Genomic DNA, 54209 nt, shown 5'->3' on the forward strand with positions numbered 1-54209 from the left:
GCCCGCAACCTGTTCGGCTGCGCCCTGCTCGGCTGGACCGTCCGCACGGCGGAGCAGCGGACGCGGGTCGGGCGCTATGCGGACCAGATGATCTTCGAGGGGTTCGTGCCGTAGGGCTTGCCCGTGTCCCGGACAAGCAGCAACGCATCAGCGTTGCTGCGCAGAGCCGGGACCCATCTCTCCAGGAATCCGGTGCAACTTGGGCCCCGACTCTGCAGCGCATCGCTGAAGAAGCGCTGCGCTTCGTCCGGGGCACGAGGGCGAGCCTTCCCCACCCCTTGAAGTCGCTGCTGCAATGCACGATCTTGGGCACGATGGCATCATCGGAAATCACGCTCGAGGCCGTACCTTCGATTGGCGACGTGTCACCGGAGGATTGGGACGCCTGCGCCAATCCCGGCGGATTGTGCAATGGGGCTGGCCCGGGAACCTCATCCGTCCTTCCAGGCGATTCCCTCGGCCTCTCAAGACCTGCCTATAACCCGTTCGTCTCCCACGCCTTTCTCTCAGCAGCCGAGAAATCGGGTTCGGCCACGATCCGCACCGGCTGGGCGCCGCGGCACCTGGTCGCCAAGCTCGATGGCCGCGTTGCCGGAATCGTGCCCTGCTATCTGAAATCGCACAGCCAGGGCGAATACGTGTTCGACCGCGGCTGGGCGGATGCCTATGAGCGCGCCGGCGGGCGGTATTACCCGAAGCTCCAGGTCTCGATTCCCTTCACGCCGGCGACCGGACCGCGGCTGCTGGTGCGCGACGGCGTCGATCGCGAGCGCATCACCGAGGCGCTGGCGAGTGGCCTGATAGCGCTGTGCGGCGTCAGCAAGGCCTCCTCCGTCCACGTCACCTTCGCGCGGGAGTCAGAATGGAAGCTGCTCGCCGAGCACGGCTTTCTCCAGCGCACCGACCAGCAGTTCCACTGGCACAATGAGGGCTTTGCGAGCTTCGACGACTTCCTGGCGACGCTGAACTCACGCCACCGCAAATCGATCAAGCGCGAGCGGCGCGATGCGCTGGCGTCCGGAATCACGATCCATTGGCTCACCGGCAAGGACATCACCGAGGATGCGTGGGACGCCTTCTTCACATTCTACATGGAGACCGGCTCGCGCAAATGGGGGCGGCCGTATCTGACGCGCGAGTTCTTCTCGCTGATCGGCGAGACCATGAGCGAGGACGTGCTGCTGGTGATGGCCCGCCGCAACAATCGCTGGATTGCGGGCGCGATCAACTTCATCGGCTCGGACACGCTGTTCGGCCGCAACTGGGGCGCGGTCGAGCATCACCCCTTCCTGCATTTCGAGGTCTGCTACTACCAGGCGATCGATTTCGCGATCAAACGCGGCCTCAAGCACGTCGAGGCCGGCGCGCAGGGCGAGCACAAGATCGCGCGCGGCTACCTGCCGCGCACCACCCATTCCGCTCACTTTATCGCCGATCCCGGCCTGCGCCGCGCCATCGACGATTACCTCAAGCGCGAGCGCGCCTATGTTGCGGAAGCGGGACGAGAGCTCGCCGAGCTCGGCCCGTTCCGCAAAGGGGCTGACGAGGCGCCTTGACGCCTCGCAATTGCTGGTGACAGTAAGCGCAAATCGTTCGAGGAGCCGCCGCCATGACCGCCTACGACAGCAACAACATCTTCGCAAAAATCCTGCGCGGCGAGCTGCCCTGCTACAAAGTGTACGAGGACGAGCACGTCTTCGCCTTCCTCGACATCATGCCGCGCGTGCCCGGTCACACGCTGGTGATCCCGAAGGTCCCTGCCCGCAACATCCTCGATATCAAGCCCGACGACTACGCGCATGTCGCGCGCGGCGCGCACAAGATCGCAGCCGCCGCAATGAAGGCGTTTGACGCCGATGGCATCACCGTGCAGCAATTCAACGAGCCTGCCGGCGGACAGGTGGTGTTTCACCTGCACATGCACGTGATGCCGCGCCATGACGGCGTCGCCATGCTGCCGCCGGCGAGCCGCAAGGAGGACGACAAGGTGCTGCAAGAGCACGCGGCGAAGCTGATGGCGGCGTTGAAGGCGGGCTAGGTCTCTCCACTCGTCATTGCGAGCGAAGCGAAGCAATCCAGACTGCCTCCGCAGAAACAGTCTGGATTGCTTCGTCGCAAGAGCTCCTCGCAATGACGGCGGAGCGCCCCTCACTCGGTCTCGAAATCGCCCTGCTGCGGCGCGGCCAGCGGCGTGAACTCGCAGCGGTCGGGCTTGATGTCGATCAGCGGCGTGTTGTCGATGCAGTCGAGGCCGCGCACCAGGATGGCATTGCCCTCGATGCCGACCAGCTTCACGATCGATGTGCCGATCGGGTTGGGCCGCACCGGCGAGCGCAGCGAGAAGGTGCCGCGGGTCTTCTCGTTGTTCTTCGGGCTCTGCAGGATGATGTCGCGGCGCGACCGGTCGAGCCAGTAGAGCACTTCGAGATTGCTGTAGAAGTCGACTCCTTTGATCGCCGGCACGAAGGGCTCGAAGATCTCGAGGCGGCAGATCGGGCCGTCCTGACGTCCCTGCCGCGGCGTCTCCAGCCGGGATGACCAGGGCGTGCGGATACGACCGATGAAGACGAGACCGGCATCTTGCGTCGGCGGCAGCTCGATGGCGACCTCGCCCTCGCGGAGCTCCTGTTCGCGAACCATTTTCCTGTTCCCTGGCTGTTCGCCGGCGGTTTTAGCCCAACCACCACTTGCCAGCCAGCATGAAGACTTCGCCCGTGACCACGCCCGCGAAGATCGAACGGCGGGTCAGCAGGAAGGCGACGAGCCCGGCGCCGACCGCGCCATAGCGCAGCACATCGGGCACGCTGGCCAGCGCGCCCGGTGGCTGGACCACGATCTGGGCGATGACGCCGGCCAGGATCGCGGTGGCGACCGCCCTCACCCAGACCAGCAGCTCTGAGCCCTCGTCGATGCCGCCGCCGAACCACAGGCCCAGCATGCGCCAGATCTGGTTGGGAACGACCCCGGCAATGAACAGCACCGCCAGCGCGTGCCAGTCGCCGATCGCTTGCGCAAAGCTCATGCGCGCACCTCCCGCCACCAATGCACGCCATAAGCGATCGTCCCGGCGACCACGCCGCTGACGAGGATATCGAGACCGGAGTTCATCTTCGCCGCCAGCGGATAGAGCACGATGCCCAGCACGAGCGCGACGACGTCGGCAACCTCGCGGCTGTTGCGTGCCGTCGAGAACAGGAACGACAGCGGCGTCAGCAGCAGGATCGCCGCGCCAAGGGTCTGCGTCAGGTTGGCGGCGAGGAAATAGCCGACTGTGTTGGCGACGAGGCACACCGAGACGAGCCCGCAGCCGAGCCCGTGGACGAAGGCGATCCGCCGTTCGCGCGGCACCTGCGGCAGGAAGCGGTGGCATTCTACCCACAGCGTCACTGCGGTAAGATGCGCGGCGAAAATCAGCTCGCGCCGCTTGGTCTTCGGTGTGCGCATCAGCGGCAGTACCGAGACCACCATCGGAAACAGGCGGATGGCGCTGACGGTCACCGCGATCGCCGACTGGATGATGGTGGCGCCCGAGCCGAGCGTGGTGATCAGGATGATCTGCGCCGGGCCTGCCCAGACGAACAGCGTCGAGCACAGCGCCCAGAGCAGGCTGAAATGGGTGTCGTGGGCGAGCGCACCGATGCCGAGATAGGTCACGAACAGCACGATGGTGAGGATCGTCTGCGTGATCGAGCGCAGTCCCCAAGCGAAGGCGCGCCAGGGACTTTGCCATTGTGGTGAATCGAGCGGAGGAAGCGCCACGGGAGCTTTGGCTGGTGAGGAATCGTGGCTGCATAACGGGCGAGACAGCGGCGCGCGTCAAGGAAGGGCGCGGCGGGGCTGGCATGCGCGAGGCCCAGACCCACCGTCGTCATTCCGGGGCGCGCCACTTGGCGCGAACCCGGAATCCATCAGGCCACAGAAATCGCTGCACGATGGATTCCGGGTTCGCGACTTCGTCGCGCCTCGGAATGACAGCTGATCCTACCCCGCCACACCCCTGTTCTTCAGCACGAAGCAGGCGCCGCCCGCCTTGCGGATGCGGTTGCACAGATCATCGGCCTCGGCGCGCGTGTCCGCGCCGACGCGGACCTGGTAGAACGCGCGTGTGCCGCGGCTGCGCATCACCGAGCTTAGCAGGCTCGGATCACGCTCGCCGATCACGGTGCTCAGTTTCGTGACGGCTCGGGAATACATCGCCAGCGCCTTGTTGCGGTCGAAGCCGGCCGCGAGCTGGACGCCCCAGATCTTTGCCGCGGCAAGCTCGACATGCTGCTCGAGCTCGGCGACGAACGGGTTGGGAGCACGCTTGAGCAACGCCATCAGGTCACGGCAGCTCGTCGGCGGCGAGCTCGGCGGCCCCTTGCCGGTGCTCCCCGCCTTGGCCCAGGCATCGACGCTGGTGCCGGTGATCGCATAGACGTAGTTGCGGGTCTGCTCCGGCATCGGCCCGGTGCCGGCGAGCCATTCCTGCACGCGCCGGGGGCCGGCATTGTAGGCGGCCGCGGCAAGGCCGAGATTGCCAAACTGGTTGCGCAGCTCTTTGAGGAATTCGGCCGACTTCGGCAGGGCCTGCACCGGATTGAAGGGATCGAGCAGCCCGCGCTCGCTGGCGGTGCCCGGCATGAACTGCGCGATCCCTCGCGCATGTTCGCCGCTGCGCGTCATGGGCCCGACCGCATCGGCCTGGAAGCGGCTCTCCTGCCAGATCACCCGCGCGAAGAATTCCAGCGGCAGGTTATTGTCGCGCGCAGCGGCCTCCACGATCAGGCAGATCGACTCCCGCGTGTCGCTCTCGCGGGCCTCTTTCGCCTTCTCCGCCGGCGTCGCAGGTTCCTCGGCCTTCGCAGGCGCATCGGGGGGCGGCGCCTCCTCCGCGAGCGCCGGCGACAGCAGGAGGGCCTGGCACAAGACAGCGATGACCCGAGCTATTCGCATGGTATTGACGCCATCGGACAAATCGGACCTTGACTTGGAACCAGAGCCAACTAGCAACGGACGGCATTATCAACACGGGTCGAGCCTGATGGTGACAATCTTTTTTGATCTCGACGGCACGCTGACAAACCCGAAGCCCGGGATCACCCGCTCGATCCAATATGCGCTGGAACGACTCGGCGTTCCGGTGCCGAGCGAGGACGAGCTGACCTGGTGCATCGGCCCACCGCTGCTTGCAAGTCTTCGAAAGCTCACCGGAGCCGATGAGCTCGCCGACCGCGCACTGCTGCTCTATCGCGAGCGCTTCAGCGATATCGGCCTGTTCGAGAACGAGGCTTACAGCGGGATTGCGGATACGTTGTCATCGCTCGCAGCGACACGTCAGCGCATGTTCGTGGCGACCAGCAAGCCCGCCGTCTACGCCACCCGGATCGTCGATCATTTCGGCCTGAACCCGTATTTCGAACGCGTGTTCGGCTCCGAGCTCGACGGCACGCGCGTCGACAAGCGCGACCTGCTCCGCTATGCGCTCGACGAAGCCAAGGTCGATGCGAGCAGCGCGATCATGATCGGCGACCGCAGCCACGACGTGGTCGGCGCCCGCACCAACGGCATGACCGCCATCGGCGTGCTCTACGGCTATGGCAGCGAATCCGAGCTACGCGATGCCGGCGCGCACCACATCTGCGCGGCGCATCCCGAGTTGCTCGGCCATTGCATGACCTAGTCGGTCAGGCTCCGACGGTCTCCACCGCTGCCAGCATGCCTGTCTTTGGATGACAGTTCAGATATTCGAAGAACTGCTCGTCGGCGGCTGCCACCGTCACCTCGTGATAGAGCCGCAGCTTGGCTGACGGCCCGAGCGTCGAGAGATATTTCATAGCCGCGCCGAAGATCTTGACGTGGGTCGGATGCGACTCCGCCCAGCGTTCGAGCGCGGCGAGGCTCTTCCACCAGCTCTGGCCGTAGGACTTCTCGCTGACGCTGCCGTCGGCCGCAAGCACCTGCATGTACCGGTTGGCGTAGCAGCCGATGGTAAGGCCATCATCGCGCAGAAAGTCCATGCCCTCGCGCAGCACCGGTTCGACGTCGTCGAGATAGAGCTTGCGCTCGGACGCTGCGGTATCGCTCCAGTCCTGCCCGGAGCGGATCAGACAGAGATTGTCATGAGCCACGACGCGCAGCCGCGCGCCGTCGTGGATCAGCTCAGGCGCGCCACCAGGCGCCATCGCATCCGTCTGTGACAGCGGGAGACGATCGCGCATGCCGCCCCAGTAAGCGTGCTCCTGCACCTCGCCGCTCATGCCTTCCGCGGCGACGGCGATACCTTCGGGCCGATCGGGTGATGAGAACAGCGTCTCGTGACGGGCGACACTGGGGCGCAGCACCTCGATGAAGGTACCGACGCCTTCGCGCTTTCGGCCGGTCCACATCTCGCGCGCCCGAGCGAACCAGGCATTGAAGCGTGCGAGATCGTCCCAATAAGCGACCGTGACAACATTTTCGCAGGCGCACTGATCGACATAACGCGCCCGGTCCCAATGCGACGGACCGCCATCCACTGCGAACAGTCCTGCGATTTCCTTCAACGCGTCCATTGCTGCCGCCGGTGCCGCACCGCCATACTGGACACCGAAATAAGCCATCACGACGCGGCTGACCGCAGGCTTGTAGCGTGCGACGAAGGATGGATATGGCGGCTGATAATCGTCGGGCACGCGCTTGTGGCGCGTGCGTGGAGTTTCGAGATGCGCAGGGATTGCGGATTCCATGAAGCCCTCCCCTCGTAGCGATCAGCTGGCCGCCGCCGCAATGTCCATGGGCTCGACAGCATCGACCGGCAGCGCGAACTGCTCGACCCGCTGGTACCGCTTCTTGTTGAGCAGCAGCCGTGTGACGTCAGGCCGCGAATAATGTCCGGCGGGATCGGCGGCATTCTTGGCAACGCCAATGGCGCCGAGATCGATCTCTGCGATCAGCAGGCCCTCCTGATCGGGCGCCAGCTTCTCCCCGATCTGGCTGCCGTCGGGGCCGTAGATCGCGGCGAACCCGCCGCCCACATGTAGCAGCGCATTCTTGTCGGGCCGGTCGCAGAGCTCATCGATCATGGCTTGCGAAACGATGGCGCAAGGCGCGAGCACGAAGCAGGAGCCTTCCACGGCATAGACGCGCGACGCCGCGTTGTTGACCTCGGCGCCAAGCGCCGGCGCGAAGGGATCATAGAGCGAGAAGCTCGGCCAGGCCGCGACATGGACCTGCTCGTTCTGGGCGTACATCGCGTATTTCGACAGCGGCTGAAGATGCTCCCAACAGCACAGCGCGCCGAGCCGGCCGATGTCGGGCCGCGCATGCACGGCGAGATCGCTACCGTCGCCCTCGCCATAGACCGTGCGCTCGGCATGGGTCGGCCGCAGCTTGCGGCGCTTTGCGATGGTCTCGCCATCGGGGCCAATCAACCATTGCGCGAGGTAAAGGCTGCCGCCGTCGCGCTCGGACAGGCCGACCACGGCGGTGAGCTTTGCCTTGCGCACGGCCTCGCGCAGGCGCTCGGCCTGCGGGCTGTCATAGGATAGCGAATTGTCGAAATAGCGCTGTACGAAGCCCCGCCCGATCGCCCAGGCAGGCGAGTCCAGCCAGATGTGCCAGGGGTAACCGGGGATGAAAGCTTCCGGAAAGGCGATCAGCTTGGCGGCCTTTTCCGCGGCCTCCCCGATCAGCGCGATCGACTTGTCGATCGAGGCGTCGAGGTCGAGCCAGGCCGGCGCCGCCTGAACGACCGCAACCTTGTATTTCGGATGCTCGATGCCCATTCCTGCCTCCATTGCCGGTTGATCCCAAGCCACGTCCGATGCAGTCTATTTGGCCAAGCCGGGCAGCCGGCCGCTCGACCGCGGCGGAACAAAAACTCGACTGGACGCGCTACCGACCGGTACGGGATTTGCCTCCGGTCAGACTGGCTCCCCAGGGCGATTTTGCAGGATGTGAAAGGGAGGCTGTTCAGATGCCAATCCAGTTCACGACGGACGGCAGTCCCGCCTATCGTCGGCTCGCTCTCTGGCAGGACATCGTCTGCGACGTCTTCGTCGGGCTCGACTGCAAGTCGGACCTCGGCAGCGCCTTTCGCGGATCGGTCACCCAGGCTTCGCTCGGCAAAGCCGTCTGCTCCGAAGTCTGCTCGGACCGCCAGCACGTATTCCGCACGCCGTCGCGCATCGCGCGTTCACACCAGGATTTCGTTCTCGTAGCCCTCGGAAATCGCGGCAACGGTGGCGTCGTGCAGGACGGCCGCGAGACCGTGATCCACCCCGGCGAGTTTGCGCTCTACGACACCACGCGCCCGTACGAGCTGAAGTTCGACGACAGTTTCACGCAGACCATTTTCAAGGTACCGCGCGAGATGCTGCAGCGGCGGCTCGGCGGCACCGAGACGCTGACTGCAATGTCATTTGGCGCCGCCGCACCGCTCGAGCGGCTCGCCTATGATTTCATTGTCCGGCTCTGCCAGAATGCGGATGGTTTGGCTCCGGATACCGCCACAGCGCTGTCGGAGCAGGCAGTTGATCTGCTTGCGATGGCCTTGAGCGAGCGGCTCGGCAAGTCATCGCTGCCGTCCTCGACCCACCGCTCGGCCCTGCTCTACCGATTGAAGGCGCACATCCGCGCGCACCTCGCCGATCCCGATCTCTCGCTCGCTGAAACCGCGGCCGCGCTCGGCATCTCGCCGCGCTATGTCAACGATCTTCTCGCGGACGAGGACACCTCCTTCCAGCGCCATGTCCTCGCCGAGCGCCTCGCCCGATGCCGGCGGGATCTCGCCTCGCCACTGCTCGCCCATCGCCACATCAGCGAGATCGCCTTCGCCTGGGGCTTCAACGACCTCTCGCATTTCGGCCGCGTCTTTCGCGAGCATTTTGGCGCGTCGCCCCGCGACTTCCGGCACAGCCAGTTGCGGCATTGAGCCCCTAGGGCGCGAGCGCATCGCTCGGAGAGGCGACACGGGCCTTCATCGCCGCACTCATCGGAAGCCGGAGGTTCTGTCCCTTCGGCGGAATCGGCGCCTCGAACCATTTGGCATAGAGCTTGTCGAACGCGCCGGAGGCCATGTTCTCCTTGATCACGGTGTCGACCAGGGCCTTAAACTCAGGATCTTCCCGACGGGTCATCAATCCGTAATAGGACGGCGCATAGGTCGCGCCCAGCATCCGGAAGGCCGTCGGATCGGTCGCGTTCGCGACGAGCCCGGCGATCAGAATGTCGTCCTCGAACCAGGCGGCGGCGCGGCCCGTTCCCAGCATCAGCAACGACTCGGCATGGTCCTTGGCCTGGACGATCGTCACGTTCAGCTTCTGCTCGTCGAGGACCTGCTTTGCGACCGCAAAATTCAGCGAGCCCTGTGTGATGACGACCGTCCGCCCATCGAGCCCCTTCGGCTCCGTCACCCCTGAGGCGACGGACACGAGCCAGCGCGGCGACGCCACATAGGTGGCGACGGAGAACGAAACCTGCTTCTGACGTTTCGCGGTGTTGGTCGTGCTGCCGCACTCGACGTCGATGGTGCCGTTCTGGAGCAGCGGAATGCGATTGGACGCATTCACCGGGACGTAGTCGATCCCCAGCTCCGGCCGGCGCAGCACGATCCTGATCTTGTCGGCCACCGCGGAGCAGAGATCGAGCGAAAGTCCGGTCGGCTTCTGATCCGATCCAAGATAGGCGAACGGGATCGAAGCCTCCCGATAGCCGAGGGTGATCTTGCCGACCTCTCTGATCTTGTCGAGGGTCGGGCTGGCCGCTTGCGCTGTTGGAACGTCCAACAGCGCAAGCGAAAGTGCGGCAATGGCAAGCGTCGGCGCGTGTCTGCGGATCATGTCGACCTCCGGACTGTCGATCAAGCGGCGGGATTTCGCGACAATTCGTCGAGGCTTTCCCTCAAAGACCGATCCAGGATCTCGACGGCGCGGTCGATCTCCTCGGTCGAGACGGTCAGCGGCGGCGCGATGCGCCACACCGATCCGCGCTCGGGGCGACGGCGAATGTTCATGCTCAGCCCATGTTCAAAGCACTTCTTCGTCGTCAGGCCGCCGAGCTGGTGGGCCGCGCGCCGACTGTTGCGGTCGGTGACCAGCTCGACGCCGAGCAGAAGCCCCATGCCCCTGATGTCGCCGATCTGCTCGTATTTCTGCTGAAGTCCCTCGAACCGGCCGCGCAGGTACGCGCCCATGACATTGGCGCGCTCGACCAGCGTCTCCTCCGCGATCACACGCAGCACCGCGAGCCCGACCTCGGCCAGCAGCGGATCGGAGACGTGGCTGGTGTAATAGGTGAAGTGATCCTCGTGCAGCTTGCTCTCGATCGCTTCGGTGGTCGAGACCGCCGCGAGCGGAAGGCCCCCACCGAGCGTCTTCGACATGGTCATGATGTCGGGGACGACGCCGAAATATTCCGATCCCGTCTTCTTGCCGACGCGCCCGAACGCCGTCTGGGCCTCGTCGAAGATCAGCAGCATACCGCGCTCGTCGGCGGCCTTGCGCAGCGCCTCCATGAAGGCCTTCGGCGGCACAAGCACGCCGCCGGCGCTGATCACGGGCTCGGCGATGATCGCCGCGCCCCGCCCGCTCGACTGCATGTCGAACATTTTCAGCGCCAGCTCGAGATTGGCGAGCGCGGATGCTTCCTCACTCCCCTTGTCGATGTAGGGACGATAGGCATTCGGCTCGGGGATGACGAACACGCCGGGCGGCGGCACGCCATAGCCCTTGCGGTCGCTCGCCATCGAGACCGAGGCGGCGCCCCCGGTGATGCCGTGCCAGGAGCCACCGAGGACAAGCACCTCATAGCCGCCGGTGTACATCTTGGCCATTCGGAGCGCGACTTCGGTCGCCTCCGAGCCGGTGTTGATGAAGATCGAGCGCTTGAGATCGCCGGGCAGCCAATCCGTCGCCAGCACCTGGGCGAGCTCGGCCACGACTTCGGGGATCATCCCGCTGAAGAGATGGAACGCCTTCTTCCCGGCCCGCTCCACCGCCGCGACAATGGCAGGGTGGTTGTGGCCGATCGTCGCGCACATCTGCCCCGAGGTGAAATCGAGATAGTCGCGCCCGTCGCTGTCGGTGACGATTGTCCCCTTCGCGGTCGTGAAAAGGTTCGGGAACACGTCTCCGCCGTACCGCACCAGAAATTCGTCGGCGGCTTGTTTCAGCGCTGAAGTCATGGCGTCTCCTTAAGCAAGCGGCATCTGCCGCGCGCGGGGCACGGCGCGGCGATGCGGAGTCCGCTCACCGGGTCTCGGGTCAGGTTGTGGGCACGAAGCTGTTGCGTCTGGGCGTTCGCGGTACGAAACTTGCCAGTGCAACGGAGAAATTCGTAACCGGGCAGACATGATGGGCGCCAGTTCAAAAAACTCAGCAGCCGATGAAGCAAGCTCAACGGGGCGGCCGCGCATGCCGCCGCTGAAGGCGCTGTCGGCGTTCGAAGCCGCTTCCCGCCACGGCAGCTTCAGCCGCGCTGCCGAGGAGCTCGGGGTCACGCCTTCCGCGATCAGCCATCACATCCAGAACCTCGAGGATTTTCTCGGCGTGCGCGTGTTCTCGCGGCACGCCGGCCGTGCTGTGCTCACCAATGCCGGCCGCCTCTATGCCGGCGAGATCGAGCGCGCGTTCGGCACGATCATGGGTGCGACGCGGCTGGTGGCGCCGCAATCGCAGCGCGATCATTTGTTCATCGCCAGCGGACCGAGCTTTGCCGCCAAATGGCTACAACCGCGGATCGGCAATTTCATCGGCCAGCATCCGGAGATCGGGATCAGGCTGTCGACCATCGCCGATCTGCGCGATCTCGAAACCATCCGCTTCGACCTCGCGATCGCCTATGGGCGCCCACCGGTCGTGAACGACAGGCAGATTGAGCCGCTCCTCGCCGAGCGCCTGCGCCCGCTCTGCAGCCCGCGGCTGATCGAGCAGCTCGACCTGCGCGAGCCCGGCGATCTCGCCCGCGGCACGCTGATCCATTCCTCGAACGCGCTGACCTGGACCGATTATCTGCGCAAGGTCACGGGCGCGAGCATCAAGGCGCGTCACGAATTGTGGTTCGACCGCTCCACCATGGCGATCGATGCAGCCGTCGAGGGTCTTGGCGTCGTGCTGGAGAGCGAAATCCTCGCCGCCGAGGAGCTGGACAAGGGCACGCTCGTCGTACCGTTCCGCCAACCCGAATTCGAAGTGGAGACGGTCTCCTACTATCTGGTGCGCTCGGCTGAGGCGAAAGGACGTAGCCATGTCAGCGCGTTCGAGGCTTGGTTGCGCGCGAAGATCTCGGCTGCAAACTTGCAGACCACGAGCGTGGCCTAGCAAAATGCGGACTACCCAAGCAGAGCCGCCATGTGAGCGCGTGATAGGACAAGGCACCCGCTTGCGCTAAACTCGGCACCAAGGCCGCACCGATCAACGAGCGGCCAGCCGAGGAGCAGATCGATGGAATACCGACGCTTGGGCCGGTCCGGCCTCATGGTGCCTGCTTTGAGCCTGGGAACGGGCACGTTCGGCGGCGTCGGCCGCCTTGCGGCGTGGGGCACGACGGATGCGACTGAAGCGCGGCGTCTTCTGGACATCTGCCTCGACGCCGGCGTGTCGATGTTCGACACCGCGAATGTCTATTCGCTCGGCGAATCCGAGCGGGTGCTCGGGCAAGCCATCAAGGGGCGCCGCGACAAGGTCCTGATCTCGACCAAGGCGACGTTCCGCTTCGGCGACGGCCCGAACGACATCGGCTCATCGCGCCAGAATCTGCTTGCGGCGATCGACGGTTCGCTGAGCCGGCTCGGCACCGATTATATCGACCTGTTCCAGCTCCACGGGTTCGACGCCTTCACTCCGCCCGAAGAGGTGCTATCGACTCTCGACGTGCTCGTTCGCGCGGGCAAGATCCGCTATGTCGGCGTCTCGAATTTCTCGGGTTGGCACCTGATGAAGTCGCTCGGCGTCGCCGACACACACGGCTTTCCGCGTTACGTCGCCAACCAGACCTACTATTCACTGATCGGGCGCGACTACGAATGGGAGTTGATGCCGCTCGGCCTCGACCAGGGGCTGGGCGCCGTGGTCTGGTCGCCACTCGGATGGGGGCGCCTCACCGGAAAGATCCGCCGCGGTCAGCCGAAACCGGAAGTCAGCCGCCTGCCCAAGACGGCCGAGTTCGGACCGCCCGTGTCGGACGAGCATGTCTACCGCGTCGTCGATGCGATCGACGAGATCGCGAAGGAGACCGGCAAGAGCGTCTCGCAGATCGCGCTGAACTGGCTGCTGCAGCGTCCGACGGTCTCGACGCTGATCATCGGTGCACGCAACGAGACCCAGCTGCGCGAGAATCTCGGCGCGGTCGGCTGGTCCTTGACCAAGGACCAGGTCGCAAAGCTCGACGCCGCGAGCACGGTGACGCTGCCCTACCCCTATTGGCACCAGCGCGTGACCTTCAGCGACCGCAATCCGCCGGCGGTGTAGGACAGCCGCGTCAAGCACGCTTGGTAAGGCGACGGCGCGCTGACAGTGCGGTTCCGGAACTATCGCGGCCCTGCCCTGTTGGCGCAATACTCGGCCCGTGGCCGAGTCCGATTCGCCAACGATACGCCGCTCACGATGTCGACAGTCACCATCGAGCATGCCGACGGCCTGCCGCAGCCGCAACGCAACCAGGCGGTGCTGACCATTGCGCTCGGCATCGTCATGGCGGTGGTCGACAGCGCCATCGCCAATGTGGCGCTGCCGACGATCGCAGCCGACCTCGATGCGAGCCCGGCCTTCTCGATCTGGATCGTCAACGGCTACCAGCTCGCGATCACGATCTCGCTGCTGCCGTTGGCTTCGCTCGGCGAGATCGTCGACTATCGCCGCGTCTATCTGGTCGGGCTGGCGCTGTTCACGGTGGCCTCCGCGTTCTGCGCGCTGGCCCACACGCTGCCGCAGCTGACGATCGCGCGCATCCTCCAGGGCTTTGGCGCGGCCGGCATCATGAGCGTCAACGCGGCGCTGGTACGTTTCACCTATCCGCGCAGCCTGCTCGGCCGTGGCATCGGCCTCAACGCTCTCGTCGTCGCCTTCTCGGCCGCGATCGGCCCGACGCTCGCCGCCGGCATCCTCGCGGTCGGAAGCTGGCCCTGGCTGTTCGCGATCAACGTGCCGCTCGGCGCGGTGACGCTGGTGCTGGGCCTGCGCAGCCTGCCGCACACCAAGCCCGCGAGCCGCTCGTTCGACTGGCAAAGTGCGGGTCTGTCGGCGATCACCTTCGGCGTCGGCATCGCTGCGGTGGACAGTGTCGGTCATGGCGAGGCCGCGATCACCTGCCTCGTGCAGTTCGCCGTCGCGATCGTTGCCGGTGCGCTGCTGATCTATCGCGAGACTCACATGACCTCGCCGCTCTTGCCGATCGACCTGCTGCGCATCCCCGTGTTCGCGCTGTCGATTGCGACCTCGATCGCATCGTTCTGCGGGCAGATGCTGGCCTTCGTCGCGATCCCCTTCTATCTCCAGAGCCGCTTCGGCTATTCGGCCGTCCATATGGGCCTGTTGATCACGCCATGGCCGATCGCGCTGGCGTTTGCAGCCCCCTCGCAGGCCGCCTGGTCGAGCATTATCCGGCCGGCCTGCTCGGCGGTATTGGGCTCACGCTGTTTGCCTGCGGCCTTGCCGCGCTGGCCTTCCTGCCGGCGACGCCAACGCCGCTCGACGTGATCTGGCGGATGGCGCTCGCCGGCGCCGGCTTCGGTCTGTTCCAGACCCCCAATAACCGCACCATGATCGCAGCCGCGCCGCGCGAGCGCGCCGGCGGCGCCAGCGGCATGCTGGGGACGGCGCGCCTCCTCGGCCAGACCACCGGAGCGGCGCTGGTGGCGCTGTTGCTCGGCCGCTATCCACTCGACGGAACCAGGCTGGCACTGCTCGCGGGCGTCGGTTTTGCGCTCTGCGGTGCGATGCTGAGCATGCTGCGGCTTTCCCCGGCCGGCGCGCGCGGTGGCGAGCAGGTCCGCGTGCAGGACGATCAGCGCCTGCGCGGGGATTAGCACCCGGGTTCGCGCATTGTCGTGCACAACCTTTGCGTGGCTTAACTATTCAGCGCAATAGCCTATTGCCCTCCCGCTCCGGTTGCGCATAGTGGCGGTGGGACAAGGGGCATTTCATGCGTTCATTGGGAATTATGGCGCTCAGCGTCATGCTGGGCGGCTGCGCGTCGGTCACGCGCGGCACGACGGAGAATATCAGCATTTCATCAACACCTTCAGGCGTGGAAGCCGTCGTCAGCGGAATGGACGTTCCGACCACCTGCACGACGCCTTGCTCGGTGGTCGTCAAGCGGAACGCCGACATCTCGATCACCTTCCAGAAGGAAGGCTATGAGCCGCAAATCGTTCCGCTCAGCCGGGACGTCCAGACGGGCGGCGCCGCGGGTTTCGCCGGCAATCTCCTGCTGGGCGGTGTCATCGGCATGGGCGTCGACGCAGCGACCGGAGCCGCGACCGATCACAAGCCGAACCCGGTCATCGTGACGATGCAGCCGGCGGCCCCTCCCCGCAGCGCACGGCCGCCCGCGCCCCGGAAGCCGCGAGCACCTGCGCCGCCTCCGCCCGACACCGGCACCTAAAGAGCGATGCGATTGGGATCAATCGTCATCGTGCTTCAGGTTATTGTTCGAGCATGATCTTTTCGGAAAACCGCTACACACTTTTCCGGATCATGCTCTAACCCGGTAACTACCAAGCAGCAAAAAGGCCGGCTTCGCAGCCGGCCTTTTCGATTTCATCAGTGCCGATCAGACCTTGACCAGCGGGCCCTTCGAGGTCGGCCCCTTCGAGCCGCCGGGGCCGCCCGGCTTGGACTTGCCCGGCGGACGCTTGCGGGCGCCGGGCAGCTTCTCCTGCTTCGGCGTGACCGGACCCTCGACGAACTCGAAGCCGATCTTCTCCTTGGTCTCGTCGGTCTCGTCCTTGACGAGCACGACGCGAACGTGGCCGCCGCCCTTCAGCTTGCCGAACAGCACTTCGTCGGCCAGCGGCTTCTTGATGTGCTCCTGGATCACGCGAGCCATGGGACGCGCGCCCATCTGCTCGTCGTAGCCATGCTGGACCAGCCAGGCCTTGGCCGGCTCAGACAGCTCGATGGTGACGTCGCGGTCGCCGAGCTGCGCCTCGAGCTGAAGCACGAACTTCTCGACCACGGTGCCGATCACCTCGACGCTGAGATGGCCGAACGAGACGATGGCATCGAGACGGTTGCGGAATTCCGGCGCGAACTGGCGGTTGATCGCCTCGTGATCGTCGCCTTCCCGCTTCGAGCGCGTGAAGCCGAACGCCTGCTTGGCGAGATCCGAAGCGCCTGCGTTCGTGGTCATGATCAGGATCACGTTACGGAAGTTGACCTGCTTGCCGTTGTGGTCGGTGAGCCGGCCGTGATCCATGATCTGGAGCAGCACGTTGTAGAGGTCGGGATGCGCCTTCTCGATTTCGTCGAGCAGCACCACGCAATGCGGATGCTGGTCGACGCCGTCGGTGAGCAGGCCGCCCTGGTCGAAGCCGACATAGCCGGGAGGCGCGCCGATCAGGCGCGACACGGTGTGCCGCTCCATGTATTCGGACATGTCGAAGCGCAACAGCTCGACGCCGAGCGACGCCGCGAGCTGCTTGGCAACTTCGGTCTTGCCGACGCCGGTCGGCCCCGAGAACAGGTAGCAGCCGATCGGCTTCTCCGGCTCGCGCAGGCCCGCACGTGCAAGCTTGATCGAGGCGGCAAGCGATTCAATCGCCTTGTCCTGGCCGAACACCGTGCGCTTCAGGGTCTGCTCGAGATGCTTCAGCACCTCGGCATCGTCCTTCGACACGCTCTTCGGCGGGATCCGCGCCATCGAGGCGATCGTGGTCTCGATCTCCTTGATGCCGATGGTCTTCTTGCGTTTGTTCTCGGCGACCAGCATCTGCGCCGCGCCGGACTCGTCGATCACGTCGATCGCCTTGTCGGGCAGCTTGCGGTCGTGGATGTAGCGCGAGGAGAGCTGCACCGCAGCCTCGATCGCCTCATTGGTGTACTTCAGCCGGTGGTAGTCCTCGAAATACGGCTTGAGGCCCTTGAGGATCGCGATGGCATCCTCGACGGTCGGCTCGTTGATGTCGATCTTCTGGAAGCGCCGCACCAGCGCGCGGTCCTTCTCGAAGTGCTGGCGGTATTCCTTGTAGGTGGTCGAGCCCATGCAGCGGATCGTGCCCGAGGCGAGCGCAGGCTTGAGCAGGTTCGAGGCATCCATCGCCCCGCCCGACGTCGCGCCCGCGCCGATCACGGTGTGGATCTCGTCGATGAACAGGATGGCGTTGGGATGCGCCTCGAGCTCCTTGAGCACCTGCTTCAGGCGCTCCTCGAAGTCGCCACGATAGCGCGTGCCGGCCAGCAGCGTGCCCATGTCCAGCGAGAACACGGTCGCGGCCGCCAGCACCTCCGGCACCTCGCTGTCGACGATGCGCTTGGCGAGGCCTTCTGCGATCGCAGTCTTGCCGACGCCGGCTTCACCGACGAACAGCGGATTGTTCTTCTGCCGGCGGCACAGCACCTGGATCGCGCGGTTGATTTCGGAATTGCGTCCGATCACCGGATCGATCTTGCCGTCGCGCGCCTTCTTGTTGAGGTTGACGCAATAGGTCTCGAGCGCCTCGCCCTTCTTCTTGGCGTCCTCGTTGCCCTTGGTCTCGGTCTCCTCGTCGACGCCGCGCACGGGCCTCGCCTCGGAGACGCCCGGCCGCTTGGCAATGCCGTGGCTAATGTAGTTGACCGCGTCGTAGCGCGTCATGTCCTGCTCCTGCAGGAAATAGGCGGCATGACTCTCGCGTTCGGCGAAGATCGCGATCAGCACGTTGGCACCGGTCACCTCTTCGCGACCGGACGACTGGACGTGGATCACCGCGCGCTGAATCACGCGCTGGAAACCGGCGGTCGGCTTGGCATCGTCGGCGCCATCCGTCACCAGGTTTTCGAATTCGGTCTCAAGGTAGTTGACGAGGCTCGTACGGAGCTTGTCGAGATCGACGCTACAGGCGCGCATGACGGCGGCTGCATCGGAGTCGTCGATCAAGGAGAGCAAGAGATGCTCGAGCGTCGCGTATTGGTGATGACGCTCGTTTGCGATCGCCAGCGCACGATGCAGGGATTGTTCAAGGCTTTGGGAAAAAGTCGGCATTCGCGTCCTCTATGGCCCCCACCATCATGATCGCCATCGCCCGGTCAGGCAACAACAACCTTTGTCACATATAGTTATACAAGATCGCGGCGAAAGACCGGTTCCGCGACTCGGCAGCTAGCCACCTGGGCTATTTTCAATGCAAAACCCGTTCCGATTTGGGCGGGATCGGCGCCAGCGCAGAATTCCGTAGTTTTGCCAGCTGCGACCGCCATCGCGCGCAGCCGTCACGCGACAATCACACCGCGGGTTGCAGGAGCCCCGCCTTCAAACGCGCCGCAGGCCGGGCTTACTTCTTTTCCATCACGCATTGCAGCGGGTGCTGGTGCTTGCGGGCGAAATCCATCACCTGCGTCACCTTGGTCTCGGCGATCTCGTAGGTGAACACGCCGCACTCCCCGATGCCATGATGATGGACGTGCAGCATGATCTTGGTTGCGGCTTCGACGTCCTTGTTGAAGAACTTCTCCAGCACGTGAACGACGAACTCCATCGGCGTGTAGTCGTCGTTCAGGATCAGCACGCGGTACAGGTTCGGCCGCTTGGTCTTCGGCTTGACCTTGGTGATGACCGACGTGCTCGGACCCGAGGGAGTGCCCGGACGGTTGTCGTCATTGCTCATACGAGGCGCGTCGGCGGCGGCTGGCGCGGACAGATCAAGGCTGGAAGTCAATTGCAGCATGGCACAGGCGTTCAAATTCCCCACGGAAGCGAATGGCGGTCACTGCGCGACCCCTCCTTCGGAGCCTGGCGCAGGCGCGCCGCCTTGGATCGCCGCTCCCGACAAATCCGGTTCAGGCCGGATCGCTCGCCAGCAATATGGCCCTGCCCCCGGCCCGCCGCAAGCACGCGGGGGTCCGGCCCATGCGGTCGCAGCAGTCCCGATTCCCGGTCCGGGCGATCCTGATGAGGTTAATCAATCCGGAGCGATTTGACAAAAATTTCCGCGCGGCACGCTTAGAACATGTTGACCAGGAACCCGGCCGTTAGCCCGCACGGGACGGTTTTCGGCAGAAGGCTCCGGTTTTCTACGGTCCAATTTACCTGCCATTCAATGACGTAGCGCGAAATCGGGCAAAACACCGATTTCGGGGATCGTCATGTCTGGTCTGCCCCTCGTCAGCCGCCTCGGTCGACAACTCGCCCGTTTCGCAGCGGCCGAGCAAGGCAATATCGCCGTGATCTTCGCCATTGCGCTCGTTCCGGTGCTGAGCTTTGTCGGCGCGGCGATCGACTATAGCCGCGCGGCCCAGGCGCGCACCGCGATGCAGTCAGCCCTCGACTCCACCGCGCTGATGCTTTCCAGGGATCTGTCGGCCGGCACCATCACGACGTCACAGATCTCCACCAAAGCGCAAACCTATTTCAACGCCCTGTTCACGGACACCAAGACCCTGCCGTCGGTTAGCGTCGGCGCCACCTATAACTCGAGCACCAGCATCGGCTCGACGATCCAGCTGACCGGAACCGGCACCTACACGACCAGCTTCATGAAGATCGCCGGCTTCCCTACGCTCGACGTCGGCACCTCATCCACCAGCGCCTGGGGCCTGACGCGCATGCGCGTGGCCTTGGTGCTCGACGTCACGGGATCGATGGCGTCCGACGGCAAGATGCCGGCGATGCAGACGGCCGCGAAGAACCTGGTCGATCAACTCAGCGCGCTCGCGAAGACCAACGGCGACGTCTACATCTCGATCGTACCGTTTTCCAAGGACGTCAACGTCGGCAGCAGCAACTATGACAAGTCCTGGATCGACTGGAGCGACTGGGAAGCGGTGAATGGCAGCTGCAGCGACAATTCGTACAAACAACAGTCAAGCTGCGTGAGTGCCGGCAAGACCTGGACGCCGAAGAACCACAACAAGTGGACCGGCTGCATCACTGACCGCGACCAGGACTACGATACCAAGAACACGACTCCGGTGAGCAGCAATTCCGCGACGCTTTTCCCGGCCGAGCAATATTCCTACTGCAACTCCAGCAATTCGGCATACATCCAGCCCGTCATGCCGCTCAGCTACGATTGGACCGCGCTCAAGTCTCTGATCGACAATCTGGTTCCGACCGGCAACACCAACCAGGGCATCGGCCTTGCCTGGGGCTGGATGACACTGTCGACGGGCGAGCCCATGAATGCACCGGCCAAAGACACGAACTACACCTACAAGGACGCGATCGTCCTGCTCTCCGACGGTCTCAACACACAAAACCGCTGGTACAGCGGTGCTTCGCAGATCGACGACCGACAGAAGCTGCTCTGCGACAACGCCAAAGCCCAGCCCAACAACATCACGATCTACACGGTGCAGGTGAACACCGGCAGCGATCCGACCTCGAGCGTGCTGCAATATTGCGCCAGCAGCAGCGACAAGTTCTATCTGGTCACCTCGGCAAGCCAGACCGTATCGGTGTTCAAGGACATCGGCACGTCACTGTCGAAGCTGCGCGTCGCACGCTGACGGGTCCCATCGCTCACAATAAAAAGCCCGGCTGTTCAGCCGGGCTTTTCGATTCCAGGATGTCTCGAGACGTTACTGGGCGGCCGGGGTGAACTTCGACACCATGGTCTCGACCGGCTTGAACGCCTGCTTGGCGAGGTCGCTGTAGAGGCCGGCGATCTTCTGCGATTCCGCAACGAAGGTTTCGTAGGCGGAACGGGCAAAATCGGTCTGCGCTTCCATCGCCTTGTCCAGCGACTTCACGCCGGAAAGCTTCTCGACGAAGGACTTGGTGTCTTCGAACGACTTCTTCGTGTAGTCGCCATAGGCGCTGGCGATCGCCTGGATGCCATGCTGCACCGAGGTCGCGGAGGCAACGCACTGCTCGAACTGCTCTTTCCCGTAGTTCTGGAAGTCTTCAACCTTGAACATTTCGGATCCTTTTCCCTGGCTCGCGTCGGGAAGCCCCGGCTCCCTGACTCCGCCCAAAATTAGTGCAACGCACAAAAAAGTCAAGAATCTTGTGCGTCGCACAAAACTAGGCGCAAATTGCAGAGATTCCCGGGTTTCCCGCAAGGGTTCCTTAAGCTTTTGGAAACCGGCCCACCCTACTTTGATTCCCTGGACGTGTTCACTTCCGCGAGCGGCCAAAAGCCGTTTGAGAACATCACCTTAGCCAGAACAGCGGCTCGGGTCCAACGTCCCCCGCGGCGAACACCAGCGGAGGGACAGCCTGAGCAGGTAATGATCCCGGGTCCGTTGGGCACAATTTCGCCTCACGAGCCGGTGATCAAGTCAGAAACGGGGACGGGGTTCCATGCTTCGTAAAAACTTGTCTTCCTCGCGCTTGGCGCGGGTTGGCGTTTTCGGGCTTCTTACGGTCACCACCGCAGTCATCTTCACCACCGACGCAGCCGAGGCGCGGCGCCATCGTCGACACTATGCGCACCACCGGGTGCAGCGCGATGTGTCCGAGAGCTCCAGCCCGAAATTCGCGTCCATCATCGTCGACGGCAATTCCGGCGCGGTGCTCCAGGCGACAAGCCCTGACGGAATCCGCCATCCGGCGTCGCTGACCAAGATCATGACGCTCTATCTGCTGTTCGAGCGTCTCGAATCCGGCAGGATGAAGCTCGACACCGAGATGCCGGTGTCCAAGCACGCCGCCGACCAGGATCCGACCAAGCTTAATCTGCGTGCCGGCCAGACCATTCGCGTCGAAGACGCAATCAAGGGCCTCGTCACCCGCTCTGCCAACGACGCAGCCGTGGTAATCGCGGAAGCGATCGCCGGAGATGAAGACGACTTCGCCCAGATGATGACGCGGAAGGCGCGCTCGCTCGGCATGTCCAAGACGGTCTACCGCAACGCCAACGGCCTCCCCAACGACGAGCAGGTCACGACCGCGCGCGACCAGGCCACGCTGGGTCGCGCCATTCAGGAGCGCTTCCCCCGGTACTATCGCTATTTCGCGACCTCGACGTTCAATTGGCGCGGACAGTCGATCCGCAACCACAATCACCTGCTCGGCAGCGTCGAGGGCGTGGACGGCATCAAGACCGGCTACACCCGCGCCTCCGGCTTCAACCTCGTCAGCTCGATGCGGCGCGGCAACCGCCACCTGATCGGCGTGGTGCTCGGCGGCCGCAGCGGCGGCTCGCGCGACGCCATCATGCGCAACCTGCTCGCGGAGAACCTCGAAAAGGGCGCGACCGTCCGCACCGTCGTCGCAGTCACGGAGCGCAACGGCGCTGAAGCCAACACCGATGTCGCCGATGCCTCGGACACGCCGGCACGTCCCGCCCCGCAGGTCCAGGCCCCTGCTCCCGAAGCTGCCCCCTCGCGCCTCGCCGCGCGCCTGTCGACGCTGGCCGCAGCGACTGCGGCGATGCCGCCCGCTCAGCCCAAACCCGAAGTTCGGCCGACGGAGTCCAAGGTGGAGCCGGCGCCGCTCACCAATGGCGTGATCTCGAGCCAGCCGCTCTCCATCATCCCCGGCTCGTCCGAGCCGATGAAGCCGGTTCGGGTCAAGACGGTTCAGGTCAAGGCCGGCGCCGTGAAGGTCGCCTCCGCGGCTCCGGCTCAGGTCGTTGCGCCGCCGGTCACCAGCACCGTCCCGCCCCGTTCCGACGTCGCGGAAACCTCCGGCGCCGTCGTCGCCAGGGCAGATCTCATCAACAAGCCGGAGGCGGTGAGCCAGCCGGAAGCGCCGAAGGCCGAGATGGCCCGCACCGAACTGCCGCGTCAGCCGGCCGGCTTCGGCACCGGTAACGGCATCCTCGGCGTGCTCCCGGCCGCAACCGCTGCCGCGCCCGCTCCCGCCGCTCCGAAGCTCGCGTCCGCCGACCCGGCGCCGCAGCCGATGCAGATGAGCGCGACCACGAAGCCCGCCGTCACCCACAGCGGCTGGATCGTCCAGGTCGGCGCGCTCGAGAGCGAGAACGAAGCTCAGCAGCGCATCGACGCGGCCCGCAACTCGGCCCGCGGCCTGCTCAGCAAGGCTGACCCGTTCACCGAGCCCGTCGTCGCCAAGGACAATCGCAAGCTCTACCGCGCCCGCTTCGCCGGGCTCGAGCGCGACCAGGCCGAAGCCGTCTGCCGCACCTTGAAGCGCGCCGAGATCTCCTGCATCACCGTTCGCAACTGATCTCCTTCTCCGCTCCAAATCAAAAATGCCCGCGCCTTGCGCGGGCATTTTCGTTTTGGTGAGGCGGTAACGCCGAGGCTGTTCGGGACCAGGCTGTTCCACGACAACCTCTCGTCAAGGATTTACGGTTAAAATTTTGCTCAAGGGATCGACCACGCCGACAAGGGCGGGCGACGTCAGACAGAGCAAACGGAGCTCACGCGGTACGGGCGTTTGTAGCGTAGTGCCGGAGTTAGCCGTTATGCGTGCGAAGCAGAGTATCCTTGGCCTCGTTTACCCGGGCAGCGAGATACGTCGAGCCCCCCTGGTCGGGATGGAGTTTCTTCATCAGGGACTTGTGGGCCCGGCTGATGTCGTCGCGCCCCGCTCCCGGCTGCAAGCCAAGGATCTGATAGGCTTCCTCCGCCGTCATTTTGCCGCTCGCCGCCGTGCGGCGCTGCCGCCCTGCCGCATCGCCCTGCGCGTTCTGACGCCAAGCGGGAAACCGGCGGTCCAGATAGCTTTCAAGTAAGGCCACGCTCTCGGCGTCGAACGTCGGGACTATTGCGAGCAAGCCGGCGAGATCGAACTCATCGAGACTGCGCCCGGCGTGAGGCCCCGCGACGATCTGGCCGGAAAGCTGGCCGGAATCGTGGTCCAGCCGCATGTCCAGGAATTGCGAGCGCACCCGCGACGCCTGCCCGGACGGGCGCGTCGCACCGCCGCCGAACAGCCCGCCGACATTGCCGAAGCCGGCATTCGCCAATGGCGTCCAGCCGAGCAGCCCGGCGCCGAAAATTCCGAGCGGGATCGCAACCGCCAGCTCGCCCCGCAAGCCGGTGAAGGCCGCAACCGCCAGCGCCAGCACGCCGCCGCCGAATTTAATTGTGCGCGCCAGCACCGCCGGATTGGCGGAGCGGAACGTCTGGAGCAGCAGGTAAAGCGTGATAACGGCGACAGCGCCGGCGATCAGGGTCATGGCCGGAATATAGTCGTCCTCTTGTCAAAAAGCATGGCGTCCACCGCCGCATGCCGCGCCGCCCCGACCGCTACTTCATCTGGCTGATCAGCTTCGCCGCGCCGCTCACGCTTCCAGCCAGTTTCAGCAGCGCCTCGCGTCCGCCGGCGGCATAGGCCGCAGCGGCCCGCAACAGCTCGCGCAGCTGCGCCGCCGCACCCGGATCGAACCGGCACCAGGCACCGCCCGTCAGGCGCGCGATCTCGCGGAAGGCCTGTTCGGCGACCGCGTCGTGGCCCTCCTGAAACACGAATACGGGCACCTTGAGCATGCCGAGCTCGCCGGCCTTGGCGGAGAGCTCGTCGATGTCTTCCTCCATGGCATCGCCGACGAAGACCACGGCCCGCACGCCGGATGCGACTGCCTCGCGCCTGGCCTCGCTCAGCACCTTGCCGATCTGGGTATCGCCGCCGCGGCAATCGATCTTGCCCATCAGTGTCGCCAGCCTGGCGCTGTCGGAAATCCAACCCGTGGCACGGCACTCGTTGAAGCCGCGATAGTAGACCAGCCGGATGTCGAGACTGCCGAGTGCCGCGGTCTCGCGAAACATGTCGGCCTGGAGCGCGCACGCCATGTCCCAGGTCGGCTGCCGGCTCATCGTCGCATCCAGTGCGAAGATCAGCCGTCCCCTCGCGCCCGGCGCATGCGGCGAGAGCGCCCGCGCCTTGGCGACGAACGCGGCGATGTCTTCCGAGGTTGAGGTTTTCGCTTGCGGCAATGCGCCGTCTGCTTGCGCCGAGACGGCATCGCGGCCGCGCGGTTTGATGGGTTCGCCCGACATCGCAGCTACACCTTGCGTCAGCAGCTAATGTGGTCAGCACATGCGGCCCGGTCAATGCGCAAAGCTCCGCGGGCGGGCGCCGGCGGAGGCTTCGACGATTGGTGCAACCGAGCTGACGTCAGCTCGGTCAGCTCTTGTGGCCTAGCTGCTGTCGGTCAGCTGCTGTCAGTCAGCTTTTGGCGGGTGCCATCAGAGCGACAGGGCCCGGCTCGAGGATCTTGGGCGGGGCCGATTGCGTGTCGACCGGCGCGATCTCGCTGTCCGTCGTGCTCAGGAACTTGTCGAGCATGCTCTGGATCGAGCTTTTCGCCACATCCGGACCGGTATCGCGCATGTCGTTGTGCTGGAATTCGGTCTTCACGACCTGAATGCCCGCCTTCTCGCATTCCTCGTCGGTGGGAATCACACCGGCGTCGGCCTTGAACTGCGGATCTTGGGAGCGGAACGACAGGATCTTGAACTTGCCGGCAGTGACGAAGGGCACGCGCAGATTGTCGAGCGTGACGACCTTCTTGACCTCGTCCGGATATTGCTTGGCGAAGTACATGGTGATGTCGCCGCCCATGGAATGGCCGACCATCGTCACCTTGTCGTAGTCGGCGTTGGCCTGAACCTTCTTCATCTCCTGCATGGCGAGATGGATGTTGGCGACGCCACGCAGAATTTGCGGCAGCCGGCCGACATAGAGCTCGCCGGGCTTCGTGACCATCGGAGGATCAGTCGGCAGATCGTGCTGCGGGCTTACGACCATGTAGCCGCGCGCAGCGAAGGCGTTGGCGAGGAAGCCGTACTCGGTGTTCTTGACGGTGTTGCCGTGATTGATCACTGCGACGGGCAGCTTGATCATGCCGGCATTGGCCTGCATTTCCTTGTCGCGCCGCACCGCGATGGAGACGGGCACCGGACGGTTGTCGCGAGAGGCGTCGTAGAATGTGATGGTCTCGTGCTTGATCGCCCACTTGCTCGCCGTGAAATAGGCGATGCCGCAGAGGGCACTGACCGAAACCAGAACGGCAATTCCACGCTTCATTTTCGTCCTCAGCCTCAGGCCTAAGCGGCCTGAATCCCTGTTGAAAATCGTGTTCTTCCGGGGCTCTTCGTCCCCTTGTCGCCTATTCCCTAATATATGTCACAGCAGCGTGACAGGAAGGCTAAATGTTGTGAACCGGCAGCCCTTTCATTGTGCGTCGCACTCGTTTCGTAAGCACCCCATTCTCATACCGCTACGTCAGCGTGCAGGTCCCTATTCGACGCAACCGGTCTCGATCGGGTTCGACTTCGCAGTAAATGCAGGGTGAAAACGCGCGCGGCGCCGCCCGGGTTCCCGCGCCAGCCGACAGACTCGGATCGGTCGGGAGTAACGATATACCGCGACGTCAGGCGCCGAGGATATCGTGGACCTCGAGCGGCTTGTCGACCTGGCTGAACCACTCGGCCCGGTTGGCCGCGCGGCGGCGGCCGCGCTCGTCGAGCGGGAGCTTGAGCTGGCGGAGCAGGCTCGTCACCTCCTCCCGCGCTGTGAGATGGCCGAGATTGGGCCGCATGCCGAGTGTGGCCTCGTCGATCTCGTCCAGGGCGGTCAGCCCGCGCGGGAAGAATTCGCGGTAGACGACGCGCTCGGCGAAGCCGTCGACGTAGCGGAAGCCAAGCCGCAGCGACAGATCCTTCAGGCCCTCGGCGACGAGCTGCTTGTTGCGCGAGCCGAGCATGGACAGGCGGTTGCGCACGACGATCCAGTCGGTGGTGGCGCCGTCGAGCTGGCGTCGCTTGCGCCTGACATCACGCACCATCTCGGCATAGTGGCTCTCGCCCGTCACCGCGTAAGTCGCGGGATCGACCGTGCCGAGCACGTCGAAATCGAGGAAGCTGTCGTTGATCGGCGTGACCAGGGTATCGGCCATCGAATGCGCGAGCCGCATCAGATAGCTGTCGGTGCCGGGCGTATCGATGACGATGAAGTCGAAGCTGCTCTCGACCGCCGAGACGGCTTCCATGAACTGCTGGAACTCGGAATTCTCATTCTCGGCAATCTGCATGGTCTCGCCGAGCTTGATGCAGCGATGCACCGGAAGCTCGAGATCGAGCTTGGTACGCTGGGCCCAGGCAGACCGGTTGCCGATGTAGCGCGTGAAGCTCTGCTGGCGGCAGTCGAGGTCGATGGTGGCGACGCGCTGACCAGCCTTCAGGAGTGCAACGGCGATGTGCAAGGCGGTGGTCGATTTGCCGGAGCCGCCCTTCTCGTTGCCGAGCACGACCACATGCGCCGAGCCGGATTGGCCTTGGCTAGCCTGCACAAGCATGGTGATCCTCAACGCCCCTGGCGAATATCTTCGAGTTGACCGCGTCAGCGGTCAAGTGAAATGCGTGACAGGTAATGCAAATTGCAATGCGCCGTTCTCACGATGTATCGCGGCGCCGTCTTTCGTCTGTGATCCAGCCCACAATGTCGCGACGTTTTGCGCGGCCTTGCGCGGGATGCTGTGCCGCATCCGGATGCATAGCGTCCACGATCTCCGCTTGTTAAGGTTAGCTGGCCGGGCGCGAGGCCCGCACCTGCGCCGCTTTCCAATCCGTCGAGTCCCGATGTCAGCACGCCCATTGATCGCTCGCACGGTCCCTGCCCTGCGACGCGCCGTCGACGATCTCCGCAAGCGAAAGGCCACGATCGCGCTGGTCCCGACCATGGGGGCGCTCCATGACGGGCATGTGTCGCTGGTTCGCCTCGCCAGGCGGCGCGCCAGCCGCGTCGTGGTGTCGATCTTCGTCAACCCGACCCAGTTCGCCCCGACCGAGGATTTCGGCGCCTATCCGCGCACCTGGAAGGCCGACATCGCCAAGCTCGCGGCCGAGGACGTCGATATCGTCTGGCATCCCGGCGTCGCGGCCATGTATCCGGAGGGCTTTGCCACCCGCATCGTGCCGGAGGGGCCGGCGCTCGCCAGCCTCGAGGACCGCTTCCGTCCGCACTTCTTCGGCGGCGTTGCCACCGTCGTCGGCAAGCTGTTCACGCAGTGCCGGCCGGATGTCGCGATCTTCGGCGAAAAGGATTTCCAGCAATTGCGGGTGGTGACGCAGATGGCGCGCGACCTCGACCTCGGCGTCAAGGTGATCGGCTCCCGCACCGTGCGCGAGCGCGACGGACTCGCGATGTCCTCGCGCAACGTCTACCTCTCGCCCGAGGAGCGCCAGACCGCCACCGTCCTCTACCGCGCCATGAAAGAGAGCGCCGGGCGCATCCGTGCCGGCGATGCGATTGCGCCGGCGATGGCGGGCGGCGCCGCGATGATCAAGTCGGCCGGCCTTGCGCTCGACTATTTCGAGCTGCGCCACGCCGAGACGTTGGCAAAGGTTACCTCGCGCAAGGACGGCCCGTTGCGGATCCTGGTCGCGGCCAAGCTCGGCACCACCCGGCTGATCGACAATATCGCGGTTTAGAGCAGCCCGAGGTCACGCAGCTCGCGCCGCATCGGCTCCGGCATCGCCGCAATCGAGCCCGCCGCGGACTTGCCGAGATCGGCCGGTACCGAATCATCAGTCAGATAACGCCAGCCCTGGAACGGGCGCATCGGCCGCGGCGACACCGAGATCACCTTCGGCTGCATCACGATGCGGCAGCGCCCGATGCCATCCTTGTCGCGGAACGGCTCGATGGCGATGATCTTTTCGCGCGCGGCGATCTCGCCCTTGATCACCCAGTACAGCGAACCGCCGGCGAGGATCTCGGCGTCGCGCTTGGGGACCATGCGGGTGATGTGGATGTGATGTTGCGGCAGACCCTTCTTCTTGGCGGTCTGCATCCGTTCGGCCACCCACTCCTTCAATTCCTTGACGGAGTCGCAGCCGACGGCGAGCTTGATCAGATGGAGTGGCATGCCCAAGCATTAGCCGGGCAGCCGCGCATTTGGAATGCCGATCTACTCGTTATCCGCAGGCGCGGGAGCAGCCGTCGAGGCCGGCGGCGGCGCGAGCGGAACCGGCGTGGCAGGCGCACGTGCAGCCTTTTGGGCCGGCGGTTTTTTCGCGGCCGGCGGGCTTGATGCCGAAGGCGCGGCGGCCTGTGCGGAGGCTGCGGCCGGCGCACGCGGTGCCGCCGCCGCATTCGCGGCCGGCGCGGCCTGGCGCGTCGCCGCCGTGGGCTCCGGATTCATGATGCTCACCGGCGGCGTCGAGGACGCGCTCGGGAACTCGGCATTGGTCGGCTTGCCCGTCGGCACCGACGGCGGCAGTCCGGCGAGCGCGGCGTTGGCCGCCATCGCCGGCGCTGCAGCGGGCGCGTTCCAGGTCGGCGCATAGCGCGCCACCAGCGTGTCGTAGAGATGGGAGTCCATGTTGGCGGCGACCTGCTGCTGGTCGGTCAGCGAGCGGAACGCGGCACAATCGAACTGCGTGCAGCCATCGCGTGCCACCAGCACATGCGCAACGAGGCCGTAGCGATCGCGCTCGAGCGACTTGCGCAGCACCTTCATGTCGAGTGTCAGGCTCTTCTCGGCCGTGGCGACGTCGCCGAGCGCAGTCAGCCGGTCGATCCTGGCCGCCGTGGAGGAGATTGCCGCAGCCGCAGCATCAGGCGCGCCGAACAGCGCCTTCTCGCAGCCGGCGGCGACGACATCGCCAGCGAGATCGTCGAGACAGGACAGCGCAGGCATGCTCGCCGTCACCACAGCTTGTGCGCGCGCCTCGGCCGGAGCGGACGACGCCTCCGGTCCATAGAGACGCATCGTGGCTGCACCGGCGATCACGATGGATAGCAGGGTGATGACGGTCAGCGCCCCGTTGGCGACGGATCTGTCGGCGCGCAGCAGCGTGATCAGGAGGATCAATCCGAAGAATCCGGCAGCCGCCAGCGTCATCCACATCGGGAAGGCCGGCGAACGCCAGATTTGGTCGAGCGAAGTGGCCCATGCCCAGTTCATGCGCGACGTCCCCTCACGCGAGCAAAGAGCGGATGGTCAAGCGAGCACCGCGAGTCGGCGACTGCCCCCGGCTCACCTTGTGAAGGCGAAGCGGGCCTTTTGACGGCGGCAGAATACAATCCCGGGGAGGCGCCTATGCGCTGACGGCGTCGGCGTTCAGGAGAGCGCGAGCTGGCTTTCCTTGGCAACGCGCTCGAAGGCTTCGGTCGAGCTTTTGATCCGGTACTGGCAGTCGTCGCCGTCGGTCGGAAGCAGACGGATAACCTCATACGCGCCGCTCGCAGCCGGACGCGCGACATTGCTGGCCGTGAACAGGACGCGCGTTCCCACGGGGAATTTGTGCTTCAACACCCTCTCCATCACTCAAACAGCGCCGCCTCGCCCAGTGTCCCACTGCGATGGCGGCCGGAAACCCGGGCCGCTGTATAGCACGCGTCGCGCCGTTTTGGCCAGCGCCATGCCGGCATGGCACGCGCTCGGATTTTGCAGTCATTTCAGAATGATAGGAGACAGCCGGCGGGCCGATGGTACCGCCGGAGCGGCTCATTCCCCCCGGCATGTCGCAGGCGGTGTCGCAGCCCCCCGATCCCACGGCCCTCGCCCATTGCAACCCCCGAGAGGCGGCCGGCCGGCACGCGGCCGGCCGCCGCCGTCAGACCTTCCGGTCAGGCGTCCTCGAACTTGGCAATGACCAGCGTTTCGGCCAGCCCGTCGCGCGTCCATTCCTGGAACGCCGGCAGCGCCATCATCGTCTCCATGTAGGCCTTGGTGTCCGGCGCCACCTCGATCGCATAGGTGCGGAAGCGATGCACGACCGGGGCGTACATGGCGTCCGCGGCACCGAAGCGGCCGAACAGGAACGGCCCCTTCGCGCCATAGCGGGTACGGCACTCGCGCCAGAGCTCCTCGATGCGCGCGATGTTGGCCTTGGCGTCCGCCGACAGCGCCACGGGACCAATCGGCCGATGCAGGTTCATGCCGCATTCGTTGCGCAGCGGCACGAATCCGGAATGCATCTCGGCGCACACCGAACGGGCATGCGCGCGCGCCGCGACATCGTCGGGCCACAGCTTCTTTTCCGGGTAACGCTCGGCGATGTATTCGATGATGGCGAGCGAATCCCACACCGTGACGTCGCCGTCGACCAGCACCGGCACCTTGCCGGCGCGGCTGAAGGACAGGATCTGCTCCTTGTCGGCGGGATCGTCGGTGTAGAGCGGGATCAGCGTCTCCACGAACGGGATGTCGTTGGCGCGGAGCGCGAGCCAGGGCCGCATCGACCATGACGAGTAGTTCTTGTTGCCGATCGCGAGCTTTAGCGCAGCCATGTCACTGTCCTTCATTAGTCCTGCGGTTGCAGCCGCTTTTAACGCCATCGCCTGCCGCCAATCAATCGTTGCTGCGTCCCGTCATGCGTGGCAATCGTTGCGATCCTTGCCAGGAGACGGACATGAGCAGGCATTGGGTCGACATTACCGCCGTCGGCTTCTTCATCATCGAATGGCTGGCCTATGCCCTGACGCTGGAGCACTCGGCCTATGCCCGCAACAGCCTGTCGGCGCGCATGAACCGCTATCGCGAGGTTTGGGTGCGCCGGCTGCTCGACCGCGACACGCGGATGGTCGACATGCAGATCATGGCCTCGCTGCAGAACGGCACGGCCTTCTTCGCCTCCACCAGCCTGTTCGCGCTCGGCGGCGCGCTGGCGCTGCTGCACGCCACCAACGACGCCATCACGATCCTGAGCAAGCTGCCGATGGACCTCAGCACCTCGCCGGCGATGTGGGAGCTGAAATGCGTCGGCCTCGTGCTGATCTGCGTCTACGCCTTCTTCAAATTCGCCTGGGCCTATCGCCTGTTCAACTATGTCGCCATCCTGTTCGGCGGCATGCCGCCGGCCTCGCAGCGCGACACGCCCGAGGCCGAAGCCCACGTCATCCGCACCTCGCGCCTGTTCGAATCCGCCGGCCGGCACTTCAACCGCGGCCAGCGCGCCTTCTTCTTCGCGCTCGGCTATCTCGGCTGGTTCGTCAGTCCCTGGGTGCTGTTCGTGACCACGGCAGCCGTGGTGGTCGTGACCTGGCGACGGCAGTTCGCGTCCAGCGCCTGGGCCGCGATGGCACCGGAGGTGGTGGTGAATGGTGACGAGGGAATGAAGCGCGGGCATTGATCTCTCTTGTCCCGGACGCAATGCAGCGCGAAGCGCTGCTTCGCAGAGCCGGGACCCAGCGCCGCACGGATTGCTCGGAGGCAACTACGAGACTACGCGCTATCCGCCAAAATCCCGCGGGCTGAACGGCAGGTCCAGCACCTTCCATTCCTCGTACAAATTGGCCGGCAGCATCTTGTATGGCTGGCAGTTCTGCAGCGCGCTCGTCGCGGACTTGACGATGGCCACGCCCTTCGCGGACGGCGGCGCCGCGATCAGGATGGGCTCGCGCGCCAGCGTGCCGTCGGTGGCGAACACCGTGCGCAGCTTGACACGGACGTTGTCGGTCGGTGCGACCCCGGCCGGCAGCTTGGCACAGGTACGCAAATGACGGCGAAGCTCCGCGATGACCTCGGACGGAAGCTTTGCAGCGATTGAATCGTTGGCATCGCCGCCGTCGTCCCTGGCGCCTTTCGGCTCGACCGGCAATTCGGGCGGCAGGCCCAGCATGACCCCGTACTTGATGGTGACGTCCGGCTGCGGGGCCTGATAGGCCGGCTGCGGCGCGGTCTGCGGTGGCGGCTGCGCGTTGGGTTCACGCTGCTTCGCGGCCTGAGAGGGTTGCGGCTGCTTCTGCTGCGGCTCGGGCGAGGCCTGCTGTGATGGTGCTGCCGCCTGCGGCTTGGCCGCGGGCTTCGATGCCTCGGCCTTGTCGGTGACGTCCGGCTTCGGCAGCTTCAGATCGGGAAGCGACTCCGGCGGCTTCGCCTCTTCCTTCTTCTCCTCGGCCTTGGCTTCCTCATGCTTCACCTGCTCCGGCGTGACGATGTCGACCGTGACAGTCTCGGGCGGCCGGCTCTGAAACGGACGGACCTCGCTGATCACGATGATCAGCGCCACCAGCGTCAGATGGGCGATTGCCGAAGCCGCGATGTCCGTCCGTATGATCTTCCGCAGTTCCATGGACCGATCTGGGGTTGCCGCCGTGGTCCTAGCATACCCCGGGTCCCTCTCAATCCCATTTCGGGGCGAAGCCGAAATCGGTTAGGCGTCCCCTCGGATGGGCGAGCGCGGCGATGCGGCTCATCTCATCTTCCGACAGCTCGAAATCGAAGATCTTGAGGTTTTCCGACAGGCGCTCGATGCGCGAGGTGCGCGGGATCGCAGCGACATTCTGTTGCACCAGCCAGCGCAGGCAGACCTGCGCCGGCGTCTTGCGGTGGAGGCGACCGATATCGGCCAGCGTCTGATCGGACTTGATGCGGCCCTTGGCGATCGGGCTGTAGGCGACGAGGGCAAGACCATGCCGGTCGCAGGCCAACCTCACCTTCGCCTGGTCGAGATAGGGGTGATATTCGACCTGGTTGCAGACGAGCGGCTCCGCCGACAGCGCGACCGCCTGCTCGATCAACGCCACGGTGAAATTGGAGACGCCGATGTGGCGGGTCAGGCCCATCGTCTTCGCATGCGACAGCGCGCCCAGCGTCTCCGCCAGCGGCACGTGGGGATTGGGCCAGTGCAACAGCAACAGATCGACCGAGGGAAGCCGCAGGCGGGCGAGGCTCTCCTTGACCGAGCGCTCGAGATCATAGGGCGCGAAATGGTTGGTCCAGACCTTGGTCGTGAGAAAGATGTCGTCGCGGCGCACGCCGGAGGCGCGCAAGCCGTCGCCGACCTCGCGCTCATTGTCGTAGACCTGCGCGGTGTCGATATGACGATAGCCGAGCCGTAGCGCCTGCTCGACCACGCGCGCGCAGGTGCGCCCTTCCAGCTCCCAGGTCCCGAGCCCGATCGCCGGGATCCTTGCGCCATTGGCCTCAACGAACAGCATGAGGAATCCTCTTCCGTTGCGGCAGCCCCGGTCGACATTATGGACCTCGTCCGTGTTGGTTGCCAACGGACGTCAGTGCTATCGGGACGGATATTCAGGGCAATGCTAACAGGAGGTTCGCACGAGGCTTCACGCCTTGATGTCACGCCTTGGCGAGCGCCTGGAACACCGTATCAGGGGCATGCGCGATCACCGCCAGCAGCGCGCGGGCCGGGCCGCGCGGGGCGCGCTTGCCCTGCTCCCAGTTGCGGATGGTCTCGACGGGAACGCCGAGCTTGGCGGCGAACTCCATCTGGGTCAGGCAGGCGCGCCGGCGCAGATCGCGCACTGCGAGCGGGCCGGTATCAGTCGGCGCCGCATGGGCCTTCGGCTCAACCGAACGCGGCTGGACCGGAAATTCCTGCCCATCCCGCAATTCGACGATCCGTCCGTCCGCCTTCAGCCGCAACCGCATGCCCATTCCCCCAAGCAGAGGCGATGATGCGGCAGGTCGCTTAAAGTCGGATTAAAAACGCAGCGCACTCGGGGCAAGAGGGTCCCCCCGTCATATCTTGCGACGAAGAAATCCAGGATCTTTCCGCGGAGGGAATCTGGATTGCTTCGCTACGCTCGCAATGACGTGGAGAGAGCGTGCGCCGTCGCTACTTCAACCCGAACCAGAGCGTGGCAATTCCGAGGAAGGAGAAGAAGCCGACGACGTCGGTCACAGTGGTGACGAAGGTGCCCGACGCCACCGCCGGGTCGGCCCGCACGCGATCCAGCGCCATCGGGATCAGGATGCCGCCGAGCGCGCCGGCGACGAGGTTGCAGATGATGGCGAGCCCGATGACGATGCCGAGGCCCGGGATCTTGAACCAGGCCACCGCCGCGATGCCCGTGATCACGGCGAAGGCGAGGCCGTTGACGAGGCCGACCAGGGCCTCGCGCATCACCACGCGCCAGGCGTTGGAGGAGCCGAGCTCGCGCGTCGCCAGCGCCCGCACCGCCACCGTCATGGTCTGGGTGGCGGCATTGCCGCCCTGGCTCGCCACGATCGGCGCCAGCACCGCGAGCGCGACCATCTTCTCCAGCTGCCCCTCGAACAGGCCGAGCACGGAGGACGCCAGAAACGCGGTGGCGAGGTTCACCAGCAGCCAGTTGAAACGGCCGCGGGCGATGGTGAGGAAGGTATCCGACAGCTCTTCGTCGCTGGTGACGCCACCGAGCGCCTTGAGGTCCTCGTCGGCCTCTTCCTCGATGACGTCGACGACGTCGTCGACGGTGATGACACCGACGAGGCGGTCCTGGGTGTCGAGCACGGGTGCGGCGACGAGATTGTACTTGCCGAACATGCGCGCCACCTCCTCCTGGTCCTCCAGGACGGAGACGCGGCGGCGGTCCTCGTCGGTGAGCTCGGTCAGCGCCACCGGCCGGCGCGTGCGCAGGAGCACGTCGAGCGGCACCGCGCCCTGCCAGTGCTGCTCCTTGTCGACGACGTAGATCTCGTAGAAGCGGTCGGGCAGATCCGGCGTCTCGCGCATGTAGTCGATCGCCTGGCCCACGGTGAAATCCTGGGGTACGGCGATGAACTCGGTTTGCATGCGGCGGCCGGCGGAGTTTTCCGGATACAGCAGGCTGCGCTCGAGCGCGACGCGCTCCTTGAGCGGCAGCTTCTCCAGGATCTCCTCCTGCTCCTCGGCGTCGAGGGTTTCCAAGAGCTCGACCGCATCGTCGGATTCGAGCTCGCGGACGCCCTCGGCGACCGTCTCCGGCGGCAGCTCCTCGAGGATCTCCTCGCGCACGGTCTCATCGACCTCGTTCAGCGCCGAGAAGTCGAAATCGCGGCCGGTGAGCTCGACCAGGCGGACGCGATCGTCGGGCTCGAGGGCGCCGATCAGATCGCCGAGATCGGCCTCGTGCAGCTCCGCGACGCAGGCACGCAGCGCAGCACTGTCGCCGGCCTCGATCGCACGGGCAATTTCCTCGACGAATTCGTGACGAATTTCGCCGTCTTCATTGCGCATCGGCACGTGGTCGAGTACCGAATCCGCAGCGGATGGGGCAACGTCCATATGTTCATCCATGGCGCGCCTCGCCGTTTGACAGGTTGGAACGGGTGGTATGAGCTGAGGGTTCAGGCAATACCCACAACGCAAAGCCGAGCGCAATGACAAAGATGCTGCGACTGAGGTGGACCTCGACCATGACGGGCGCGCTCGCCGCGACCGTCATCGGCACTGCCGCGACAAAGGCCGCCGAATGCCCGCGCAAGGACGCACTCGGCACCTCGCGCGTCCTCAGGGTCGATCCCAAGACCTACCCGCGCGTTGGCGTGAAGAGCTTTCCGCAGACGCTGCCGCTGGCCGATCGCGAGGTCGTGCTGACCTTCGACGACGGGCCGAACCCGCCGACCACGTCGAAGGTGCTGGCGGCGCTGGAACGGGAATGCGTGCGCGCGACCTTTTTCCTGATCGGCCAGCACGCCTCCGAGCATCCCGACATGGTCAAGCGCATCGCCCGCGAGGGCCACACCGTCGGCCATCACTCCTTCTCGCATCCGTTCATGGGGCATATTCCGTTCGAGAAGGCCATGGCCGACATCGACCGGGGCATTGCCGCGGACGAAATGGCGCTGCACGGAACCTCGACGACGACACCTTCGACGCCGTTCTTCCGCTTCCCCTATTTCGAGTCGACACAAGCACAGCTCGACCTGCTCCAGTCGCGGGGCATCATTGTGTTCGGCGCCGATCTATGGGCCAGCGACTGGGAGGAGATGACGCCGGAGCAGCAATTGAAGCTCGTCACCGATCGCCTCGCCGCGAGCGGCAAGGGCATCATCCTCTTCCACGACAACAAGGCGCGCACGGCCGCAATGATGCCGGCGTTTCTGCGGTATCTGAGGGAGAACGGCTATCGAGTGGTCCACATCGTACCGGCTGGCGCATCACAGAAAAGCGCCGAAACGCGCTGATGCCGGAATGTCACGCCGGGGCAAAATGGGGTGATTTGGGGGCAATTAACACTCTGTTCATGCTACGGCGTGCAAAGATGAGGGCGGCTACGGCTGAACCGTTTTGAGCCATCTCCGACCTATCTAAGCGCCAATTGCATGGGGGCAGACGAGGTTCATGATCGGAAGTAGCGTTGTTTTGCGGACGCGATCGTGGATCGTCCTTTGTCTGGGAATGCTCACCGTCGGTTCGCCGGCTGCGCTTGCGGCCGACTGTCCCGGCCACCCCGACGCCCTCGGCACCTCCCGCACCCTCGTTGTCGATCCGCGCGAGCATCCGCTGATCGGCACCATGCAGTACCGCGAGACGCTGCCGCTGAAGGACCATGAGGTCGTCCTGACCTTCGACGACGGTCCGATCCCGAAATATTCCAACCAGGTGCTCAAGATCCTCGCCGACGAATGCATCAAGGCGACCTTCTTCATCGTCGGCAACCAGGCCAAGGCCAATCCGGACGGCGTGCGCAAGCTGGTGGCGGCGGGCCACACCGTCGGTACGCACAGCATGGACCATCCCCTGACCTTCGACCGGATGCCGATCGAGAAGGCCGAGGCGGAGATCAATGGCGGCATCGAATGGACCGCAGCCGCGATGACCGATCCCTCGCAGCTCGCCCCGTTCTTCCGCATTCCCGGCCTGATGCGCGCCGAGGGCGTCGAGAACCATCTGATCTCGCGGGGCATCCAGGTCTGGAGCGCCGACTTCCCGGCGGATGACTGGCGGCACGTGTCGTCCGACCGCGTCTACCAGCTCGCGATCCAGCGGCTGGAGGCCAAGGGTAAGGGCATCCTGCTGCTGCATGACATTCAGGCCCGCACGGTGGCGGCGCTGCCCAAGATCATCCGCGACCTCAAGGCGCGCGGCTATCGCATCGTGCATGTGGTGCCCGCCACCGCCGAGCGGCCGGCGACGCCGACCACGCAGGTCGAATGGCTGCTGCATCCGCCATCGGAGACGACGCCGATCGCGCGCTGGCCGCGCGTGCCGAATTTCGTGTTCACGCAGACCAAGACGCTGCCGGCGCCCGCGCTCGCCGACCTCAATGCGCAGGCCGAGCATCAGTCGCTGCTGCCGCGCCGGAGCAAGGGCCAGATGGACCTCGCATCCACCCTGCCCGTGCCCGGCCGCGATCTGTTCGCGATTCCGGAAGGCTCGGTCGAGGTGCTGCTGTCGACGACCTTGTCGCGGCGCGCCGCGACCCGGCTTGCCATGGCGGCGGAGAGGCCCCATCCGGCCAAGGACAAGGCAGCACAGGGCAGAGCTGCGAAGGGCAAGACGGCCAAGCTGCACGGGCGGAGGACCGCCCAAGCGGCGCCGGCGGCAGCGGATCATGCCGCGCAGCCCGTCGACATCGTACCCAAGAACGCCGCATCCAAGGGCGCCGCTTCCAAGGGTGCCGCTTCCAAGAGCGCAGCGCCCCGTCCGACCCGCGTCGCCAGCCTGAAGAAGCGCGCTTAGGCCGCTATTGCCGCATGATCGCGGCGACGCAGAGCAGCACGATCAGCGCCAGGAAGAACAGGTCCATGTAGGACTTGAGCTCGCCGTCACGCCTTAGCCGCGCGACGTCGGCGATCACCTGCTTGCGCGCGCTGGTGCCGCCCGAACCGTCGTTGATCGGAGCCTGAAGGCGCTTGGTCTCGGCCTCCAGCTTCTCGATCTTCTGGAAGAAGTAGAACGCCCGCAGCGTCGAGGCCGCGCGCATGGCGGCATAGACCAGCACCAGGATCGCCAGGATCGCCCGGTTCGGATACTTCTCCATGAAGTTCAGGCTGAAATAGACCACAGCCATGAAGGCGAAATTGGTGAGGAAGCGATAGACGAAGCTGAGAAAGACCATGCTGGCTCGAACCTTGAGGGGGCCGCAACTCTACGATGTTGCGAAGTGCGGGATCGGGACCCAGACCGGAACGGCGAGCCTGGATACGGCCCGTCTACGCCAAGTTTGTTTCAACAAAGATACTGCCGCCCCCGCAACTAGCCGCCTTTTAGCCTGACGCGGCCATAAGGCAAGCCGGAGCCTGGCCCCTGACCTCGCGCGCGCGAAGGGCCCGCAACGGCTCAATAGCGATTTGGCCGAAGGCGCGGTAAACTGCGACCGCCGCCAGATGTGGGGTTCTTCCGATGCCGAAGAAGGGAATCACGGGCCACGACGACTGGGTTCTGACCGAGGCACTCGCGACCGCCCTGGTCGCGCTGGAGCAGCTCGAGCCGAAGCACCAGCCGAACGCGCATATGGACGACATCCGCAAGCTGCTCGCCAACGGCAAGGAGCCGGCAGCGGTGAGCCTGCACCTCGCCCAGGCCAAATGCCGCCTGTTTCCCGAGCTCGACCCGTTGGAGATCTACCGGGAATACGGCATCGGCGATGAGTATGGCTGAGGCGGCGCGTCAGGGCAGCACAAGCCCTGCGCGGCGCAGCGGGTTAGTTTTGCGAGGTCTTCAGCAGCGGGCATTCGCTTTGGCTCAGCGGAAGATACGCTTCCTCGGCAGGGATCGTCTCGACCACGCTGTAGTAGTCCCAATGGGCTTTCACGTCCGCAGGCTTCTTGACCTCGACGAGATAGAAATCATGCACCAGCTTGTTGTCGGCGCGCAGCCGCGCGCCCGGTGCATAGAAATCGTCTACCGGCATTGACCGCATCTTCTCCAGGACGGCATTGGTTTCATCTGTGCCCGCGGCAGCCGCGGCCCTCAGATATTGCAGGACGGCCGAATAGACGGCGGCTTGTGGCGCGGTCGGCATGGCGTTGTGAAGCTTGTAGAACCTCTGGGCGAACGCCCGCGTCGCTTCGTTGAGAGCCCAGTACCAAGCGGTGACCGTGGTAAGGCCCTTGGCGGTTTCAGGACCCATGGCGTGAACATCGGTCAGGAACATGAGTTCGGCGACCGCCTTCTGGGGCCCCGTATTCATGCCGAATTCGTTCCATTGCTTCATCGAGGTCACGAGCTGTTCGCCGGCATTGGCGAACGCGATCACCTTGGCCTTTGAGGCCTGGGCCTGGAGCAAGAACGAGCTGTAATCGGCATTTCCCAGCGGATGAAAGACTGCGCCGAGCGACTTGGCGCCGCTCGCCGCGAGCACGCGCTGTGACACTTCGACCATGTTGCGTCCGAACGCGTAGTCGGACGCGATGAAGAACCAGCTATTATATCCTTGCGACACCAGCCTGCGGACCGAGCCGGCGACCAGATTGTAATTGTCGTGCAACCACATCAGGCCGGTGGGCGAACATTGCCTGCCACCGATTTCGGTGGTTCCGACCGCAGAGTAGATAACGATCCTGTTCTTGTCGCGTGCGATCGACTGGATGGCGAGCGCAACGGCAGAATTTCCGACATCGGCCACCATGTCGATGCCGTCCACGTCGAACCATTTGCGGACGATCTGGGCACCGATGTCCGGCTTGTTCTGATGATCGGCGACGACAATGTTGACCTTGAGCCCAGGCGTGGCCTTCTGAAAATCCTCGACCGCCATCTTCGCGGCGACAACAGAGCCTGGTCCGGCAAGGTCCGACAAGGGTCCCGCCTGGTCGTTGATGATGCCGATGCGGATCACATCGCCGGAAAAATCGCCGGCCTGACTCCGTTCGGCGCATACGACCGCCCCGAGCGTCAGGATGAGGCCAAAGGCCGACCGGCAAAGCCGGATAGGCCATGACTTCGACGCGCCTGCGCGATCCACCATCTTCCCCTCCACTCTGCCCGCGAGGACTGCCGGCGATGACTGCCCTGAAATCGCCGTGCTACCCTTCCTGGTGAACAACTTTCCTGACGAATTCCAGTCGACGCGCCTGCGCCGGCGCAACCCGCTCCTTCATGGCGGCCAGGATCGCCGCCGGTGCCGTATCCGGCGAGCCGGCATTGAATAGGGGTGCGGGATTGTATTCCATGCGGAGCTGGACCATTTCCGCTGCCGCGCGGCCTCTCAACATCGAGACCAGCGTGAGTGCAAAGTCGATGCCGGCGGTTATGCCGCCGCCGGTCATGCGGTTGCGGTCGATGCACACCCTCTCGCGCGACACCTCCGCTCCGAAAAACGGCAAGGCATCGGTCGCCGTCCAATGCGTGGCCGCGCGATAGCCTTTCAGGAGACCGGCTGCGCCGAGTACGAGCGAACCGGTGCAGACCGACGTGACGTATTTCGCGCCGCGCGCCTGCCGACGCAGAAAGGCAAGCACCTCCTCGTCCAGCATCAGCTCGTCGGTGCCATAGCCGCCGGGGACACAGATCACGTCGAGTTGCGGGCAATCAGCGAATGTGATGGTCGGCGTCAACGCGATCACGGAATCGCTCGGTACGGGCTCGATGCATTTCCAGATCAAATGCACCATGACGTCAGGCAGGCTGGAGAAGACCTGGGCAGGACCGGTGAGATCGAGCTGTGTAACGCGGGGAAACACCAGAAGGCCGATCTGCAACGGACCCGACATATCCAACCTCGACATCGCGCTTGACGATGTCAGCGTGCCATGTTGGCCTTGTGGTCGGAAACGGCGTAATTCCCTCATTTTTGGACGCGTCCATGATCGGCTTCCTGATCTTTCCCGAATTCCAGCTGCTGGATGCGGCCGGGCCGATCTCGGTGTTCGAGATCGCAAGACGTCACACGCCGAATGCACCGCGCGTGATCAATGTTGCGGCGAAGGCCGGGGCGGTGCGCAGTTCGTCTGGCACCGAGATGCTGGCGCGCAGCCTGCGATCGGCGAGCTCCGTTACGACTCTTTTCGTGGCTGGTGGAGAGGGCGTCGAAGCTGCGGCGCGTTGCAACACCACGATCTCCTTCATTCAAAGACTGGCGCGCCGTGGCGTGCGCATGGCCAGCGTTTGCTCCGGCGCCTATCTGCTCGCCGAGGCCGGCGTCCTCGATGGCCGCTGCGCAACCACGCATTGGTCCTGTACCCGCGACTTCATCGGGCGCTATCCGAAGGTCAGGCTCGAACCGGACCAGATCTTCACACGCGACGGCGGCGTATGGACTTCGGCGGGCATCACGGCCGGGATCGATCTGGCGCTCGCCATGATCGCGGAGGACCATGGCGAGGAGATTTCGCAGGCAACCGCCCGCCAGCTCGTGCTCTACCATCGCCGCAGCGGCGGCCAATCGCAGTTCTCGAGTCTTCTCGAGCTGAAGACGCCGAACGGGCGCTTCGGCAGCCTGTTGTCGTGGGTGCGCGAGAATCTGGATGCGTCTCTCACGGTCGAGGCGCTCGCCGAGCGCGCTGGGCTGAGCTCAAGGCATTTCGTCCGCTCCTTCATCGCCGAAACAGGATCCACGCCGACAAAGGCGGTCGAGCGCTTGCGCGTCGAGGTGGCGGGAGCGGGTGCAGTCCTCCGGCGAGACGATCGAGCGCGTCGCGCGAACCACCGGCTTTCGCGACCCCGAGCGGATGCGGAGGGCCTTCATCCGGGCCTTCGGTCAGCCGCCACAGTCGGTGCGACGCTCCGCCCGGATCGCGAGAGCTCCGGAAGACCGGGTTTAAGGCCCGCCGGCGACCGATCCCGCGATCACCATGACCAGCGCGCCAAGGTCGATCTTGCCGTTGACGGTCAGCTCCTCCGAGCCCTTCGCGTCTGCCGCGCCCTGGACCTTCAGCGATTGCGGCCGGTCGGCGGCCTGGCGCTGCAACTCGCCGACGATCGCTTCCTTGAGCTTCTCTTCCAGCATGGGCTCTTCCTTCGCGGGTCCGTCCAGTCAAGACGGCAGCCCGCGCTTCGTTCCCGTCACGCAAACCGCGGCGGCAGGCTGTTGTGGATCGTGCAGGCGGCGATGGCGGCATGGCCGAACGCGACCGATATCTGGTGCAGGTCGGTGACGACGTCGCCGATGCCGTAGAGTCCGGTGATCGACGTGCGCTGATGATCGTCGACCTCTAGATAACCCTCCCCGGTATGGTCGGCGCCAAGCGCCATCGCGAGCTGCGAGCGCACCTGCGCACCCATGGCGGGATAGACCATCTCGAACTGCGCCGTATGGCCGTCGGCGAAGACGGCTTCGACGCCCTCGCCTCTTCGCCGCAAACGCAGATCGGGCGCGAAGACGACCTCGACGCCCGCCTCGGCCAGCCGTGACGTTGCCGACCGATCGTCATCCGGTCCGGTCGCGAGCAGCGTCACGTCGCGCGAATAGCCGCGCAGGAACAGCGCCTTGCCCTCAGCGCGTGCGAGCGGGCCGATGACGCCGATGCGGCGGCCGGTCGCCTCGAAGGCGTCGCAGACCGGGCAGTAGCGCAACAGGCCATCGGCGACGGCGGCGCGCCAATCGTCGAACGGCGGATGCGTGTCGACGATCCCGCAGGCGAGAATGACGGTGGCGGCCGCATGCGTGCGGCCATTCCAGCTCGCTTCAAAGCCATGTTCGTGACGCTGCAACGCGTTGACCTCGGCCTTTACGCGCGTGACGGCAAGATCGCGCAGCTGGGCCGACATCCGCTCGACCAGCTCGGTGCCGGACAGGCCGTGGACGAAGCCCGGGACATTGTGGCTGCGCGGGATCAGCGCCGCCCGGCTCGCGCCGGCGTCCACGACGCAGACGCGGCGGCGAAAGCGCGCCAGATAGATCGCGGCCATCAGTCCGGCCGGGCCGCCTCCGACGATCAGGCATTCAAGCTGCGCGCCGGTCATTTCGGGCTCGGGTCCGCAAGAGCGGCGCCGGGCTCCTCGAGGTGCCCGCTCCGCGCCAGCCGGACCGCGTTGCCGAGCGCGCGCGCCGCATTCTGCACCCCCTGCTGGAAGTCGTGGTCCTCGTCGAGCTCGCGATGCGATGTGGCGTATGGCTCCCCGTAGCCGACATAGCCGTCGAGTTCGGCGTAGCGGCCCGCCGAGATCAGCTGCATGTCGGTCAGCCAGTCGGACAAGGTCCGGCGCACGCCCTCGGCGCCGACCGCATCGCCGTGAACGACGACGCCGAAATGGCGGCCGGCGAGATGGCGCGGATAAGGCCAACCCTTCAGCTCGATGGCCTTGGCTTCCGCGGCGTTCTTGCCGTGGGTCGAGGTCGGATCGGGATTGCCGCCGTCGGCGCAGACCATGCGGTCCATCATCGCCTTGAGCCCGGCGGGCACGTGATACCAGTTCACGGGGGTCACGATCAGAATGCCGTGCGCCGCAACCCAGAGCGGATAGATCTCGTTCATCCAGTCCTGGGTCTGGCCCAGGGAATAGTTCGGATAGCAGCTGCACGGCCAGTGGCACAGCGGCATGGCGGTGCCGACGCAGGACTTGCAAGGATGAATGGTCTTGCCGAATTCCGAGGCGAGGCGCGACAAATCGAGGATGTCGACGGCAAATCCCATCTCGATGAAGACGGGCTCGGCCAGCTCGACCAGCCGCCAGGTCTTGGACATCTCGCCGGGGCAGGTGTGCTCGCTGCGGGCCGAGCCGTTGATGATCAGGATGCGAGGCGTCACGTCGGCATCGTCATGGCGCCGCTGCGCCTCCAGGATTTTTGCGCGCGCATCCAGCCAGTCGACGGCGAGATCGTAGTCGGGGTCGGCGAAGCCTGCGCCGGCCTTCCGCGTCATGGGTGCCTTGCGCGAATGGCTGTAGGCGTCCCAGGCCGCCGCGATGATGGCATCGAGCTCACGGCCGAGCGGAGCAAAGACGGGATCGACGAACTGACGCCTGTAGCGCCGCTCGAACTCCTCGCGCGACAGCTTGACGGGCGGCATCCCCTTGCGAATGTCGGCATCCGTCATGCTGGCTCCTGGCGAAGTCGGTGTCCTCCGACCAACCCGGCGCCCAGCGTGCGGTTCCCAACACTTTACCGGCGAGCAAGCTCCTGCGGCGCATCGAATTTGGCGATCCGTTGATCGAGCCGCCACAGCTCGATGCGATGCACCAGGACGAGCGAGGCGGCTTCGCGCTTGGCCTGCTCGTCGTCGTCGCAGACCAGGTTGATGCATCCGAACACGTGCCCGTCCGGATCGATCTGGAACGCGCGGTAATGCTTGATGCTTGCCACTATGATTGTCCTCGCCTTGGAGCGACGGGTGCGCTCAGCCAATCCGTGAGGTTCAAGGTCACTTCGTTCTGCTTGGCGCGGCGCAGCAGCATCTCGCGTTCCCGGCCGGGCGGCAGGCTGAGCGCGCGCTCGCGCGCGCTTTCGGCAAAGGCGGCCAGCCGCTCCTGAAGCGTTTGGGTCTGTTTCCTGCGGTTTCGTTTGGCGGTCATTTCACTTTCGCGGAAAATTCGGTTGTGGGGAAATAGGCCCCGGCGGGGGATCGGGCGCCGGGGCCCGAGTTCTCTTGTCACTCAAGTCGCTTGCCGGTTGAGGCGGCTCAGCCCGGCAACGATTGTAGCTTCCGTCGCAATGGCCGGTTCCAGCATTTCAATAAGTTAACGCTGCGCGATTTTGCGCAAAGCACAACGCAGGACCGATCGATCCGGACTGCGCCGGAACCGAAATGCTGATTCGTATGTTCAAGGACGACTTGAAGGAGGATCATCATGGCAAAAGCAGCATGGAAACGACCGGGCTCGCCGATCGGCCGCAAAGGCCCGCGCAAGGCAAATCCCGCCTACAAGCGCCGCGCGCGGGAGCCTTGGACAGCGGCGGATGTGAGCAAGCTGAAGCAGCTTGCCAAGGGCAACACGCCGACCGGCGTGATGAGCATCAAGTTGCAGCGCCCCGTCGCGGCGATCCGCAGCAAGGCGCAACGCGAAGGGATTTCGCTGCGGCCGGTCAACCGCTCGCCCTACAACCGGCGAAGCAAAGCCGCAAAGCGGCGCTGACGGCGCGCAGCGCCGGACTAGCTCGGCGGCTGCAGGCCCGGCGACCTCAGCCACTCGCTCATCTGAGACCCCGTTTCCGCCTGACGCGCCTTGCGCAAAATTTCGTCGCGCGCCGCGCCGGGCGGAAGCAAGTTGGCTTGTTCGCGTAGCCGCTCCGCCTCGGCGGCGAGCCGCGCTTCCAGAGTTTCGACTTGCTTGAACCGATGTCGCATCCTCATCAGGCGTCCTCCTGGTGCATGAGGTCGAGCGCGCCGTTGCGTTCTGACGTGGTTAGTGGATTCCGGGCTGCACAGCCGGGCCAATGATCTAACGTTCCAGAAACGGAACGGTTGCAGTTTCACAGGAAAGACCGGAGCTACGATTCCTCGTTGTCGCGGCGCGCCTTGATCTCGGAGCGAAGCATGGCGCTGTCCATGATGGCCAAGCGCAAGTCTTTCACGGCCTCGTCGTGACGGCCCACAGCTTGCCTGTGCTGCTCCCGGAGGGTGCGGCTCTCTTCGATAGCGCGCGTGGCGCGGGCAAACAGGGCGTTTGGCATGAGGCATCATGCAACGGAGCTCGCGAACGCGCACTTGCATAGGTTACTCAAATGGCGCCAACAGCTCAAAAAGCGTCGCCGATTAACCTGGATCAAGCGGTCACAACCTCGCGGAACCGTTCTCAACCGCATCCGATGGCGAGGGACAAGAATTGAACGGCAGATCCCCGATTTCCTTGGCTGAAACGCCGCAACGGGTGTACGGTGACATTATCACCGGCTGAGGCTCTGCCCGTAGGCGCTGGTGGCTGAGAGACCGATGGTGCTCCCGCCTGCATGACCAGGGGAGCGCTTGATGGCCAAGCAGATTCACCGTTTGTTGCAACCGGACGAGAAGCACGTCGAGCAGGTTCGCAAGACGATACGCGAGGCGCGAACAGCACTCGAGCTACCGCTGCCCGATACGTTTCTCGGCCGGAAAACTCACGCGCCTTTTCCCAGCGAGCACGATGATGAAGCGCGGGACCGGCAGCAGCATAAGCCGGCATGATCGCGACTATTCCGGTGCTGATCGCAGGTCACCGACCAAAGGCCGTCTGAGCCGCGGCAGAGCTGCGTCACCAGCTTCAGTCTCGCGATAGAGCCGCAGATAGCTCGGCGAATACAGCGCCGCGTTCTTGAGCGCATTGAGGTCCGGGATCGTCAGCGTGCGCTCGCGCAGCACGATCAGCCCCGCCGCGCGCAGCTCCTGGAGCGTCCGATTGAGGTGGACGACGGAAAGACCCGTGGCATCGGCGAGATCCATTTGCGTCACGGGCATGAGGCACGAATTGCCGTCGACCATTCCCACCGGGCGCAGCCGCTCGACGATTTCGCAGAACAGATGCGCCACACGCTCCAGTGCGACGCGACGACCGAGATTGATCGCCCATTCCCGCTGGATTGCGCTGTTGAGCAGCGTCTCGCACCAGAACGCTTCCGACAGCGTGGGGTTGTTGGCGAGGAGGCTCTCGAAGCGCGCGCGCTTGATCTCGGCATAGACCACGGGCGTCAGCGCCGCGATCGAATGGTCCATTTCCGACAGCAGGTAAGCGTGCGCATCGCAGCTTTCGCCCGGAAAGATGAAATTGACGATCTGTCGTCGGCCATCCTCCAGCGTCTTGTAGCGGCCGAGCCAGCCTGACAACAGGATTCGGACGCCGTCGACGGGATCACCCTCGGCGATCAGATCATCGCCGGATCCGGCACGCTGGAGGCCCTCGAGCATGGCGTATTCGAGCGATGCGCGAGCCTCGCTCGACAACGGCCGCAGCGCGCTCAGCCGGCGAACGACCGGCTCCAGGACGCTGCGATCGGTTGTCGACAACGGCATCAGGCGGCTACCACCGGTGTGTGGAAGGCGCGCTTGCTCAGAGGAATGGTGATGGTGCAGTGCAGCCCGGCCGGGTTGAATGTCATCGTGGTCTGCCCCTTCAGCTCGAACGCCAGCGTGCGCTCCAGAAGCTCGGTCCCGAATCCTTTCCGCGGCCTTGCCGTCACGGCCGGCCCGCCGCGCTCCCGCCATTCGAACACCAGCTCCGCCGGATCGGTGCTCTCATCGACGCGCCAGGTCACCTCGATGCGTCCACTCGGCTGACTCAAGGCGCCGTATTTGAGCGCATTGGTCGCAAGCTCGTGGATGGCGAGGGCGAGGGTCTCGGCGGCCTTCGGCTGGAAGCGGATTTTGGGGCCCGAGACCCGCATCTGCTCGCCTTCTCTGGCATTGTAGGCGAGCAGCTCCTCGACCACGAGATATTCGAGATCGACGCCGCCTTCGGGGTCGCGCGTCACCAGCGCCTGGGTGCGGGCAAAGGCGTTGAGACGGCCGTCGAGATGGGAGGCGTATTCCTCCACGGTCGAGCTCGTTTCCGCCGAGCGGCGGGCAATCGAGCGCACCACGCCGAGCGTGTTGCGAACCCGGTGCTGGAGCTCGGCCAGCAGCAGGCGCTGCCGCTCCTCGGCACGGGTGATTGCGGTGACGTCGATGAAAGTGATGACGACGCCCGCGATGAAGTTGTCGATGCTGCGATATGGCAGGATGCGCACGATGTAACGCGTGCCGCTGTCCGGCGCGCTCAGCTCGCGCTCGACACTGGCGAGCGTGCGGAGAACGCGGCGGATGTCATCGTAGAGCTCCTCGATCGGAATGCGCGCCTTGATATGGCTGATCGGCCGACCCGTGTCGGTCTCGACCAGATGCAGCAGCTGGGTGATCGCGGGCGTGAAGTTCATCACGCGCAGATCGTTGTCGAGGAATACGGTCGCGATCTGCGTGCTCTCGAGGAAATTCTTCAGGTCGCTGGTGGCACGCGTCAGCTCCTGAACGCGGTGCGCCAGCTCGCCGTTCACGGTGGTCAGCTCCTCGTTGACCGACTGCAGCTCCTCGCGCGAGGTCTCGAGCTCCTCGTTGGCCGACTGAAGCTCCTCGTTCAGCGATTGATATTCCTCGTTCGAGGATTTCAGCTCCTCGTTGGTGCTCTCGAGCTCCTCGATCGTCGCCTGAAGGCGCTCGCGCGTGGCCCGCAGATCGTTTTCGAGGCGCTCGACGTGCTCGGTGCGCACCAGCGCGTTGGGATTGCCCGTCTCGGCTTCGCTGCTCCGCGCCGGGGAGTCCTTGAACAGGACGACGAAATTGCGGTGGCCGCCGGCGCCCTCCTGGATCGGCTCGACCGTAATGTCCACCAGGACGCGGTGACCGTTCACGCCGAGCTGCACCTGCTCGGCATGAACGGTCTCATTGGTGTCGGCGGCGCGGCTGAGCGTGGTCCGCAATTCCAGCCGAAGATCGCGGTGCACGAGCTGCAGCAGGTCGAGCGTGGCGGCGCCCGCCGTCGGCTCGATGTAGCGGCCGGTGCGCCCGGAGAAATGCAGCACCTGGAAATTGTCGTCGGTGATGACATAGGCCGGGGCATAGCGCTCCGCGATGCGCTGCGCGCGCCGCTCCAGGCCGACGTCGGGGCCGAATGAGCGCACCGCCGGGACCTCGACCGGCACCCGGCCCGCCGCGGTCGTGATCGGAAATTCCGGCGGCAGCCGCGTTCCCGTCTCCAGCTTCTTGAAGATCCGGGCGCGACGGTCGACCGGCGCGAACAGCTTCGGATGCCGCGTCACGTTCTCGGAATTGCCGAGGAACAGATATCGCTCCGGCAGCAGCGCGAAATGGAATAGCGGAATCACGCGGTTCTGCAGCTCGGCGTTGAGATAGATCAGCAGATTGCGGCAGGACACGATGTCGAGCTTGGAAAACGGGGCGTCCTTAATGACGTTATGCTGCGAGAAGATGCACATCTCACGCAGCTCCTTCACCACGCAATAGGTATCGCCCTCGCGCACGAACCAGCGCGCCAGCCGCTCGCTGGTCATGTCCGCCTCGACATTGGTGCGATAGCGGCCGACGCGGGCGGTCGCGAGCGCCCGTCCATCGATGTCGGTGGCGAAGATCTGGACCTGCGGCACGGAATCCATCCGCGCCATGTGCTCGCGCAAGAGGATCCCGATCGAATAGGCCTCCTCGCCGGTAGCGCAGCCGAGCACCCAGACGCGGACCTGCTGGCCCACCCCCTTGCCCTCGAAGATCTTCGGAATGATTTGCGTCTCCAGCACCTCGAACTCGCGCTTGTCGCGGAAGAATTCGGTGACGCCGATCAGGAGGTCGTTGAAGAGGTACTGCGCCTCGTCCTTGTCGTTGCGAAGGAAATCCACATAGGCGGCGATGTCGTCGATCCGGACCACCTGCATGCGCCGCTGCACGCGCCGCAGGAAGGTGTTCTGCTTATAGCCGTGGAAATCGTTGCCGGTCTTGTTGCGCAGGATGTCGGCGATGCGCGACAGCGAGCTGGCGGCGGCGGCCAGAACCTCGTCGAAGCCCTGCTTCTCCTCCAGACGCCTGAGATGACGGGCATAGACCTGAATGTGCTCGGGGATATCCTCGGGCGGAAGCACATAATCGGCAATCGCAGCGGGTGTGTTGCCGTCGAGATGCCCGGCCTCTTCCGCGTTTTCAATCCGCTCGGCGATCGCGAGGCCGCCATGATCCTTCAGCGTCGCCGTGCCCAGCGTGCCGTCGCCCCCCGTGCCCGCAAGGATGACACCGATGGACTGCTCGGCGCGCTCCTCGGCCAGCGACACCAGGAAGCTGTCGATCGTGGCGCGCTCACCAGGCGCCTGCTCGGCCTTGCGGATTGCGAAGCGATCGCCCTGGATGGTGGTGATCATGGCCGGTGGACATAGATAGATCGTACCGCCTTCGATCGGGTGGCCGTCGGCGATCTCGGCGACCTGGTTGCCGTTGGAGTTCTGGACGATGTCGCGCAGCCGCGGCTCGTCGAACGCCTCGTGGTGCTGGAGCGCCAGCACGATGGCCTGGTCGGCTCCGACCGACATTTTGGCGAAAAAGCGCTCGATGCTGTCCAGCGCGCCCGGTGAGGCGCCAACCCCTATGATCAGCGGGGTCTTGCTCTGGCGCTGTGCATCGGCCGGCTGGTCGGCGACTTCGGTCATGGCTCTGGTCGCTCACTGGCTGGCGGGAACCCGATGGGCGCCCCGTCCTGCACATAGCAGAATTCAATATTATCCCAACACATCAAAGACAAAAATGTCCCGGGCGTCCCTTGATCCAGCTAGCCCGATTCAGGGGACAAGCGCGAGTCGGCCTCCTGCTGCTGCGGAGCGTCGGCGGCGCAGTTCGGCACATCGGCGCCGGCCTCCCTAGGCCTCCGGATTGACCTCGCGCTGAAGAAAGGCCACGCGCTGCTCGATCAAGGTGCGGTGGCGCTCCCATTCGACCAGCGTCTGCCTGAGCAGGTCGACCAGCCGTTCCGCCTGACACGTGTCATGACCGCCCGCCATGAGCTCGCGCACCCGATCCTCTTGATTGCGGACCCGCTGCCAACCGCTCTCGATATCCTGGTCCGCCTTCACCAACAGGCGTCGCTCCGCATCGAGCTGTGCAGTGCGTTCGACAAGGGAGATGGCCATGGCCGCCCCTTCAGGCCTCCCGTTTGCCTACGGAAGGATCGAGCGACTTTAGCACGACGCGCCGGATCATGTCGGCATATTCGCGGTATTCCAGCGCCCGAGCCTCGTACATCTCGGCGACCGCAGCCCGGCCGGTGCGCCGGCCGTCGGCGGCCATGCGCTGCACCAACTCCGCCCGCTCCTCGATGATCCGCAATGCCACGCGCAGGGCTTCGTCGACCCGCCCCTCCTGCTCCTTGGCGAGCGCATCGGCTGTGAAACCGTGGCCGACCTGGCAGCGATAACGCATCGGGCGGGCGTTCTTGACCTCCGAGAGCACCCCGCCGCAGCTTGGGCATGTTAGGGCGACAGGGCCACCCACGGAGGCGAGATTGTCGCTTCCGATCCGCTCACCGGCCGCGATCTCGACCTCGAGCCTGATCTCGGGCGGGATCGGCAGCGCGGCGCCGACCTGCTCCCTGACGAGCTCGGACAGCACGTCGCCCATATTGGCGCCGGGAACGCAGAGGTCGACCGTGGTCGCCTCCATGGCGCGGCGCGGCATCTCGTCGGAGATCGCATCGGCGGGGTCCTGCACCACGGCCAAGCCGCCGCAGCGCTTGATGGCGTTGAGGCCGGCCGCACCGTCGGACAACAGGCCGCTCAGGAGCACGCCGATGACGCGCGGCCCGTGATAGAGCGCAGCCGAGCGGAACAGCGCATCGATCGCCGGCCGCACCATGTTCTCGCGCGGGCCGCGGCCGAGCAAGATGCGGTCCTCCGTGACGAGAAGATGATGGTCCGGCGCACCCAGATAGATCTGGCCGGGCTCGATCATCATGCCGTTCTCAGCCTGCCGGACCGGGAGCGGCCCGGCACTGCCGGCAACCGTCGAGAGGATGCCGATGCCCTGCGCCGGAATGTGCAGCACGACGAAAACGGCGGCCGGCAGGTCCGCGGGCAGACGGCCCAGAATCTGCTTCAATGGAGCCGTCGCTCCGGCGGAGCCCCCGATGACAATGATGTCGCGGTTGCTCATGGAACCCGCCTCCATTTGCCTGGTTTGTAGTTTGCACCAAGGCGGCTCGCCGGCTTATGTTCCTATGCGTTTGGAGGCCGAGACAGCATGGCGGCATCGTCGGATCAGCGCGCAGAGCTCAAGGGGCGCCGCATCTTCGTCGTCGAGGACGAGTATTTTCTCGCCGATGACATCGGCAAGGCCTTCCGCGCGCTGGGTGCGGAGATCGCCGGTCCCGTCGGCCATCTCGAAGACGCGCTCGAGATCCTGCACGACGGCAGCGTCCTGGACGCCGCCGTGCTCGACGTCAACATCCGCAACGAGACGATCTTTCCGATCGCCCGCGAGCTGAGAGCCCGGAACGTGCCGTTCCTGTTCACGACCGGATACGACAAGATCACGCTCGGTCCGGAGTTCCAGGACGTGCCGCTATTGGAAAAGCCGATCGATCTTGCGGCGATGGCACGGAAGCTGGCCGGGCTCATCGCCGAGCAGCCGATCCAGTGAACAGCGGTTGAACGGGTGCAACCGAGCGACGATCAAAATAAATGCGCGATGGCAAGCCAGGCGGTCACCGCCAGGCACAGGACAACTGCGGCGTAAGGTAGCGCGACGCGCAAGACGGCAAGCTCCCCCACTTCAGCTCATCATCATCCAGACGATTGCCACCATCATTACGAGAAAACCCGTAACCGCAGTCGCGACAAAGGCCTGTTCGATACGATCCATTGCCATCGCAGCCCCCGCTTGTTTCAGCCCGTGCAATTTGACGGTTTGAAGGCCGCGGCGCATTAGGCTATGTGAATCGAAGGTCTCCTTTCTCCGCAAGACGGTTCGCGCCGCTCCGCAGCATTGCGCGCGCGTCGCTTACGATCTTGCGGTACCCGGCTCCGCCATCTTGCGGTGCTGCTTGGCCAGCATCTCGTTCGGCGTGACGTTCGCAACCGTGGTCTGGATCTTGTTCTTCAGCCCGGTGACGATGTCGGCTTCCCCGCGCAGCATCGCATCGAAACCCGCCTTGGCGACATCGTAGGCGCCGTCCTTCTTGTCGGTGCCGACCTTGGTGTCCATCATGTCGGCGCGGCGGAAGAACTCGGTCTCGGTCGCACCCGGCATCAGGCAGGTCACTGTGACGCCGCTGTCGCGCAGCTCCTCACGGAGCGCAAACGAAAATGAATCGAGGAACGCCTTGCTGGCGTTGTAGGCGGCCTGGAAACTCCCGGGCATGAAGCCGGCGATCGAGCCGGTGATCAGGATGCGACCGGCATTGCGGCGGAGCATCTCATTGCCGACGCGGTGGATCAGATACAGCGTGCCGGTGATGTTGGTGTCGATGAGGTGCTTCACCCTGGCAAAGTCCTGGTCGAGGAAAGCCTTGCCGAGGCCGATTCCGGCATTGGCCAGCAATGCGCCAATCGGCCGGTCGCCGATCGCCGCGCACAGCTTGTCGACGCCCTCGGTGGTGGCGAGATCAGTCTCGACCGGCTCCACGCTGACGCCGTGCCGGCGCAGATCGACGGCCACCCGCTCGATCTGAGGTTCGTCCGCGGCGATGACGAGGTTGAACCCGGCCTGCGCGCAGCACCTGGCGAGTTCCAGACCGATACCGGTTGAGGCGCCTGTGACGACGGCGAGATGATTGGCGGGCATGCGGGAAATCCTTGCGATTGAGTCCTTGGAATCGAGGTGATCACGCTCAATCGCCGCCCTGCTCTCTCGTTCCTATTGCGTCGTCGTTCCTATTTGCGCAGGGCGAAGAATTTGCGCGCAGACGATAGCAACCATCGTTCGTGCCTGGACTTAGATGGCACGTGGCTCAACCGGGAGGACGCACGATGAAGGCACTGGTCTGGCACGGCAAGGAGGACATCCGGTGCGACACCGTCACCGACCCGGAGATTCAGGATCCGCGTGACGCCATCATCAAGGTGACGAGCTGCGCCATCTGCGGCTCCGACCTGCACCTCTTCCACAATTTCATTCCGGGCATGCTGCCCGGCGACATCATGGGCCACGAGACCATGGGCGAAGTGGTCGAGGTCGGCGCGGGCGTCAACGGCAAGCTCAAGAAGGGCGACCGCGTCGTCGTGCCGTT

57 protein-coding genes and 2 pseudogenes (2 of these 59 only partly in view) are annotated in these 54209 nt (G+C 64.9%); 21 read left to right on the forward strand and 38 right to left on the reverse strand.

The window, feature by feature from the left end:
* From N2602_RS22540 to N2602_RS22550, 3 genes are all read left to right on the forward strand, one after another.
* Nucleotides 1-114: the 3' end of a glycerophosphodiester phosphodiesterase gene (locus N2602_RS22540; protein WP_212255065.1), read on the forward strand. It extends 633 nt beyond the left edge of the window; only the last 114 of its 747 coding nucleotides appear in the window; its start codon lies off the left edge, out of view; its stop codon occupies nucleotides 112-114.
* A 200-nt stretch (nucleotides 115-314) separates the two neighbouring features.
* On the forward strand, nucleotides 315-1556 hold the full coding sequence (locus N2602_RS22545; RefSeq protein ID WP_260379442.1) for a GNAT family N-acetyltransferase: 1242 nt from the start codon (nucleotides 315-317) through the stop codon (nucleotides 1554-1556).
* A gap of 53 nt (nucleotides 1557-1609) precedes the next feature.
* Nucleotides 1610-2038, forward strand: a complete 429-nt coding sequence (locus N2602_RS22550; RefSeq protein WP_260379443.1) for an HIT family protein — start codon at nucleotides 1610-1612, stop codon at nucleotides 2036-2038.
* Between the two features lie 110 nt (nucleotides 2039-2148).
* Here N2602_RS22550 and tsaA read toward each other — a convergent pair whose 3' ends face one another.
* The 4 genes from tsaA to N2602_RS22570 all read right to left on the reverse strand — a co-directional run bounded on the left by tsaA (nucleotide 2149) and on the right by N2602_RS22570 (nucleotide 4935).
* A complete protein-coding gene (gene tsaA / locus N2602_RS22555; protein ID WP_260379444.1) occupies nucleotides 2149-2640 on the reverse strand; it encodes a tRNA (N6-threonylcarbamoyladenosine(37)-N6)-methyltransferase TrmO in 492 nt (163 codons plus the stop codon).
* 31 nt (nucleotides 2641-2671) lie between these two features.
* On the reverse strand, nucleotides 2672-3022 hold the full coding sequence (locus tag N2602_RS22560) for an AzlD domain-containing protein (protein WP_172783363.1): 351 nt from the start codon (nucleotides 3020-3022) through the stop codon (nucleotides 2672-2674).
* A complete protein-coding gene (locus N2602_RS22565) occupies nucleotides 3019-3759 on the reverse strand; it encodes an AzlC family ABC transporter permease (RefSeq protein ID WP_172783362.1) in 741 nt (246 codons plus the stop codon). Before N2602_RS22565 ends, N2602_RS22560 begins: the two co-directional genes overlap by 4 nt.
* A gap of 222 nt (nucleotides 3760-3981) precedes the next feature.
* On the reverse strand, nucleotides 3982-4935 hold the full coding sequence (locus tag N2602_RS22570; protein ID WP_260379445.1) for a lytic transglycosylase domain-containing protein: 954 nt from the start codon (nucleotides 4933-4935) through the stop codon (nucleotides 3982-3984).
* Nucleotides 4936-5023: 88 nt separating this feature from the next.
* Here N2602_RS22570 and N2602_RS22575 point away from each other — a divergent pair, with 88 nt between their 5' ends.
* The gene (locus N2602_RS22575) at nucleotides 5024-5662 is read left to right on the forward strand and encodes an HAD family hydrolase (RefSeq protein ID WP_260379446.1); all 639 of its coding nucleotides are present in this window, start codon (nucleotides 5024-5026) and stop codon (nucleotides 5660-5662) included.
* A 4-nt stretch (nucleotides 5663-5666) separates the two neighbouring features.
* Here the strand turns inward: N2602_RS22575 and N2602_RS22580 are convergent, their stop codons facing one another.
* On the reverse strand, nucleotides 5667-6707 hold the full coding sequence (locus N2602_RS22580; RefSeq protein ID WP_260379447.1) for a phenylacetaldoxime dehydratase family protein: 1041 nt from the start codon (nucleotides 6705-6707) through the stop codon (nucleotides 5667-5669).
* Nucleotides 6708-6728: 21 nt separating this feature from the next.
* Complete coding sequence (locus N2602_RS22585; protein ID WP_260379448.1) at nucleotides 6729-7745, reverse strand: carbon-nitrogen hydrolase family protein; 1017 nt, start codon at nucleotides 7743-7745, stop codon at nucleotides 6729-6731.
* A gap of 191 nt (nucleotides 7746-7936) precedes the next feature.
* On the opposite strand from N2602_RS22585, the gene N2602_RS22590 reads away from it, so the two are divergent.
* Nucleotides 7937-8893 carry a helix-turn-helix domain-containing protein gene (locus tag N2602_RS22590; RefSeq protein ID WP_172783357.1) on the forward strand — a complete coding sequence of 319 codons (957 nt, stop codon included), beginning with the start codon at nucleotides 7937-7939 and terminating at the stop codon, nucleotides 8891-8893.
* 4 nt (nucleotides 8894-8897) lie between these two features.
* Here N2602_RS22590 and N2602_RS22595 read toward each other — a convergent pair whose 3' ends face one another.
* Nucleotides 8898-9800 (reverse strand): amino acid ABC transporter substrate-binding protein, encoded by a 903-nt coding sequence (locus N2602_RS22595; protein ID WP_260379449.1) that lies wholly within the window; start codon nucleotides 9798-9800, stop codon nucleotides 8898-8900.
* Nucleotides 9801-9820: 20 nt separating this feature from the next.
* Nucleotides 9821-11143: an aspartate aminotransferase family protein gene (locus N2602_RS22600; RefSeq protein WP_260379450.1), complete on the reverse strand. Its 1323-nt coding sequence runs from the start codon at nucleotides 11141-11143 to the stop codon at nucleotides 9821-9823.
* Between the two features lie 229 nt (nucleotides 11144-11372).
* On the opposite strand from N2602_RS22600, the gene N2602_RS22605 reads away from it, so the two are divergent.
* The 4 genes and pseudogenes from N2602_RS22605 to N2602_RS22620 all read left to right on the forward strand — a co-directional run bounded on the left by N2602_RS22605 (nucleotide 11373) and on the right by N2602_RS22620 (nucleotide 15561).
* Nucleotides 11373-12278: a LysR substrate-binding domain-containing protein gene (locus N2602_RS22605; protein WP_260379451.1), complete on the forward strand. Its 906-nt coding sequence runs from the start codon at nucleotides 11373-11375 to the stop codon at nucleotides 12276-12278.
* 123 nt (nucleotides 12279-12401) lie between these two features.
* Nucleotides 12402-13427 carry an aldo/keto reductase gene (locus N2602_RS22610; RefSeq protein ID WP_260379452.1) on the forward strand — a complete coding sequence of 342 codons (1026 nt, stop codon included), beginning with the start codon at nucleotides 12402-12404 and terminating at the stop codon, nucleotides 13425-13427.
* 135 nt (nucleotides 13428-13562) lie between these two features.
* A pseudogene (locus N2602_RS22615) lies at nucleotides 13563-14983 on the forward strand (MFS transporter).
* A gap of 116 nt (nucleotides 14984-15099) precedes the next feature.
* On the forward strand, nucleotides 15100-15561 hold the full coding sequence (locus tag N2602_RS22620) for a PEGA domain-containing protein (RefSeq protein WP_260379453.1): 462 nt from the start codon (nucleotides 15100-15102) through the stop codon (nucleotides 15559-15561).
* A 168-nt stretch (nucleotides 15562-15729) separates the two neighbouring features.
* Here the strand turns inward: N2602_RS22620 and clpA are convergent, their stop codons facing one another.
* Together clpA and clpS are read right to left on the reverse strand one after the other, a co-directional pair.
* Nucleotides 15730-18138, reverse strand: coding sequence for an ATP-dependent Clp protease ATP-binding subunit ClpA (gene clpA, locus N2602_RS22625; protein WP_172783350.1), 2409 nt, complete (start codon nucleotides 18136-18138; stop codon nucleotides 15730-15732).
* A gap of 289 nt (nucleotides 18139-18427) precedes the next feature.
* On the reverse strand, nucleotides 18428-18760 hold the full coding sequence (gene clpS / locus N2602_RS22630) for an ATP-dependent Clp protease adapter ClpS (RefSeq protein ID WP_172783349.1): 333 nt from the start codon (nucleotides 18758-18760) through the stop codon (nucleotides 18428-18430).
* 478 nt (nucleotides 18761-19238) lie between these two features.
* On the opposite strand from clpS, the gene N2602_RS22635 reads away from it, so the two are divergent.
* Nucleotides 19239-20600 carry a TadE/TadG family type IV pilus assembly protein gene (locus N2602_RS22635; protein WP_212255053.1) on the forward strand — a complete coding sequence of 454 codons (1362 nt, stop codon included), beginning with the start codon at nucleotides 19239-19241 and terminating at the stop codon, nucleotides 20598-20600.
* A 72-nt stretch (nucleotides 20601-20672) separates the two neighbouring features.
* On the opposite strand, the gene N2602_RS22640 is transcribed toward N2602_RS22635, so the two are convergent.
* Entirely contained in the window at nucleotides 20673-21011 is a 339-nt protein-coding gene (locus N2602_RS22640; RefSeq protein ID WP_212255052.1) for a phasin family protein, read from the reverse strand.
* Nucleotides 21012-21396: 385 nt separating this feature from the next.
* On the opposite strand from N2602_RS22640, the gene N2602_RS22645 reads away from it, so the two are divergent.
* A complete protein-coding gene (locus N2602_RS22645; protein ID WP_172783346.1) occupies nucleotides 21397-23226 on the forward strand; it encodes a serine hydrolase in 1830 nt (609 codons plus the stop codon).
* Nucleotides 23227-23458: 232 nt separating this feature from the next.
* On the opposite strand, the gene N2602_RS22650 is transcribed toward N2602_RS22645, so the two are convergent.
* The 4 genes from N2602_RS22650 to N2602_RS22665 form a co-directional block, all read right to left on the reverse strand.
* Nucleotides 23459-24184, reverse strand: a complete 726-nt coding sequence (locus N2602_RS22650) for a DnaJ domain-containing protein (protein WP_172783345.1) — start codon at nucleotides 24182-24184, stop codon at nucleotides 23459-23461.
* Nucleotides 24185-24254: 70 nt separating this feature from the next.
* Nucleotides 24255-25004, reverse strand: a complete 750-nt coding sequence (locus N2602_RS22655; RefSeq protein ID WP_260379454.1) for a VWA domain-containing protein — start codon at nucleotides 25002-25004, stop codon at nucleotides 24255-24257.
* 169 nt (nucleotides 25005-25173) lie between these two features.
* Entirely contained in the window at nucleotides 25174-26034 is an 861-nt protein-coding gene (locus N2602_RS22660; protein ID WP_172783343.1) for an alpha/beta fold hydrolase, read from the reverse strand.
* A gap of 346 nt (nucleotides 26035-26380) precedes the next feature.
* Nucleotides 26381-27304 carry a division plane positioning ATPase MipZ gene (locus N2602_RS22665; RefSeq protein ID WP_172783342.1) on the reverse strand — a complete coding sequence of 308 codons (924 nt, stop codon included), beginning with the start codon at nucleotides 27302-27304 and terminating at the stop codon, nucleotides 26381-26383.
* A 283-nt stretch (nucleotides 27305-27587) separates the two neighbouring features.
* On the opposite strand from N2602_RS22665, the gene panC reads away from it, so the two are divergent.
* On the forward strand, nucleotides 27588-28439 hold the full coding sequence (gene panC, locus N2602_RS22670; protein ID WP_260379455.1) for a pantoate--beta-alanine ligase: 852 nt from the start codon (nucleotides 27588-27590) through the stop codon (nucleotides 28437-28439).
* Here the strand turns inward: panC and N2602_RS22675 are convergent.
* From N2602_RS22675 to N2602_RS22690, 4 genes are all read right to left on the reverse strand, one after another.
* Nucleotides 28436-28876: a DUF1489 family protein gene (locus N2602_RS22675; protein WP_172783340.1), complete on the reverse strand. Its 441-nt coding sequence runs from the start codon at nucleotides 28874-28876 to the stop codon at nucleotides 28436-28438. The two genes, panC and N2602_RS22675, sit on opposite strands and share 4 nt — an antisense overlap.
* A gap of 42 nt (nucleotides 28877-28918) precedes the next feature.
* Nucleotides 28919-29917 (reverse strand): hypothetical protein, encoded by a 999-nt coding sequence (locus tag N2602_RS22680; RefSeq protein ID WP_260379456.1) that lies wholly within the window; start codon nucleotides 29915-29917, stop codon nucleotides 28919-28921.
* 156 nt (nucleotides 29918-30073) lie between these two features.
* Nucleotides 30074-30277, reverse strand: coding sequence for a hypothetical protein (locus tag N2602_RS22685; RefSeq protein WP_152033469.1), 204 nt, complete (start codon nucleotides 30275-30277; stop codon nucleotides 30074-30076).
* A gap of 305 nt (nucleotides 30278-30582) precedes the next feature.
* Complete coding sequence (locus tag N2602_RS22690; RefSeq protein WP_172783338.1) at nucleotides 30583-31245, reverse strand: glutathione S-transferase family protein; 663 nt, start codon at nucleotides 31243-31245, stop codon at nucleotides 30583-30585.
* A gap of 122 nt (nucleotides 31246-31367) precedes the next feature.
* Between N2602_RS22690 and N2602_RS22695 the strand changes: the two genes are divergently transcribed.
* Complete coding sequence (locus tag N2602_RS22695) at nucleotides 31368-32087, forward strand: DUF599 domain-containing protein (protein ID WP_172783337.1); 720 nt, start codon at nucleotides 31368-31370, stop codon at nucleotides 32085-32087.
* Nucleotides 32088-32186: 99 nt separating this feature from the next.
* Here the strand turns inward: N2602_RS22695 and N2602_RS22700 are convergent, their stop codons facing one another.
* The 4 genes from N2602_RS22700 to mgtE all read right to left on the reverse strand — a co-directional run bounded on the left by N2602_RS22700 (nucleotide 32187) and on the right by mgtE (nucleotide 35960).
* Nucleotides 32187-33029, reverse strand: a complete 843-nt coding sequence (locus N2602_RS22700; RefSeq protein WP_212255045.1) for a hypothetical protein — start codon at nucleotides 33027-33029, stop codon at nucleotides 32187-32189.
* A 49-nt stretch (nucleotides 33030-33078) separates the two neighbouring features.
* Entirely contained in the window at nucleotides 33079-33897 is an 819-nt protein-coding gene (locus N2602_RS22705; protein ID WP_260379457.1) for an aldo/keto reductase, read from the reverse strand.
* Between the two features lie 142 nt (nucleotides 33898-34039).
* On the reverse strand, nucleotides 34040-34357 hold the full coding sequence (locus N2602_RS22710) for a DNA-binding transcriptional regulator (RefSeq protein ID WP_260379458.1): 318 nt from the start codon (nucleotides 34355-34357) through the stop codon (nucleotides 34040-34042).
* A 181-nt stretch (nucleotides 34358-34538) separates the two neighbouring features.
* Nucleotides 34539-35960, reverse strand: a complete 1422-nt coding sequence (gene mgtE / locus N2602_RS22715; protein ID WP_172783333.1) for a magnesium transporter — start codon at nucleotides 35958-35960, stop codon at nucleotides 34539-34541.
* Between the two features lie 83 nt (nucleotides 35961-36043).
* Between mgtE and N2602_RS22720 the strand changes: the two genes are divergently transcribed.
* Nucleotides 36044-36850 carry a polysaccharide deacetylase family protein gene (locus N2602_RS22720; protein WP_260379459.1) on the forward strand — a complete coding sequence of 269 codons (807 nt, stop codon included), beginning with the start codon at nucleotides 36044-36046 and terminating at the stop codon, nucleotides 36848-36850.
* A gap of 157 nt (nucleotides 36851-37007) precedes the next feature.
* Nucleotides 37008-38348 carry a polysaccharide deacetylase family protein gene (locus tag N2602_RS22725; RefSeq protein WP_260379460.1) on the forward strand — a complete coding sequence of 447 codons (1341 nt, stop codon included), beginning with the start codon at nucleotides 37008-37010 and terminating at the stop codon, nucleotides 38346-38348.
* A gap of 4 nt (nucleotides 38349-38352) precedes the next feature.
* On the opposite strand, the gene N2602_RS22730 is transcribed toward N2602_RS22725, so the two are convergent.
* Entirely contained in the window at nucleotides 38353-38727 is a 375-nt protein-coding gene (locus N2602_RS22730; protein ID WP_172783330.1) for a hypothetical protein, read from the reverse strand.
* 284 nt (nucleotides 38728-39011) lie between these two features.
* Between N2602_RS22730 and N2602_RS22735 the strand changes: the two genes are divergently transcribed.
* On the forward strand, nucleotides 39012-39269 hold the full coding sequence (locus N2602_RS22735) for a hypothetical protein (protein ID WP_172783329.1): 258 nt from the start codon (nucleotides 39012-39014) through the stop codon (nucleotides 39267-39269).
* 43 nt (nucleotides 39270-39312) lie between these two features.
* Here N2602_RS22735 and N2602_RS22740 read toward each other — a convergent pair whose 3' ends face one another.
* Nucleotides 39313-40578: an ABC transporter substrate-binding protein gene (locus N2602_RS22740; protein ID WP_260379461.1), complete on the reverse strand. Its 1266-nt coding sequence runs from the start codon at nucleotides 40576-40578 to the stop codon at nucleotides 39313-39315.
* Nucleotides 40579-40636: 58 nt separating this feature from the next.
* Entirely contained in the window at nucleotides 40637-41323 is a 687-nt protein-coding gene (locus N2602_RS22745; RefSeq protein WP_260383698.1) for a DJ-1/PfpI family protein, read from the reverse strand.
* A 92-nt stretch (nucleotides 41324-41415) separates the two neighbouring features.
* Between N2602_RS22745 and N2602_RS22750 the strand changes: the two are divergent.
* Nucleotides 41416-42373, forward strand: a pseudogene (locus tag N2602_RS22750) (GlxA family transcriptional regulator).
* Here N2602_RS22750 and N2602_RS22755 read toward each other — a convergent pair.
* From N2602_RS22755 to N2602_RS22775, 5 genes are all read right to left on the reverse strand, one after another.
* Entirely contained in the window at nucleotides 42370-42558 is a 189-nt protein-coding gene (locus N2602_RS22755; protein ID WP_172783325.1) for a hypothetical protein, read from the reverse strand. The pseudogene N2602_RS22750 and the gene N2602_RS22755 sit on opposite strands and share 4 nt — an antisense overlap.
* Before the next feature lie 56 nt (nucleotides 42559-42614).
* The gene (locus N2602_RS22760) at nucleotides 42615-43514 is read right to left on the reverse strand and encodes an NAD(P)/FAD-dependent oxidoreductase (protein WP_260379462.1); all 900 of its coding nucleotides are present in this window, start codon (nucleotides 43512-43514) and stop codon (nucleotides 42615-42617) included.
* The gene (locus N2602_RS22765; RefSeq protein WP_260379463.1) at nucleotides 43511-44587 is read right to left on the reverse strand and encodes a flavodoxin family protein; all 1077 of its coding nucleotides are present in this window, start codon (nucleotides 44585-44587) and stop codon (nucleotides 43511-43513) included. Before N2602_RS22765 ends, N2602_RS22760 begins: the two co-directional genes overlap by 4 nt.
* A 65-nt stretch (nucleotides 44588-44652) precedes the next feature.
* Nucleotides 44653-44853, reverse strand: a complete 201-nt coding sequence (locus N2602_RS22770) for a hypothetical protein (RefSeq protein ID WP_212255037.1) — start codon at nucleotides 44851-44853, stop codon at nucleotides 44653-44655.
* Nucleotides 44853-45062 (reverse strand): hypothetical protein, encoded by a 210-nt coding sequence (locus tag N2602_RS22775; RefSeq protein WP_172783321.1) that lies wholly within the window; start codon nucleotides 45060-45062, stop codon nucleotides 44853-44855. Before N2602_RS22775 ends, N2602_RS22770 begins: the two co-directional genes overlap by 1 nt.
* Nucleotides 45063-45338: 276 nt before the next feature.
* Here N2602_RS22775 and N2602_RS22780 point away from each other — a divergent pair, with 276 nt between their 5' ends.
* Nucleotides 45339-45623 (forward strand): hypothetical protein, encoded by a 285-nt coding sequence (locus N2602_RS22780; RefSeq protein ID WP_212255036.1) that lies wholly within the window; start codon nucleotides 45339-45341, stop codon nucleotides 45621-45623.
* A gap of 17 nt (nucleotides 45624-45640) precedes the next feature.
* On the opposite strand, the gene N2602_RS22785 is transcribed toward N2602_RS22780, so the two are convergent.
* Together N2602_RS22785 and N2602_RS22790 are read right to left on the reverse strand one after the other, a co-directional pair.
* On the reverse strand, nucleotides 45641-45841 hold the full coding sequence (locus N2602_RS22785) for a hypothetical protein (protein ID WP_172783319.1): 201 nt from the start codon (nucleotides 45839-45841) through the stop codon (nucleotides 45641-45643).
* Nucleotides 45842-45978: 137 nt separating this feature from the next.
* Nucleotides 45979-46161: a hypothetical protein gene (locus tag N2602_RS22790; RefSeq protein ID WP_172783318.1), complete on the reverse strand. Its 183-nt coding sequence runs from the start codon at nucleotides 46159-46161 to the stop codon at nucleotides 45979-45981.
* A gap of 295 nt (nucleotides 46162-46456) precedes the next feature.
* Here N2602_RS22790 and N2602_RS22795 point away from each other — a divergent pair, with 295 nt between their 5' ends.
* Nucleotides 46457-46651 (forward strand): hypothetical protein, encoded by a 195-nt coding sequence (locus tag N2602_RS22795; protein ID WP_260379464.1) that lies wholly within the window; start codon nucleotides 46457-46459, stop codon nucleotides 46649-46651.
* 6 nt (nucleotides 46652-46657) lie between these two features.
* Here the strand turns inward: N2602_RS22795 and N2602_RS22800 are convergent, their stop codons facing one another.
* The 4 genes from N2602_RS22800 to N2602_RS22815 all read right to left on the reverse strand — a co-directional run bounded on the left by N2602_RS22800 (nucleotide 46658) and on the right by N2602_RS22815 (nucleotide 52135).
* Entirely contained in the window at nucleotides 46658-47473 is an 816-nt protein-coding gene (locus N2602_RS22800) for a Crp/Fnr family transcriptional regulator (protein ID WP_260379465.1), read from the reverse strand.
* A complete protein-coding gene (locus tag N2602_RS22805; protein WP_260379466.1) occupies nucleotides 47473-50640 on the reverse strand; it encodes a CheR family methyltransferase in 3168 nt (1055 codons plus the stop codon). Before N2602_RS22805 ends, N2602_RS22800 begins: the two co-directional genes overlap by 1 nt.
* A gap of 207 nt (nucleotides 50641-50847) precedes the next feature.
* Nucleotides 50848-51117, reverse strand: coding sequence for a hypothetical protein (locus N2602_RS22810; protein WP_172783314.1), 270 nt, complete (start codon nucleotides 51115-51117; stop codon nucleotides 50848-50850).
* Between the two features lie 10 nt (nucleotides 51118-51127).
* On the reverse strand, nucleotides 51128-52135 hold the full coding sequence (locus tag N2602_RS22815; RefSeq protein ID WP_172783313.1) for a chemotaxis protein CheB: 1008 nt from the start codon (nucleotides 52133-52135) through the stop codon (nucleotides 51128-51130).
* Nucleotides 52136-52222: 87 nt separating this feature from the next.
* Between N2602_RS22815 and N2602_RS22820 the strand changes: the two genes are divergently transcribed.
* Nucleotides 52223-52621, forward strand: coding sequence for a response regulator (locus tag N2602_RS22820; RefSeq protein ID WP_172783312.1), 399 nt, complete (start codon nucleotides 52223-52225; stop codon nucleotides 52619-52621).
* A gap of 360 nt (nucleotides 52622-52981) precedes the next feature.
* Here the strand turns inward: N2602_RS22820 and N2602_RS22825 are convergent, their stop codons facing one another.
* On the reverse strand, nucleotides 52982-53764 hold the full coding sequence (locus N2602_RS22825; protein WP_172783311.1) for an SDR family oxidoreductase: 783 nt from the start codon (nucleotides 53762-53764) through the stop codon (nucleotides 52982-52984).
* A gap of 185 nt (nucleotides 53765-53949) precedes the next feature.
* On the opposite strand from N2602_RS22825, the gene N2602_RS22830 reads away from it, so the two are divergent.
* Nucleotides 53950-54209, forward strand: partial view of a zinc-dependent alcohol dehydrogenase gene (locus tag N2602_RS22830; RefSeq protein WP_260379467.1) — the 5' portion only. 916 nt of this gene lie beyond the right edge of the window; 260 of the gene's 1176 nt are visible here — the first part of the coding sequence; its start codon is at nucleotides 53950-53952; its stop codon lies off the right edge, out of view.

Origin of the sequence: Bradyrhizobium sp. NC92 (assembly GCF_025200865.1) — a bacterium.
Lineage (GTDB): Bacteria > Pseudomonadota > Alphaproteobacteria > Rhizobiales > Xanthobacteraceae > Bradyrhizobium.

Bases quoted from the DNA above. Each gene is read 5' to 3' on its own strand.
- N2602_RS22545 (WP_260379442.1), top strand. From the start codon at position 315: ATGGCATCATCGGAAATCACGCTCGAGGCCGTACCTTCGATTGGCGAC.
- N2602_RS22550 (WP_260379443.1), top strand. From the start codon at position 1,610: ATGACCGCCTACGACAGCAACAACATCTTCGCAAAAATCCTGCGCGGC.
- tsaA (WP_260379444.1), bottom strand. From the start codon at position 2,640: ATGGTTCGCGAACAGGAGCTCCGCGAGGGCGAGGTCGCCATCGAGCTG.
- N2602_RS22560 (WP_172783363.1), bottom strand. From the start codon at position 3,022: ATGAGCTTTGCGCAAGCGATCGGCGACTGGCACGCGCTGGCGGTGCTG.
- N2602_RS22570 (WP_260379445.1), bottom strand. From the start codon at position 4,935: ATGCGAATAGCTCGGGTCATCGCTGTCTTGTGCCAGGCCCTCCTGCTG.
- N2602_RS22575 (WP_260379446.1), top strand. From the start codon at position 5,024: ATGGTGACAATCTTTTTTGATCTCGACGGCACGCTGACAAACCCGAAG.
- N2602_RS22580 (WP_260379447.1), bottom strand. From the start codon at position 6,707: ATGGAATCCGCAATCCCTGCGCATCTCGAAACTCCACGCACGCGCCAC.
- N2602_RS22585 (WP_260379448.1), bottom strand. From the start codon at position 7,745: ATGGGCATCGAGCATCCGAAATACAAGGTTGCGGTCGTTCAGGCGGCG.
- N2602_RS22590 (WP_172783357.1), top strand. From the start codon at position 7,937: ATGCCAATCCAGTTCACGACGGACGGCAGTCCCGCCTATCGTCGGCTC.
- N2602_RS22595 (WP_260379449.1), bottom strand. From the start codon at position 9,800: ATGATCCGCAGACACGCGCCGACGCTTGCCATTGCCGCACTTTCGCTT.
- N2602_RS22600 (WP_260379450.1), bottom strand. From the start codon at position 11,143: ATGACTTCAGCGCTGAAACAAGCCGCCGACGAATTTCTGGTGCGGTAC.
- N2602_RS22605 (WP_260379451.1), top strand. From the start codon at position 11,373: ATGCCGCCGCTGAAGGCGCTGTCGGCGTTCGAAGCCGCTTCCCGCCAC.
- N2602_RS22610 (WP_260379452.1), top strand. From the start codon at position 12,402: ATGGAATACCGACGCTTGGGCCGGTCCGGCCTCATGGTGCCTGCTTTG.
- N2602_RS22620 (WP_260379453.1), top strand. From the start codon at position 15,100: ATGCGTTCATTGGGAATTATGGCGCTCAGCGTCATGCTGGGCGGCTGC.
- clpA (WP_172783350.1), bottom strand. From the start codon at position 18,138: ATGCCGACTTTTTCCCAAAGCCTTGAACAATCCCTGCATCGTGCGCTG.
- clpS (WP_172783349.1), bottom strand. From the start codon at position 18,760: ATGAGCAATGACGACAACCGTCCGGGCACTCCCTCGGGTCCGAGCACG.
- N2602_RS22635 (WP_212255053.1), top strand. From the start codon at position 19,239: ATGTCTGGTCTGCCCCTCGTCAGCCGCCTCGGTCGACAACTCGCCCGT.
- N2602_RS22640 (WP_212255052.1), bottom strand. From the start codon at position 21,011: ATGTTCAAGGTTGAAGACTTCCAGAACTACGGGAAAGAGCAGTTCGAG.
- N2602_RS22645 (WP_172783346.1), top strand. From the start codon at position 21,397: ATGCTTCGTAAAAACTTGTCTTCCTCGCGCTTGGCGCGGGTTGGCGTT.
- N2602_RS22650 (WP_172783345.1), bottom strand. From the start codon at position 24,184: ATGACCCTGATCGCCGGCGCTGTCGCCGTTATCACGCTTTACCTGCTG.
- N2602_RS22655 (WP_260379454.1), bottom strand. From the start codon at position 25,004: ATGTCGGGCGAACCCATCAAACCGCGCGGCCGCGATGCCGTCTCGGCG.
- N2602_RS22660 (WP_172783343.1), bottom strand. From the start codon at position 26,034: ATGAAGCGTGGAATTGCCGTTCTGGTTTCGGTCAGTGCCCTCTGCGGC.
- N2602_RS22665 (WP_172783342.1), bottom strand. From the start codon at position 27,304: ATGCTTGTGCAGGCTAGCCAAGGCCAATCCGGCTCGGCGCATGTGGTC.
- panC (WP_260379455.1), top strand. From the start codon at position 27,588: ATGTCAGCACGCCCATTGATCGCTCGCACGGTCCCTGCCCTGCGACGC.
- N2602_RS22675 (WP_172783340.1), bottom strand. From the start codon at position 28,876: ATGCCACTCCATCTGATCAAGCTCGCCGTCGGCTGCGACTCCGTCAAG.
- N2602_RS22680 (WP_260379456.1), bottom strand. From the start codon at position 29,917: ATGAACTGGGCATGGGCCACTTCGCTCGACCAAATCTGGCGTTCGCCG.
- N2602_RS22685 (WP_152033469.1), bottom strand. From the start codon at position 30,277: ATGGAGAGGGTGTTGAAGCACAAATTCCCCGTGGGAACGCGCGTCCTG.
- N2602_RS22690 (WP_172783338.1), bottom strand. From the start codon at position 31,245: ATGGCTGCGCTAAAGCTCGCGATCGGCAACAAGAACTACTCGTCATGG.
- N2602_RS22695 (WP_172783337.1), top strand. From the start codon at position 31,368: ATGAGCAGGCATTGGGTCGACATTACCGCCGTCGGCTTCTTCATCATC.
- N2602_RS22700 (WP_212255045.1), bottom strand. From the start codon at position 33,029: ATGGAACTGCGGAAGATCATACGGACGGACATCGCGGCTTCGGCAATC.
- N2602_RS22705 (WP_260379457.1), bottom strand. From the start codon at position 33,897: ATGCTGTTCGTTGAGGCCAATGGCGCAAGGATCCCGGCGATCGGGCTC.
- N2602_RS22710 (WP_260379458.1), bottom strand. From the start codon at position 34,357: ATGGGCATGCGGTTGCGGCTGAAGGCGGACGGACGGATCGTCGAATTG.
- mgtE (WP_172783333.1), bottom strand. From the start codon at position 35,960: ATGGATGAACATATGGACGTTGCCCCATCCGCTGCGGATTCGGTACTC.
- N2602_RS22720 (WP_260379459.1), top strand. From the start codon at position 36,044: ATGACAAAGATGCTGCGACTGAGGTGGACCTCGACCATGACGGGCGCG.
- N2602_RS22725 (WP_260379460.1), top strand. From the start codon at position 37,008: ATGATCGGAAGTAGCGTTGTTTTGCGGACGCGATCGTGGATCGTCCTT.
- N2602_RS22730 (WP_172783330.1), bottom strand. From the start codon at position 38,727: ATGGTCTTTCTCAGCTTCGTCTATCGCTTCCTCACCAATTTCGCCTTC.
- N2602_RS22735 (WP_172783329.1), top strand. From the start codon at position 39,012: ATGCCGAAGAAGGGAATCACGGGCCACGACGACTGGGTTCTGACCGAG.
- N2602_RS22740 (WP_260379461.1), bottom strand. From the start codon at position 40,578: ATGGTGGATCGCGCAGGCGCGTCGAAGTCATGGCCTATCCGGCTTTGC.
- N2602_RS22745 (WP_260383698.1), bottom strand. From the start codon at position 41,323: ATGTCGGGTCCGTTGCAGATCGGCCTTCTGGTGTTTCCCCGCGTTACA.
- N2602_RS22755 (WP_172783325.1), bottom strand. From the start codon at position 42,558: ATGCTGGAAGAGAAGCTCAAGGAAGCGATCGTCGGCGAGTTGCAGCGC.
- N2602_RS22760 (WP_260379462.1), bottom strand. From the start codon at position 43,514: ATGACCGGCGCGCAGCTTGAATGCCTGATCGTCGGAGGCGGCCCGGCC.
- N2602_RS22765 (WP_260379463.1), bottom strand. From the start codon at position 44,587: ATGACGGATGCCGACATTCGCAAGGGGATGCCGCCCGTCAAGCTGTCG.
- N2602_RS22775 (WP_172783321.1), bottom strand. From the start codon at position 45,062: ATGACCGCCAAACGAAACCGCAGGAAACAGACCCAAACGCTTCAGGAG.
- N2602_RS22780 (WP_212255036.1), top strand. From the start codon at position 45,339: ATGGCAAAAGCAGCATGGAAACGACCGGGCTCGCCGATCGGCCGCAAA.
- N2602_RS22785 (WP_172783319.1), bottom strand. From the start codon at position 45,841: ATGAGGATGCGACATCGGTTCAAGCAAGTCGAAACTCTGGAAGCGCGG.
- N2602_RS22790 (WP_172783318.1), bottom strand. From the start codon at position 46,161: ATGCCAAACGCCCTGTTTGCCCGCGCCACGCGCGCTATCGAAGAGAGC.
- N2602_RS22795 (WP_260379464.1), top strand. From the start codon at position 46,457: ATGGCCAAGCAGATTCACCGTTTGTTGCAACCGGACGAGAAGCACGTC.
- N2602_RS22800 (WP_260379465.1), bottom strand. From the start codon at position 47,473: ATGCCGTTGTCGACAACCGATCGCAGCGTCCTGGAGCCGGTCGTTCGC.
- N2602_RS22805 (WP_260379466.1), bottom strand. From the start codon at position 50,640: ATGACCGAAGTCGCCGACCAGCCGGCCGATGCACAGCGCCAGAGCAAG.
- N2602_RS22810 (WP_172783314.1), bottom strand. From the start codon at position 51,117: ATGGCCATCTCCCTTGTCGAACGCACTGCACAGCTCGATGCGGAGCGA.
- N2602_RS22815 (WP_172783313.1), bottom strand. From the start codon at position 52,135: ATGAGCAACCGCGACATCATTGTCATCGGGGGCTCCGCCGGAGCGACG.
- N2602_RS22820 (WP_172783312.1), top strand. From the start codon at position 52,223: ATGGCGGCATCGTCGGATCAGCGCGCAGAGCTCAAGGGGCGCCGCATC.
- N2602_RS22825 (WP_172783311.1), bottom strand. From the start codon at position 53,764: ATGCCCGCCAATCATCTCGCCGTCGTCACAGGCGCCTCAACCGGTATC.